Raw genomic sequence first — 54,998 nt, 5'->3', positions numbered from 1 at the left:
CCTTGCACCGGCGCCAGCGGATTCGCACCACCGCCAATCCCGCCCAGTGCGCCCGTTGCCGTGCCGAGCGCATTGCTCAGCGTCCCGTCGCCGTATTCAACGCCCCGTCAACGCACCTGCCGGGTTGCCCCCAACGAGCGCACCCGTCACCTGGTTCACCACGCCCTGCACCGCCCCGAGCGGCTGCATCGTGCCACCGCCACCACCGAGTGCGCCGGTCACCGCCCCCACGGCGCCCGACAGCACTTGCCCCGGCTCGCCGAGCGATGTCTGGATCGCGCCCGACCCGCCCGCCGTCACGGTGACCGAGCCCAGCGGCGACGTGCCCGTCGCGACCAGCCCGACCGACACGCTGTTCGTCGGCGGATTGACGATCACCTGCGGGATCGGGAGCGAGTCGAGCGCCCCCGCCATCGCGGAACCCGAAGCCAGCACCCCGAACACCGTCGCGACCGACAACGCCACACCCGTCAATTTAAAATTCTGTCCCATCGTTATTTTCCCCATCTCGGTTGGCACTACGTTGACAAAGCATGGGGACGGATTGCACGAAGCGTGCCAATTCCAAAAACGGGATTGATTCGTCTGCCTAACGACCGGTAATAACGTTTTTTAATCGATTTCAGGCGAAATTCCTGAATTGCGGAGCCCGAATCGTCTGATGAAAAAGGCCGCCGGAACGCGGATGTAACGTAACGTTTGCGAGCCCCGTAGTAACGTGTTCCGGTACATTCCGCGTAACGTCGAAACACGCGGGCACGATGGGACCCCATACCGCCATAGTGGACTGCCCATTACGCATTTCAACAATATGAAAATGCATTGATAAATCGCGAATTTGCTGATTTTCTTTTATCGCGCGATTTTCTTTCTTATCGATTACGCAGATCATTTCCAATTGCGCGGATTTCGATAAGCCGGACAGCAGAATGAAAAACTGTGAAGCATGCGCATGGCCACCGGCACGTGCCGGCGGCCGAAGCCGCATCTGCGCGCCGCGGGCTCAGCCGAAGCGTGCGGGCCGGTACGGATGGGGATCGATATAGGTAGGCGCGCCCGTCATCATTTCGGCGAGCAGGCGGCCGGTCGCGGGCCCGAGCGTGAGCCCGTGATGGCAATGGCCGAACGCGAACCACAGATGACGGTGCCGCGGCGCCGGCCCGATCACTGGACGCATGTCGGGCGTACATGGCCGCATCCCGAGCCATGGCTGAGGATCGAGCCGCTCGCCGATGCCGAACGCGTCACACGCCAGCGGTTCGGCGCGCGCGAGCTGCACGCCGGTCGGCGGCGCGTCGGGCAGCGCGATCTCGACGCCCGTCGTGAGCCGCAGGCGGCCGCCCTCCATCGGCGCGACGACGAAGCCTGCCTCGGTATCGCACACGGGCACGTTCAGCGGCGTGCGCGTCGGCCGGTAATGCATGTGATACCCGCGCTTCGCGCGCAGCGGAATCCGGTAGCCGAGCGGCGCGAACACCTGATCGGACCACGGCCCGAGCGCGACCACGGCCGAGCGCGCCGAGATCGGCCCGTGTTCGGTCCGGACCTGCCAGCCGTCGTCGACCTGCACGAGCGTCGTCGCGTCGCCGCGCACGAACGTGCCGCCGTCGCGCTCGAACAGCCGCGCATACGCCTTGGTCAGCCCACCGGGACTCGACACGGTCTTCGGGTCCTGCCAGTGAAACGCGCCGCAGAACGCGTCGCCGATACCGGGCTCGCGCGCACGCAGCGCATGCACGTCGAGCACCGTCATCCGCAGCCCGTGCGCGGCGGCCACCCGCTGCTGCGCGCGCGCTTCCGCATCGAACAGCGCGGGCGAACGGAACGCCTCGATCCAGCCGCCGTCGTGCACGAGCGGCTGCGCGTCGGTGCGCGCGAGCAGCACATCGTGCTCAACGACGCTCGCCGCGACGAGCGGCAGCAGGTCGCGCGCGGCGGCCGCGAGCCGCCGCGGCGACGATTCGCGCCAGAAGCGCGCGAGCCAGCCTGCATACGCGGGCAGCGCGCGGTAGTCCCAATAAAGATCGACCGAGCGGTTGCGCGCATAGCGCAGCAGCGTGCCGAGCCGGCGCGGAAACGCATACGGCACGACCGACGAGCGCTCGATCAGCCCCGCATTGCCGTGGCTGGTTTCCTCGCCGGGCGCGCGCCGATCGACGAGCACGACGCGCAGCCCGCGATCCTGCAGATGCAGCGCCGACGACACGCCGACGATGCCGGCCCCCAGAACGATCACGTCGAAATCCATGCTTCCCCGCCCTGTGTCGAGATGGATGCGCGGTGCGCCGGCCCCGCGGCCGGCACGCGGCGGCGCTTACTTCGCGATGATGTCGCGCTTGAAATACTTCTGCGACAGCGCGCTCAGCGTGCCGTCCTTCTTCAGCGCGTCGAGCGCGCCGACGATCTTCGCCTGCAGCGCCTTGTCGTTCTTGCGCAGCCCGAAGCCGGTGCCTTCGCCGAGCGTCGCCGGATCCTTCAGCGGCTCGCCGACGATCTGGTAGTCGCGGCCGGCCGGCTTGTCGAGGAATCCGTCCTGCGCGGTCTGCGCCTCCTGCACGGCCGCGTCGAGACGCCCCGCGACGAGATCGGCGTAGATCTGGTCCTGATCCTGGTACGACACCACGGCCACGCCCGCATTGGCCCAGTGCGCCTTCAGGAAATCCTCCTGCGACGAACCCTGCAGCACGCCGACGTGCTTGCCGCGCAGGCTCGCGACGTCGGGTTTCAGCGGCGAGCCGCGCTTCGCGACCATCACGATCGGCACCACGTAGATCGGCGGCGTGAAGTCGATGCTCTGCTTGCGCTTCGCGGTGATGTTCATCGCCGAGTTGATCGCGTCGAACTTGCGCGCCTGCAGCGCCGGGATCAGCCCGTCGAACGCATTCTCGACCCACACGCACTTCATGTTCAGCTTCGCGCACACCGCGTTGCCGACGTCGACGTCGAAACCCTGCAGCTGACCGGACGGCGTCTTGCTCTCGAACGGCGGATAGGCGGCTTCGATCCCGAAGCGCAACGTGGTCGGTTCCGCATGGGCCGTGACGGCCACGCACGCGAGCGCCGCAGCGGCGCAGAGGGAAAGCTTCCGGTTCATGACGGTTCTTCTGTTCTGGAGTGAGGCGATGAAGATCGGTCGCGCGACGCCCACGGGCGGGCGCCGGTCGGCATTCGAGGCAGGCGGTGGCCGCTTGCCGACGCGCCGAGTTCTGCACGCTAAATATAGACTCAAAGTCTACTATAGACTATAGGGGATACGAGAACGTCACGCCGCCGCACCTCGCCAAAATTTCGTCACCCACTCAGAACATCATTGATTTCACGGTGTTTTTCATACGCCACGTAAAGAATCAAAGTCTCGAAAAGAAAAATCCCATCGGTTTTGTTTGTCTATATTAGACTTTTAGTCCACAACTCACCTCACCGGACGCCGTCTTTCGAGACTTTCCGTCCAGCCCGAACCGGAGATGTCCCCATGACGCAAACCGTCCCCACCCTGCCACTGACCGTGGACGAAGCCGCGGTGCGCGCGGCGCTGCCATCGCTCGACGTGCTCGGCACGCTGCGCCGCATGTTCGCGTCGCTCGCCGCGGCGCGCGCGGTGCAGCCGCCGCAGACACTCACGCTGTTTCCCGACCAGGCCGGCGACTTCATCACGTATCTGGGCGCACTCGCCGACGAGCAGGTGTTCGGCGCGAAGCTGTCGCCGTATGTCGTGACAGGCGGGAAACCGATCGTCACCGCATGGACCGCATTGATGTCGATGCAGACCGGCCAGCCGCTGATGTGGTGCGACGCCGGGCTGCTGACCGTCGAGCGCACGGCCGGCACGACGGCGCTCGCGGTCGACTGCCTCGCGCCGCGCGACGCGCGCCATCTCGCGATCGTCGGCGCGGGCGCGGTCGGCCTTGCACACCTGAAGCACACGGCGGCACTGCGCGACTGGGCCTCGATCCGCGTGTACTCGCCCGCGCTGGCCGGCAACGCGGCGCTGCAGGCGAGCCTCGCCGCGCTCGACCCGCGCGCCCGCGCGGCGGCGAGCGTCGAGGCCTGCGTGCGCGACGCGGACGTGGTGATGCTGTGCACGTCGTCGGGCACGCCCGTGCTCGGCGACGGGATGCTCACGCGCCCCGCGCTCGTCACGTCGATCAGTACGAACGTCGCACGTGCCCACGAAATCCCGCCCGCGTGGCTGCCGGACATGGACGTCTACTGCGACTACCGGCACACGACGCCCGCGAGCGCCGGCGAGATGCAGATCGCGGCTGCCGAGCACGGCTGGGATGCCGGCCGGATCGTCGGCGACCTGCCCGCGCTCGTCGCCGGCACCTGCGCGGCGCCGTCGCGCACGCGTCACGCGCTGTTCCGCTCGATCGGCCTCGGGCTCGAGGACATCGCGATCGCGCACGCGCTGTACACGCATCTGACGCACGCATGAGCGGCACGCGTACGCGGGGCCGATACAATGGCGCAACCGCCGCCGCGGCCGCGCGCGGGCGCACGGGCATGCCGCCCCACGGTGCGCCGGCCCGCCGGCCCGACACGCTGCCCGGCTCCCGCCCACCCGAGATCGCGACACCGATGCGCAAGAAGAAATCTCCCGTCAAAGACCTGCTGCTCACCCGCTATGCGCCGATCGCCGACGGTATCGCCGCCCTGTTCTTCCCGTACGCGGAAGTCGTGATCCACGACCTGCACGACCAGACCGTGCTGTATCTCGCGAACAATCTGTCGAAGCGCGAGGTCGGCGACGATTCCGCGCTCGAGGAAATCGATCATTCGGCGCGCGAGCGCGTGATCGGCCCGTACGAGAAGCTGAACTGGGACGGCCGGCGGATGCGCTGCGTCAGCAACGTGCTGTTCGACGACGAAGGCCGGCCGGCCGGGATGATGTGCATCAACTTCAACATCGCGGTGTTCGACGAGGTGCGCGCGACGCTCGACCTGTTCATCAAGGGCGCGGGCGTCGTCGCGCAACCCGACGAACTGTTCCGCGACGACTGGCAGGAGCGCATCAACACGTTCCTGCACGGCTGGCTGCGCGAGCGGCAGGTCGGGCTGAACGGGCTCACGCGCGAGCACCGGCGCGAACTCGTCGAGGCGCTGTACGCGGAAGGCGCGTTCCGCGGCAAGAGCGCGGCGAACTACGTCGCGAACGTGCTCGGGATGGGACGCGCGACGGTCTACAAGCACCTCAAGCACCTGAAGGAAACGCAAGGCGACGCCTGAGCGCGATGCGGCGGGCGTGATGACGGCACGCTCCGGACACCGGTACCGGACTGCCGATTCCGCGTCGAGCCTTCGCGATGCGCGGACGTGCCCCGGATTCCGCCCGGGCCTGCGGACGACGGAGCTTGGAAGCATAAAGTGATATAGTCGCAGTTACACTTTTTTACCGCCCCGTATCGCCCATGACGACCGCTCCCACTCCGACTGCCCGCCCGACCCTGACCGTCGAAATCTGGTCCGACCTGATCTGCCCGTGGTGCTGGATCGGCAAGCGCCGCTTCGACGAGGCGCTGGCCGCGTTCGCGCACGCCGACCGCGTCGACGTCGCGCTGCGCGCGTACCGGCTGATGCCCGGCCAGCCCGTCGAGCCGGTCGAGGCGATGCTGGCGGGCAAATACCGGATGTCGCCCGCGCAGGTCGACCAGATGCTGCGCCAGGTGACCGATGCAGCGGCGAGCGTCGGGCTGCGCTACGACCTGCCCGGCACGCTGGTCGGCGACACGCTCGACGGCCACCGGCTCGTGAAGCTCGCGGAAGCCACGGGCCGCGCGCACGCGCTGACCGAGCGACTCTATCGCGCGTACTTCTGCGAACACGGCTCGCTGTTCGATCATGCCGCGCTGACCGAATTCGCGGTCGAAGCCGGGCTCGAGCGCGCGGCCGTCGAAGCGGTGCTGCGCAGCGATGCGTACCGCGACGAAGTCGAAGCCGACATCGCGCGCGCCGCGCAGATCGGCGGGCGCGGCGTGCCGCTGTTCGTGTTCGGCGGTCGCTACGCGGTGTCGGGCGCGCAGCCGGCCGACGCGTTCGCGCAGGCGCTCGACCAGGCGTGGCGCGACGGCATCGTCGCACTCGACGGCAACGATGCGGCCGCCTGCGGCCCGGACGGCTGCGAACTGCCGGCCCGGTCGTAATCCGCATCGATTACTTCGCGCGCGTCCCGCCCGGACGCGCCACTACGCGACGCTCCTGCCACAAACCGGCAGGATGCCCGCGCCGGCGACCTCTACAATGCATCCTTCAAATAACGATCAGAAGGCTGCAAGCCCATGACCCACGGGATTCACGGCGAGAAGCGCTGGTACGCGCTGATCGTGCTCTGTCTCGGCGTGCTGATGATCGTGCTCGACAGCACGATCGTGAACGTTGCGCTGCCGTCGATCAGTACCGACCTCCACTTCACCGAAACGGCCCTCGTCTGGGTCGTCAACGCGTACCTGCTGACGTTCGGCGGCTGCCTGCTGCTCGGCGGCCGGCTCGGCGACCTGTACGGCCAGCGGCGCATGTTCCTCGCGGGCCTCGTCGTGTTCACGCTCGCGTCGCTCGCCTGCGGCCTCGCGCAATCGCAGGCGATGCTGATCGCCGCGCGCGCGGTGCAGGGGCTCGGCGGCGCGGTCGTGTCGGCCGTCTCGCTGTCGCTGATCATGAATCTCTTCACGGAACCCGGCGAACGCGCGCGTGCGATGGGCGTCTACGGCTTCGTCTGCGCGGGCGGCGGCAGCATCGGCGTGCTGCTCGGCGGACTGCTGACGAGCTCGCTGTCGTGGCACTGGATCTTCCTCGTCAACCTGCCGATCGGCGTCGCGGTCTATGCGATGTGCGTCGCGCTGCTGCCGCGCGTGCGTGCGCCGGCCGGCGCCGCGCGGCTCGACGTCGCCGGCGCGATCACGGTAACGGCATCGCTGATGCTGGCCGTCTACGGGATCGTCGGCGGCAACGAGGCCGGCTGGCTGTCGACGCAGACCGTCGCACTGATCGGCGCGGCCGTCGTGCTGCTCGCGCTGTTCATCGCGATCGAGTCGCGCGCCGCGCATCCGCTGATGCCGCTCACGCTGTTCGCCGCGCGCAACGTGGCGCTCGCGAACGCGATCGCCGTGCTGTGGGCGGCCGCGATGTTCGCGTGGTTCTTCCTGTCCGCGCTGTACATGCAGCGCGTGCTCGGCTACGGGCCGCTGCAGGTCGGCCTCGCGTTCCTGCCGGCGAATTTGATCATGGCCGCGTTCTCGCTCGGGCTGTCGGCGCGCATCGTGATGCGTTTCGGCATCCGCGGCCCGACTGCCGCCGGCCTGCTGCTCGCGGCGTGCGGCCTCGCGCTGTTCTCGCGCGCGCCGGTCGACGGCGGTTTCGTGTGGCACGTGCTGCCCGGCATGACGCTGCTCGGCATCGGCGCAGGCGTCGCGTTCAACCCGGTGCTGCTCGCCGCGATGAACGACGTCGACCCGGCCGATTCCGGGCTCGCGTCGGGCATCGTCAACACGTCGTTCATGATGGGCGGCGCGCTCGGGCTCGCGATCCTCGCGAGTCTCGCCGGCGCCCGCACCGACGCGCTCGCGGCGGCGCAAGCCACGCCGCTCGACGCGCTGAACGGCGGCTACCACGCGGCCTTCGCGTTCGGCGCGGCGTTTGCCGCCGTGGCCGCGCTGACCGGTTTGGCGCTGCGCATCCGGCCGCCCCGCGCGATCGAAGGCACCGGCCCTGCGATGCACTGACCGTCGGCGGGGGAACCGGGAGCCGGGAGCCGAGAACCGAGAACCGAGAACCCGCATCGGATCAGGGCACGCATTGTCGCGCCTCTTTTTTATGCGCGTCGGACGCGCGCCGCTTAAGCCCGGTTCGTCATCGCTTTCGGGCCGATCATCACCGTCGGCCGCGCCCCTGCTCAAACGCCCGTTTCACGTCCCGCCGGCCGCCGCCGTGCGCGCCTCCCCGGCCGATTTTTAACGCAGTCGTACGTTGACGCGTCACTTTTGCGACAATGGCGGACTTTGATGCGCGCGCCGCGGCCGCGCGCCGCCGCCGAACGCCGCATAACCGCCTGCTCCCGATGTCGCTTCCCCATATCGATCTGCTGTACTCGCTGTCCGGCCTGTTCGTCGGCGTTCTCGTCGGCCTGACGGGTGTCGGCGGCGGTTCGTTGATGACGCCGATTCTCGTGCTGCTGTTCGGCGTCCACCCCGCGACGGCGGTCGGCACCGACCTGCTGTACGCAGCCGCGACCAAGGCCACCGGTACGCTCGTCCACGGCCTGAAAGGCTCGATCGACTGGCGCATCACGGGCCGGCTCGCCGCGGGCAGCGTGCCGGCCGCGGCGCTCACGCTGTGGTGGCTGCATACGCACGGGATGAACACGCCGGGCACCGCGCGGATGATCCAGCTCGTCTTGGGCATTGCACTGCTGCTCACGTCGCTCGCGCTGATCTTCCGCCCTCAACTGACCGCGTTCGCCGCCCGCAACCCGCTCGCGCCGAGCCCCGCGCGCACGCTGTGGTCGACCGTGCTGACGGGCGCCGTGCTCGGCGTGCTCGTGTCGATGACGTCGGTCGGCGCCGGCGCGATCGGCGTCACCGTGCTTCTGCTGCTGTATCCGCTGCTCGCGACGACCCGCATCGTCGGTTCCGACATCGCGCATGCAGTGCCGCTCACGCTGGTCGCGGGCATGGGCCACTGGCTGCTCGGCTCGGTCGACTGGTCGATGCTGCTGTCGCTGCTGCTCGGCTCGCTGCCGGGCATCGTGATCGGCAGCCTGCTGTCGGCGCGCGCGCCCGAGCGGCTGCTGCGCAACCTGCTCGCGTCGACCCTGGTCGCGGTCGGCGTGCGGCTCGTGCTGGCGTAAGCGGCCTCTCACGCCTGCCGAAATGCGCCGCCTCAGTGCGTGCCCCCAAACCACCTGTCGCCTGTCTTGACGGACGACCAAGCGGGTTTCACGACATACCGGTCAGGGCACGTGCAACAGGCAAGTATTTCGCCAGGATGCCCAGCATGGTGGCGGCCTCGGCTTTCGACACCGGCGGAAACGGCGAAACGTACGACGTGCCGTTGCGTCGCTCGTGTGCCTTCGTGATGAAAGCGAATTCCGGGGCGCTCACACCCAACGAGGTGGAGACGCGCTGGATAGCCAGGTTGCGGCCGGCATCTTTGGTCCTCACCTCGTAGAACTCCAGAACAGCCTGTACGACCTGGAAGTAGCCTTCGTAGGCCAAGGTAAATACCTGCAAATGCCGGGCGGGATCCAGTTCGTCGGCAGTGGCCTTGTAATCCTCCGCATTGCGCAGGAAGCCCGCGATTGCCCCGGGTGTCGGCGCAACCGCATCGAAGGCTCTCGTCTTGATAAGGTTTTCGTATTCGGTCGGACGTGACATCACAAAATCCTCAAAGTCGGTCCCTGGGCGATCTGCGCGATGACGGGATCGCTATCGACCAGCGCGGCCCATTCGGCAGGTTCGTACAACGAGAAGTTGATGGGACGCTGCAGATCATGCTCGGCGGCGTGCAAGGCTTCGGCCAACTCGAGAAGCTGGGCGTCGCCGATGACGATCAGGTCGATGTCGCTTCGGCTGCTGTCGGTACCCTTGGCCACCGAGCCAAACACGAAGGCCGTGGAAATATGCCCGGCAAAAGGCGACAAGGCTTCCTTCAACGGCTCTGCGACAGCGAACGTCTTTCGCGCAATCTCGACGAGTTCCGGATAGAGGACGAAGTCCGTATTGGCGCGGATGCTCCGCTGCCGGCCTCGGCGCGCGTCTTCCTTGAGTACGCCGGCCTCGATCAGCCGGTCTATCTGCTTTTGAGCGCTGCCGTGTCCACTGCTTGCCAGACGCAGCAATTCCTGCAGCGTAAAGCAGCGGTCGGGTTCTAGCAGCGTGGCACCCAGCACACGTTGCATGCCGGGTGTGAGGAGAAAGTCGGCGACGCCCACAAAAATCCTTGAGTCGGGGATGACTGTCCTCATTATGAGGATTTTTCACTTAATCCTCAACAGAAGGACACAAATCCCCATTTTGAGGATTAAGTGTGCCGTCATCTGCGACTTCCGAGGCGACGCACGCTGCTCCGACACAAAAGCCAATGCCCCGGGAGTCCGGAACAACAGCGACGTCACCAACGCACGCGACCTGAAGCACTGGCCCGCATTGCGCGAGTGCACTTGTTCGTCGCGTCGCGGCGGGCATCGCCCGCCGCCCGCCACGCTTACTGCCCCTGCTGCTGCAGTTTCTGCTGCTTCAACTGCTGCGTGCGCGCCTGCAGCTTCAGCACGCGCTGCAGCGCGGTGCGGTTCGCGAGGATGCCGTCGTAGAAGTTGGCGAGATCGCCCTTCAGCGCGGTCCGCGACGCGTCGTTCAGGTAGATCATGTGGCCCGACGGGTAGTTCTTGATCGTCAGGTTCTGCGCCTTGAGCGTCGGATCGAGCGGCATCTGCGCGAGCGTCAGCTCCGTCTGGTGGAACGGCGTGACGGCGTCGAAATAGCCGTTCGCCGACAGCACCTTCAGGTCCGGGTTCACGCTCATCGTCGACGCCAGGTCGCCGGCCGTGTACAGCGTATTGCCGCCGCCCTTGTTCGCGCCGGTCGGGTCGATGTGACTGAAGTCCCAGTTGTTGAAGACCTGGTCGTTCAGGTCCACGAACGACGACGTCGACGTGTACTTGAGGTCGGTGTTGATGTAGCTGTTCCACAGCACCGTGTATGCGCCGCCGACGTTCGTGATCGACGGATCGTTGCTGCCCGAGTTCGGCAGGATGTACGGCGCGATGCCCTTGCCCGTGAAGTTCGCGCGACCGTCGTACTGGCCGATCTGGGTGCCCGGCACCAGCGTCAGGAAGAACGTGTACGGCGGGTTGTCATCCGACGACGGCACGTTGCCGAGCGCGGCCGGGTTGCCGAAGGTCTGGATCAGCGACGTCGGGTCCGTGCCGATGTACGCGCCCATCTGCTGCGCGGTCGCGAGCTTCAGGTTCAGCCGCACGTTCACGAAGCCGCCGTCCTGCGGGTTCGGCTTCTGCGCGAGCGGCGCGAGCGTGTTGTCCGCGTAGTTGCGGGCCTGGACCATGTACGCGTCGAGATCGGTCGGCGTCGGGTTGAGCGTCGTCTTCTTCCAGTAGAACGCGTCGGCCGCGAGCGTCGGGAACGTGCCCGGCGCGGACAGCGCGTTCGCATAGTCGAGGATCGACGACTGCAGCGTGATCCCGTTCAGGTCGATGCCGTCCTCGTGCAGCACCCACGACACGACCGCGCTGCGCGCGGTGCCGTACGACTCGCCGTACAGGAACTTCGGCGAATTCCAGCGCGAGTACTTGGTCAGGTAGCGCTGAATGAAGCGGTCGATCGAGCGCGCATCCTGGTCGGTGCCCCAGAAGTCCTTGTTCTTCGCCGGTGCGATCGCGGTCGAATAACCGGTGCCGACCGGGTTGATGAACACCAGGTCGGTGCGGTCGAGCAGGCTGTCCGGGTTGTCGAGCAGCTTGTACGGCGCGGGCGGCGTGAAGTTCGGGAACGACGACTGCAGGCGCTTCGGCCCGTACGAGCCGAGCAGCAGGTAGACCGACGACGAACCGGGGCCGCCGTTGTAGAAGAACGTGACCGGACGCGGCTTCGACGGGTCCGGATTGTCCTGCGTGTACGCGACGTAGAACATCTTCGCGTTCGGCGCCGACGTGACCGGATCGATCGTCGTCAGGTGGCCGGTGGTGGCCGTGTACTTGATCGTCTTGCCGCCGATCGTGACCTGGCGGTGCACGACCGCGGCGCCTTCCGTCGAATCCGTGACCGCGTCGTTCGGCCCGGTGCCGTACACGTCGGTGTCGACGTACGGCTGGTCGGCCGCGGCGGCGGCCGTTGCGTCGGTGGCGGCCGACGTGCTGCCGCTGGTCGTCGCAGCCGCGGTGGCGGCCGACGCGCTCGGGCTCGGCCCGTCGTCGCCGCCGCACCCCGTGACGAGCAGCGCCGCGGCCGCTGCGGCGGCGAGCGGTACGCTCAAGGTCGTTCCAAATAGCGCGAAACCGTCTTTCAAGGACTTCCGTGTCGTCATTATTGCCTCTCGAACAGAACGATAAATACCGCCGGCCGCAAAGGATCATTTGCGCCGGCGCTCCGCACCGGGAATGCATTCGTTATGCGACGCACTCCGAGTTTTTTACCGGATCGGCGAATACCGATCGGCACGATTTACCCCACCCATGTTTTTTGCAACCGCACAATGGAATCAATTCCATTGCCAACGACAATTCAATGATTCGCTGCAATACGGATTCATTCCGTGAATTTGCAGGCGCAACAAAAAAGACGGACAAAAGAACGCCGTGCAAAGCCCGCCCGGAAAAGCGTCTTCACTTCGAATAGACGAACGATCCCCCTCGGCGAGATACCGATTAATCGCGAAACGGCGATCAGCCGGGATTCGAGTCGATTGAATAAAATCGAAAGGATCGATTAACTAAACGGAAAGGAATATTCTCGTGTCTGGAATTTATTAAATTAAGTGAAAATACCGGCGCATATTAGGTTCCGGATTTATCGCCGTAAAGTAATAATTTGTTACAGCGCTCGCCATTCGGATAAAAGGCCGTACGGGACCGATTCCAGGCGACGTCAATAAAAAAGCCGGACGACGGTCCGGCTTGCTGGAGAACGCGTGGCGGGCGCCGTCAGAGCGGCACGTCGATCGTGCCGACGCCGGTCGCGATCGCGTTCGCGCCCGGCGCGGTCGAGATCGGCGGCAGGTTCGCGCTCGTCAGCGCGGGCGCGGCGCCCGGCGTGCCGCCGCGCGGCACCGTGCGGATCACCTGCGACGGCGGCAGCGGCGCGCCGTTCTTCAGATGCCGCCACATCAGGTTCAGCGCCTGCACGTTGTAGTAGTGAACCGGCACGAAGCGCGTGTCGAAGCCCGGCACCGACAGGAACGCGTCGAAGTGCTGGCCGTTCGTCACTTCGTAGAACACCAGTTGGCTGCGCCCGGCTTCGCTGATGCCGTTCTGCGCGACGTACGCGCGCGACGCATGGTTCACCGGTACGAGCGCATCGCTGCGGCCCTGCACGATGATCGCCGGCTTGCCGTGCAGGTTCGCGTTCACGCGCACCGCGTCGACGTTCGCGGGCATCCCGAGCATCCCGTTGGTCCACAGCTGGCGCAGGCACAGCGCGCCCGCGAAGCTTGCATCGGGCGTCGCAAGCCGGTGGTCGGTGCCCGCGCCGTCGTTGAACACCAGATTGATGCCGGCAGTCGGCGGCACGCCGTTGCCGACGCCGAACACGCTCGGCATCGGCGATGCAGCGGGCGCCGCGACCACGCCCGTCGCCGGGTTCGTCGTCGCGAAGCTGAAGTTGCACAGGTTGTCGGTGACGCGCGAGCGCGTGTACGCGTTCGCATAGGTGACCGCGATCGCTGGAATTGCCTGCGAATCCCACATCGGTGCCTGCAGCAGGTCGGAATCGGCCAGATAGCCGGCCGCGTGAAGTTGCGCGAGCGCGTCGGCCGCCTGGCTCTGCGTGTCGGCGCCCGCCACCAGCCCGGCCGCGGCGAGCGTCGCGCAGCGCTGCGTGCGGATCGACTGCGTGGTCGTGGCCGGCAGCGCGCTCAGGTACGGCGCGCCGGCGAGCGACGCCGACGCGGCCGCGCACGGTTCCAGCAGATTCGCGAGCGTCGCGTAATCGGCCAGCGGCCGGCCGAACGACGGCACCGGCTGGCCGCCCGCGCGGACCACCGCATTCGGCGCCATCCGCACGTTGATCTGCGGCTCGCCGACCACCACCGCGGTAATCCAGCCCCGATTGTCTTGTTCGGCGGCAGCGAGCGACGCGCCGCCGCCGTTGCTGACCGACGCGGCGATCGTCGTGATGTCGCCCGCGCGATAGCGCACGCCGTGACGCGCGCCGTCGATCACCGGTCCGAACTGCTCGTTGAGCGCCCAGTACGCGAATTCGACCGACTGCAGCGTCACGCGCCCCCAGTCCTGCTCGGGGTTCTGCTGCGAATGTGCATGCTTGAACGCATAACGGTTCGGGAAGCGGCTGTTGAATGCAGCGAGATCGCCGCTCGTCACGTTCGCGGTGAACAGGCTCGCGGTGCCGGCCAGCACCGCGTTGGCAAGCGTGCCGTCGATCAGCGTGACGGTGTCGGAACCGAGCTCGTGCGCGCCGTTGCCGCCGCCCTTGTCGTTGTAGGCCACCGCGCAGCCGCGCTTGAGCGCCCACTCGCCGGCCGCGGAAATCGCGCCGTACACGCCGCGCGAGCCCGACGACGTCGCCGTGACGATGCACGGTTGCGCGGGGTTGAAGCTCGCGGGCACCTGCACGAGCAGTGTGACGTTCTTGCTGCCGCTGCCGTCGTCGGCGTACGCGAGATATTCGGTGCCGGGGATCTTGCCTTCGCCGAGCGTGTCGTTGCCGTCGAGGTCGACGTTCGGCCCCCAGAAGCGGCCATAGCCGCCGTTCGCACTCATGTCGACGAGCGCGCGATAGTTCGACCAGATGGCGAGACGGCGCAATTCGGCGCTGGTCGGCCGCGACGGGTTCGCGAACCCGGGCGCAGTCGCCGCCGCGAGGCCGGTCTTGCCGAGGCCGGCCGTCAGCAGGTCGTCGCTCGCGCCGTCGTAGGCCGTCGTGCGCACGCTGCCGGACACGAAGCCGGGCAACCGGTTGCGCTCGGCCGACTCGTCGCCGTTGCACGCGCCGAGCATCGCGACCGCGGCCAGCGCCCCCCCACACACCACCCGCCTGCCCCACCCGAGTTTCGTCATCGCCGCCCCCTCGATATCGTTATCGGTCCGCCGCCGCGTCGCACGCGGCGTTCGGCCTCTGAAGCGCAAACGGGCCCCGGCATGCCGGGGCCCGCCTGGAAACGGGCGCACGCGGCGCTCGCGCGCCGCCGCCCGGCGTTACTGCTGCTGAACCGTCAGCTTGTTCGTGACCGACGTCACGCCCTTCACGCTCTTCGCCGCCTCTTCCGCCTTGTCGATCTGTGCCTGGTCGGGCACCGTGCCCTCCAGCGAGATCGCGCCGCCCTTCGAACGCACGACGATGTTCGCCACGTCGATGCCGCCTGCCTTCGTAATGGCCTTGCGCACCGCGTAGCCGAGCTTGCGGTTCGCCTTCTTCGCGGTTTTCGCGGCGGCCTTCGGCGCGCTGCTCGCCGCCGCCGGCGCTTCCGTAGCCGCTGCGTCGCTCGACTGCGCATACACGCTGCCCGACAGACAGGCCGCCACGGCGGCGACACCCAACGCTCTCAACACGATCGACTTCATGCTATCTCCTTATCACTCCGGAACGGCCGTGCACAGTACGGCCGAATACCCCCAAAAACAGCCGGCCCGCGCGCGAACGGGCGGGACAGCCGGTGTTTTCCACGGCGATACGAGAGAGGCGTCACGGGCCGGCGGCCGGCGCACGCGAAAGCGGGCCGGCCGGGCCGGGCAACCGCCGGCCGGACGCGCCCGGTCTGATGACGTGCCGGGTCGCGCGCGAATCGGGCGCGGCTGCGTCGCACAATGTAATCCAGCGCCCGCCGAAGCGCAAAGCTTTTGACGCGGGGGGTGCCCGCCGCCGTCCCGGTGCCGCGGTGCAATACCGCCCCGACTCGCGCAGGCGCGGGGAAACCGGGTACCATCGCCGCGAGACTCCACGTCGTCCCGCGACGACCGTCACCGATGCGTCACGCCAGCGTCATCCGCCAACCCCATGAAGCCTGCCCGCCCTCGCCCGCCGCGCCGCATCCTCGCCCGCTTCGTCGCCGTCTCGTGGCGCGACCTCGCGCTGTCGATCGGCCCGACCGTGCTGCTCGCCGGCGCGGCCGTCTGGCTCGCGGTCAAGCTGATCCAGCCAGCGCCGCCGTCCACGCTCGTGATCTCGTCCGGGCCGCCCGGCAGCACGTACTGGAACGCCGCGCAGAAGTACAAGACGATTCTCGCTAAAAACGGCGTCACGCTCGACGTTCAATCGTCCGAAGGTTCCGCGCAGAACCTCGCGCGGCTGTCGAATCCGAACGCGCCGGTCGACGTCGGATTCGTGCAGAGCGGCATCGGCCCGAAGGAGCGCGACGAGCATCTGGTGTCGCTCGGCAGCATCGGCTACGTGCCGCTTGCGATCATGTACCGCGGCCCGGTCGTCGCGCGCCTGTCCGATTTCAAGGGCAAGCGGCTCGCGCTCGGTGCGGAAGGCAGCGGCGCGCGCGAACTGAGCCTCGCGCTGCTGAAGATGAACGGCATCGTGCCGGGCGGCCCGACCGCGCTCCTGCCGACCGCCGGCGAGGACGCGGCGACCGCGCTGCTCGACGGCAAGATCGACGCGGCCTTCCTGTCCGGCGATTCGACGCAGATTCCGGTGATGGCGAAGCTGTTCCGCGCGCCGGGCGTGCACGTGTATTCGTTCACGCAGGCCGAGGCGTACGCGCGGCGCTTTCCGTACCTGACCGCGATCACGCTGCCGATGGGCGTCTACGATCTCGGCCTCAACCTGCCGCCCGCCGATATCCACACGGTCGCGCCGACGATCGAACTCGTCGCGCGCGACTCGCTGCACCCCGCGCTGTCCGACCTGCTGATCGAGGCCGCGCGCGAAGTGCACGGCCACGCGACGATCCTGCAGCACGCGGGCGAATTCCCGTCGCCGGTCACGCGCGGCTTCCCGCTGTCCGACGACGCGTCGCGCTATTACAAGTCAGGCAAGACCTTCCTGTACCGGCGGCTGCCGTTCTGGGTCGCGAGCCTGGTCGACCGGCTGCTGGTCGTGCTGGTACCGCTGATCGTCGTGCTGATTCCCGGGCTGCGGCTCGTGCCGTCGCTGTACGGCTGGCGGGTGCGCTCGCGCATCTACCGCTGGTACGGCGCGCTGATCGCGCTCGAACGCAGCGCGCTCGGGGACCATACGGCCGAGGAGCGCGTGCAGTTGCTCGACCAGCTCGACGACATCGAGGAAGCCGTGAACCGGATGAAGATGCCGCTCGCGTACGCCGGTCAGTTCTACGTACTGCGCGAGCACATCGGCTTCGTGCGCGAACGGCTCACCGCGCACGACCAGGATGCGCCGGCGGGCCCGCCCGGCGCCGGCAGCCCGCCGGCACGCGCGCAAGCCGCGCCGCCACCGGCTGGCGACGCCCCCCGGGCGACTCCCGGTTCCGCGTGAGCGAACGATCCGCGATCATTGCTGCATGCGCGCGCCGCCGCGTAACATGGAGGCCGCCGCCAGGCGCCGCACGCCCCACCTTCTGGAGAACGACATGACAACCGGCCTCGATACCGCCCAACCCGCCTGGTTCTTCGACTTCGTGTCGCCGTTCTCGTATCTGCTGCTGGAGCAGCACGACAAATGGCCGGACGTGCCGTTCGTCCCCGTGCCCGTGTCGCTAAGCGACCTGCAGCGCCACTGGGGCCAGCGCCCGACCGCCGACGTGCCGGCCAAGCGCGTGTTCACGTACCGTCACGCGCTGTTTCGCGCGGAGCAGCTCGGCATCCGTTTCAAGATGCCGCCCGCGCACCCGTTCGATTCCGACAAGGTGCTGCGCCTCGCGATCGCGCTGCGCGCCGATATCGTGACGGTGCTGGAAATGTTCCGGTTCATCTGGCGCGAAGGCAACGATCCGTCGACGCCGGAAGGCTTCGCCGCGCTGTGCGAACGCGTCGGCGTGGGTCACGGCGACGAGCTGATCGAATTCGAGGAAACCGCTGCGCAACTGACCCGCAACACGACCGACGCGATCGCGCTCGGTGTGTTCGGCGTGCCGACGTTCTGGATGAACCAGCAACTGTTCTGGGGCGAGGACGCGCTGCCGATGGTGCTGTACTGCGCGCGCACGCCGAACTGGCTCGAATCGCGCGAGGTCAAGCGGATCAGCACGCTGCCGAAGGGCCGCGCGTGATGGCGTGCGTGATGGCCGGTATCACGCACGGCAACGTGCGGCTGCGGTAAGGTTACGCGTCCCCCGAATCCCTCCACCCATGGAAGACGACCGTACCGCCTCGCTCGACATCTGGCTCGTGCGCGTGCTGCGCACGCTGCTGCTCGAGCGCAGCGTCACGCAGGCCGCGTTGCGGCTGAACCAGACGCAGCCCGCGATCAGCACCGCGCTGCGCAAGCTGCGCGAGACGCTGAACGACCCGATCCTCGTGCGCGGCAAATCGGGCATGGTGCCGACCGAATACGGCGCGTCGCTGCTCGAAGCCGCGTCGCGGGCGCTGCGCGAGGTCGATTTCATCGCGACGCCGCACGGCGACTTCGATCCGTCATCCGCGCGGCGCACGTTCCGCGTCGCCGCGCCCGACTACCTGAACGATTTCTTCATGCCGACGCTGATCGAGCGCTTTCGCGACGCGGCCCCGCATGCCCATCTGGAAATCGATTCGCTCAATCCCGCGCTCGACCACGCGGGCGCGCTCGAATCGGGCGCGCTCGATCTCGTGATCGGCAACTGGCCGAAACCCGACCCGCAGTTCGCGCGCCAGGACCTGTTCTCCGACACGATCGTGTGCCTGATGCGCGACGCGCATCCGCTTGCCCGCGCGCCGCTCACGCGCGACGCGTATGCGTCGGCCGCGCACGTCGCGCCGACGCCGTACACCGGCGACAAGCGCAACGCGATCGAGATCGGCCTCGCCCGCGCACGCCTCACGCGGCGTATCGTGACGACGCTGCCGTACTTCGGCATCGTGCCGCAGGTGCTGCTGCAGTCGGACCTGATCTTCACGACGACGCGCCGCTTCGCGACACACTATGCGCAACTGCTGCCGCTCGTCGTCGTCACGCCGCCCGTGCCGTTCCCGCGCATCAAGAGCTACCTGCTCACGCATCCGCAACCCGATCGGCCGACCGACATCGCGTGGCTGTGCGCGCTGATGCAGAGCGTGTCCGACGAGCTGACGGTCGCTCGCACGCGCAAGCGCTGACGCGCGGCCGAAGCGCAGCATGACGGGGCAGGCAGCGCGACGGGTCAGGTAGCGCGGCCGCTCAGGCCGTGCAGAAGGTTTCCTGCAGATGGGTCCAGCGCACGACGCCCGCCGCATCACGCGTGAACACGGCGGTCGCACGGCGCGCGGGCAGCTCGCCCGCTGCCGCGTGCTGCGCTTCGAGATAGGTGAGCACCGCATGCGATGCGTCGGCCGCGAGCACGCGGATCTCCGACAGCGTGATGCGCAGCCCCGGCTTCGCGCCGGCCAGCTTCGCGAACAGCCCGCGCATGCCGTCATGGTCGACCATGCGGCCGTCGGTCAGGATCATCGTGAAGTCGGCGGAAAACGCGGCGAGCAGCGCATCGAGCGCCGCGGGCGCGGTATCGACGCCGGATAGCCAACGCTCGATGGCGACGAGGCTCGCATCGAGCGCATCGAGATAGACGGAGTGATCGGACATGGGTGCGTGCACGGTGAGGTGAAGCGCGACCCGCTGCCGCGCATGGTTGTGCAGTGTATGCAAAAACGCGCGGCCGTGCGCCGGCCGCGCGGCGTCGCCGTTTTACCGTGGCTTTATCGCGGCTTTATCGCGCGCAGGACACGTCGTCGCGTGCGCGGCCGGCCGCAGCCGCCTTCGCATCGGCCACCGGCATGCCCGAGCGGGCCTGCAGCAGTTCCGCGCAGACGGCCACCGCGATCGCGCCCGGCGCCTTGTCGACGATGCCCGCGACGCCGATCGGACACACCATCTCCACGAGCCGCGCCGGATCGACGCCGCGCGCGGCGAGCCGACGCTCGAACTTCACGCGCTTGGTGCGCGAGCCGATCATCCCGAAGTACGCGTAGTCGCGCCGCCGCATGATCTGCGCGGCGAGCGAGAAGTCGAGCGCGTGGTTGTGCGTCATCACGAGGAAGTACGCGCCGGGCGGCGCCGCGTCGACGACGGCCTCCGGCGTGTCGGTCGGCTCCGGCTGCACGTTCGGCGGACATTCGTCCGGAAACAGCTCGTCGCGCGTGTCGACCCACTGCACGACGCACGGCAGCGCACCGAGCAGCGTGACGAGCGCGTGGCCGACGTGCCCCGCGCCGAACAGCACGATGTGCATCGGCGCCGGCGCGCCGGTCGCGCGGTTGCGCTGGCCGGTGCCCGGCGCGAACGGCTGCATCGACGACGGCGCGCTACCGCACGCGCCGTCGCATCCGGTAGCGGGCGCCTGCGACGCGGCACGAGGCGAACGAGCGGGGCCGTTCATGCCGGCCTCCGCCGGGCCGGCCTGACGACGAGGCTGACCGCCCCGTCGGGGCCGGCGCACGAAGCGAGCGTGGAGAGGCGGTTCATCTCAGCCTGCCCGTGCGGCGCTCGCCGCACGCACCGCGCCGATCGCGCGCAGGATCGACTCGCCGGTGGCCGGCCCATCGAGCGGCGGATTCACGCGATAGTCGCCGACCGCCGCCACGGCGTCGCGCACCGCGAAGAACACCGAGAACGGCAGCAGCAGCGGCGGCTCGCCGACCGCCTTCGAGCGGTGGATGCTGTCCTCGACGTTGCGGTTCTGGAACAGCCGCACGTTGAACTCGGGCGGCGTGTCGTTCACCGTCGGGATCTTGTACGTGGACGGCGCGTGCGTCATCAGCTTGCCGCCCGGGTTCCACCACAGCTCCTCGGTCGTCAGCCAGCCCATCCCCTGGATGAACGCGCCTTCGACCTGGCCGATGTCGAGCGCCGGGTTCAGCGACGCGCCCACGTCGTGCAGCGCATCGACGCGCAGCGTGCGCATTTCGCCGGTCAGCGTGTCGATCACGACTTCCGACACGGCTGCGCCGTACGAGTAGTAGTAGAACGGCCGGCCCTGCAGCTTCGACTGATCCCAGTGCAGCTTCGGCGTCGCATAGAAGCCGTCGGACCACAGCTGCACACGCGCGAGGTACGCCTTCGCGATCACTTCGCCGAACGGCACGCCATGGCCGCCGACCCACACGACGTCGTTGCCGAACTTCACGTCGGCCGCGTCGACCTTGCCGTCGCCGAACTGCTTCGCCGCGAACACCGCGAGTCGCTCGCGCAACTGGCGCGCCGCATCCTGCGCGGCCTTGCCGTTCAGGTCCGAGCCCGTCGACGCCGCCGTCGCGGACGTGTTCGCGACCTTGCTCGTATCGGTCGCCGTCACGCGGATCCGGCCGAAGCGGATGCCGAGCTCGTGCGCGACCACCTGCGCGACCTTCGTGTTGAGCCCCTGCCCCATCTCCGTGCCGCCGTGGTTCACGAGCACCGAGCCGTCGGTGTAGATATGCACCAGCGCGCCGGCCTGGTTGAAGTGCGTAACGTTGAACGCGATGCCGAACTTCACCGGCGTGAGCGCGATGCCCTTCTTCAGCACCGTGTTGCGTGCGTTGAAGGCGCGCACGCCCGCGCGCCGCGCACGGTAGTCGCTCGTCGTCTCGAGTTCGCCGAGCAGCTCCTGCAGCACGTTGTCCTCGACCGTCTGACCGTACGGCGTCACGTTGCGCTCGGTCTTGCCGTACAGATTCGCGTATCGGACGTCGAGCGGATCGCGGCCGAGCGAACGCGCGATGTCGTCGAGGATGTATTCGATCGCGAACGCGCCCTGCGGGCCGCCGAAGCCGCGGAACGCGGTGTTCGACTGCGTGTTGGTCTTGCCGCAGTAGCCGGCGATGTCGACGTCGCCGAGCCAGTACGCGTTGTCGAAGTGGCACACCGCGCGCGTCATCACCGGGCCCGACAGGTCGGCCGAGAAGCCGCAGCGCGACGTCATGTCGAGCGCGACGCCGTCGATGCGGCCGTCGTCGTCGTAGCCGACGTCGAAGCGGTAATGGAAGTCGTGCCGCTTGCCGGTGATCATCATGTCGTCGTCGCGGTCCGGGCGCAGCTTCACCGGGCACAGCAGCTTCCACGCGGCGAGCGCCGCGCAGCATGCGAACAGCCCTGACTGTGACTCCTTGCCGCCGAAGCCGCCGCCCATCCGGCGGCATTCGACCAGCACGTTGTGCGACGCGACACCGAGCACGTGCGCGACGAGGTGCTGCATCTCGCTCGGGTGCTGCGTCGAGCAGTACACGTGCATCCCGTCGTCGTCCTTCGGCACCGCGTACGCGATCTGCCCTTCCAGGTAGAACTGCTCCTGGCCGCCGAGCAGCATCTCGCCGGACTCGCGGTGCGGTGCGGCGGCGAGCCGCGCGGCGGCATCGCCGCGTGCGAGCTTCAGCGGCGGGATCACGTAGGTTTCGGCCTTGCGCGCTTCCTGTGCGGTCAAAATCGCGGGCAGCTCCTCGTAGTCGACCTGCGCGCGGCGCGCGGCGAGCCGCGCGGTTTCGTGCGACGTCGCGACGACGATGAAAATCGGCTGGCCGACGAACTGCACGACGCCCTTTGCGAGCACCGGATCGTCGTGGATGATCGGGCCGCAATCGTTGACGCCCGGGATGTCGTCGGCCGTGAACACGGCGACCACGCCCGGCGTCGCGCGCACCGCGTCGAAGTTCATCGACACGATCTTCGCGTGCGGCTTCGCCGACAACCCGAGCGCCGCGTGCAGCGTGCCGGCGACGAGCGGAATGTCGTCGGTGTAGGTGGCGCGCCCGCTCACGTGCAGGTGGGCGGATTCGTGGGCGCGCGACACGTGCACCTGCGCGGCGTCGGCCTGCGGATCGAGGGTGCTCAGGAACGGTTCTGCTTGCTGGTTCATGTTCGGTGTTCTCCCTCGTCAGACGCGCGCCGCGTCGTTGGCCGCTTCAGCGGCGACTTCGGCGGCCACTTCGCGCACGTTCAAGGCTTGCGGCGGCAACGGGTCGTGCGGACGCGTCTCCAGCCAGAATCGATACATCAGGTTCTTCGCGGTATCGAGCCGATACGTGCTCGTCGCGCGCATGTCGGACAACGGCTGGTAGTCGCGCTCGAGCGCCTGCATCGCGGCCTGCGCGGTGGCTTCGTGCCACTGCGCGCCGTCGAGCACGGCTTCCGTATTGGCCGCGCGCTTCGGCGTCGCGGCCATTCCGCCGAACGCGATGCGCGGTTCGCGGATCGTGTCGCCGTCCGCGATGAACGCGAACGCCGCGCACACGGCCGAGATGTCCGAGTCGAAGCGCTTCGACAGCTTGTACGTGCGGAACTGCAGCTTGTCGCGCGCGCCGGTGCGGGTCGGCACCTTCAGGCCGACGACGAATTCGTGCGGCGCCATGTCCTTTTGCTGATAGCCCGTATAGAGCGCCTCGAGCGGCAGCTCGCGCACCGTGTCGCCGCCGCGCAGCACGACGCGCGCGCCGAGCGCGATCAGGCCCGGCATCGAATCGCCGATCGGCGAGCCGTTCGCGACGTTGCCGCCGAGCGTGCCCGCGTTGCGGATCGGCAGCGACGCGAAGCGCTTCCACATCTCGGTCAGTTCCGGATACGTGCCGGCCAGCGCCGCATAGGCCTTCTCGACCGTCACGCCCGCGCCGATCTCGACCCAGTCGTCGCCGTGCACGACCTGCTGCAGTTCGGCGATCTGGCCGACGTAGATCAGGTCGTCGAGGCGGCGCATCTGTTTCGTGACCCACAGACCGATGTCGGTGCTGCCGGCGAGGATGCGCGCGTCGGGGCGCTCCGCCTTCAGCGCGGCCAGCGCGTCGAGCGTGCGCGGCGCCACGAAGCGTGCGCCGTCGATCGTCGTGTAGTCGAACGTGTCGTCGCGCTTGAGCGATGCAAGCGTGCGGGCGAGCGCGGCCGTGTCGACCGGCGCGGCCGGCGCACCTTCGCCGGTCGCACCTTCGCCGACCGCATCGAACATCCGCACCGCCGCATCGACGATCGGGCGATAGCCGGTGCAGCGACACAAGTTGCCGGTCAGCGCATCGGCGATCTCGGTGCGCGTCGGCACGTCCTTCGCCTTCGCGCACGCACTGCCGCAACCTTCGTGGCCGTGCTTCTCGTACAGCGCCCACATCGACATCACGAAGCCGGGCGTGCAGAACCCGCATTGCGAACCGTGGCAATCGACCATCGCCTGCTGCACCGGATGCAGCGTGCCGTCCGGCTGGCGCAGGTCCTCGACCGTCAGGAGCGCCTTGCCGTCGAGCGTCGGCAGGAACTGGATGCATGCGTTGACGGCCTTGAACTCGACCGCGCCGGCATCGGTCAGCTCGCCGACGACGACCGTGCACGCGCCGCAGTCGCCTTCCGCGCAGCCTTCCTTGGTGCCGGTGCAATGCGCGTCCTCGCGCAGGTATTGCAGCACGGTGCGGGTCACGTCCGCGCCGCTGACTTCGCGGATCGCGTGACGATGGTAGAAGCGGATCGGCTCACTCATGTCTCGATGTGTCTTCAAATGGGGGCAAGGCGGCCTGCGCGGAGCGCTCGACCGACGTTTTTCTGACAGTTTGCACGCTATCACCGTCAAATTCCGCAACCCATAGCCCATCACGCATGCGGCTCATATAACTGCCGCGATATGCGGGCCCGGCCGGCCGGCACCCTTGCCGCACGGTGCGCTCGGGCACGTCCCGGTCGCCCGCGACCGTCCGTGGTCCGCCAGAACGGGGCTCGATTAACTAAATGGTACCTGCGGGAAAACCGGTTCCATGGGAAAATCCCGATTCCCTTTTCCGCCGTTTTCCGTTCGTTTCGCCATTCGTTCCGACCCCATGTCCTCCGATTCCGCCACACCGCCGCGCAGCGGGTTCGCGGTCACGCTGCAAATCGTGTCCGTCGTCTGCTTCACGTTCATCTGCTATCTGACCATCGGCCTGCCGCTCGCGGTGCTGCCGGGCTTCGTCCACGACGACCTCGGCTTTTCCGCGATCGTCGCGGGCGGCGCGATCAGCGTCCAGTACTTCGCGACGCTCGCATCGCGGCCGCTCGCCGGGCGCCTCGCCGATACGCTCGGGCCGAAGCAGACCGTGCTGCGCGGGCTGGTCGGCTGCGGCGTGTCGGGCGTGCTGCTGCTCGTCGCGCTGCTGCTCGCGCACTGGCCGGTCGCGAGCCTCGTGCTGCTGGTCGCGAGCCGGCTCGTGCTCGGCGTCGGCGAAAGCCTGTGCGGCACCGGCGCGATCCTGTGGGGCATCGGCCGGGTCGGCGTCGCGCACAACGCGAAGGTGATCTCGTGGAACGGCATCGCGACCTACGGCGCACTCGCGCTCGGCGCGCCGGTCGGCGTCGCGATCGCGCATACGCTGAATCCGGCGCTGATCGGCGTGATCGTGATCGCGCTGGCCGCGCTCGGCTTCTACCTCGCCCGCCTGATCGCGCCGGTGCCGCTGGTGCACGGCGAACGGATGTCGTATGCGAGCGTGTTCACGCGCGTGCTGCCGCACGGCCTCGGCCTCGCGCTCGGTTCGGCCGGCTTCGGCTCGATCGCCACCTTCGTCACGCTGTACTACGCGGCGCGCCACTGGCCGAACGCCGCGCTGTCGCTGACGGTATTCGGCACGCTGTTCATCGGCGCGCGCCTGCTGTTCGCGAACACGATCAAGACCTACGGCGGCTTCCGCGTCGCGATCGTGTCGTTCGCGTTCGAATCCGCGGGCCTTTTGCTGCTGTGGCTCGCGCCGGTGCCGCACGTCGCGCTCGTCGGCGCGGCGCTCACGGGCTTCGGCTTCGCGCTGATTTTCCCGGCGCTCGGCGTCGAGGCCGTCGCGCTCGTGCCGCCCGCGAGCCGCGGCGCGGCGCTGTCCGCGTACTCGGTGTTCCTCGATCTGTCGCTCGGTATCACCGGCCCGCTGGCCGGCTATGTCGCGGGTGCGTTCGGCTATCCGCAGGTGTTCCTGTTCGCGGCGGTGGCGGCCGCCGCGGGCGTCGCGCTGTCGATGGTGCTGTACCAGCGGCAGGCGCGCGTCGCGGGGAGCGGCGCGGCGGCGTGATGCCGCCTGCGCCGTGCACGGCGGCCGGCCGCGACCTTCGCCCCGCCGCCAAAATAAAACGCCCGCGCGATGCGGGCGTTTTTTCATCCGTCGATCGATATGACGACAGTGAGGATCGATCACGCCGTTCGCAGAAACAGCTTCCGCGTGAGATCGAACGCGACGAGATTGCCGGCCACCACGAGCAGCAGCCCCAGCACCGCCAGCGGCGACCACTGGTAGCCCTCGAACACCGTCGACACGGCCAGCGCGACGATCGGAAACAGCACCGTGCAGTACGCCGCGCGCTCCGGCCCGATCCGGCCGACGAGCGTCAGGTACGCGGTGAAGCCGATCACCGACCCCGGCACGGCGAGATACACCAGCGCGCCGAGATAGCGCGGGCTCGTGTCGAGCGTGAACGGCATCCCGGCCGCCGCGCTGCCGACGGTCAGGATCGCCGCGCCGATCAGCATCGCCCAGCCGTTGGTCACGAGCGGATGCAGCCCCATCGACTGCATCCGGCTCGACAACAGGTTGCCCGCCGAGAAGCACATCGTGCCGGCGAACGCGATCGCGAGCCCCGTCCACGTCGCATGGTCGTCGAGATGGCCGGCCATCTGCTGCCAGAACAGGCATGCGATGCCCGTCAGGCCGAGCAGCGCGCCGGCGATCGCCGACGGCCGCAGCGGGCGGCCCATGAACAGCCGGCCGTTGATCGAGTTCAGCAGCGGCGCGGTCGAGAAGATCACCGCGACGAGGCCGCTCGGCACGACCTGCTCCGCGTAGTAGAAGCACAGGAAGTTCAGGCAGAACAGCGCGAAGCCCTGCGCGACGAGAAAGCGCCACGCCTCGCGCGGCGGGCGCACCGGGCGGCGCATCACGCGCAGCAGCGCGAACAGCACGGCGGCCGCGAGCCAGAAGCGCCACGCGATCGACACGGGCGGCGGCACCGAGCCGAGCTGCCACTTGATCGCGATCCAGGTGGTGCCCCAGATCAGCACGGTGACGAAATAAAGCGACAGGTTCATGGCGGCATTCCGGAAAATCGGGTGAATCGGGATCCCGACTATGCCGTCGCACCGCGCGCGCCGATTGTCCGGAATTGCGGTCTTTTTCGGCGCGCCGCGCGCGGCGCCGCGCACCCGCTTATACTCGGCGCATCATGAGTCTCTCCCTCTGCGCCCCGCCCGTCGACCGCGCCGCCGCCCTGGCCGGCGGCGATCTGCCGTTCGGCCTGCAGTCGGTCTGCCGCACGCTCGCCGACGCGAACGCGACGCTCGAACGCTTCGCATGGCTCGGCGATCACCTCGCGATCGCCGAATGGACGCGGATCACCGACGAAAGCGAGACGGTCTACGAGCAACCCGGCCACCACACGCTGTCGTGCTACCTCGACGGCGGCTACCGGACCGAGCGCCAGCGCGTGCCGCGCTACGGCGCGCCGAGCCTGCTGTGCGCGTTGCCGGGCGACCATGAATCACGCTGGTGGGTGCGCGGCGAAATGCATTTCATCCACCTCTATTTCCTGCCCGAGCACTTCACGCAGCGTGCGATCCGCGAGCTCGATCGCGAGCCGCGCGAGCTGAAGCTCGCCGATCGCACCTATTTCGAGGATGCACGCGTCGCGGCGCTGCTGCGCTCGCTCGCGCTGGACGGCTGGGACGATGCCGACGAGCGGCTGCGCGTGAACGAGACCGCGCACGAAGTGCTGAGCCTGCTGCTGCGCGGCCAGAGCACGACGCGCACCGACACGTCGTTCCGCGGCGGGCTGGCGCCGGCCGTGCGCCGCCGCGTGCGCGACTACATCGACACGTATCTCACGCAGCCGCTGACGCTCGGCGAACTTGCCGAGGTCGCCGCGCTGTCCGAATACCATTTCTCGCGGATGTTCCGGCTGTCGTTCGGCCGCGCGCCGCACGCGTGGGTGGCCGAGCAACGGCTCGCCCGGGCCCGCGAGCTGCTGCGCACGACGTCGCTGCCGCTCGCGCAGATCGCAGCCGACTGCGGCTACGCGAACGCCGGCCACTTCAGCCATCGCTTTCGCGACGCGCACGGCACGACGCCGAATACGTATCGGCGCGCGATGCAAGGCCGCTGAGCGCGGCCCCTTGCCGCTGTTCCGCGCTTACGTGCCGCGCCGCGACAGTTCCTGTTCGAGCGCCGCGACGCCGGCCGGCAGGTCGACCGGCACCTTCAGGTCGACCATCGTGCGGCCGAACGCATGCAGCGTGCGGAACAGGTTGTGTTCGCGGCACTGCTCGCCCATCTGCCCGATCCGCACGATCGGCAACCCGAACGAGCCCGATATCTCGACCTGGTACTGCTTCGAGATATGGCCGCAGACCATCCCGGGCGTGAGCCCCTCCGGCGTCTCGATCCCGACCACCGAATTGAGCCGGCAGTCCTTCGGCGCATAGAGCTTGAGCCCCATCGATTCGACGCCCGCCTGCAGCGCCAGCGAGCAGCGCAGGTGGCGCGCGAAGCGGCTTTCGAGCGTCTCCGCGCAGACGAGCCGCAGCGCCTCGTGCAGCGCGAGCACACCCGACACGGGCGCCGTGTAGTGATAGCCGGCGTTGTGCCAGAAGTTCTCCGCGAGCGCCATGTCGAGACACCAGTGCGCGTTCGGCTCGGGGCGCGTCTTCATGCGCTCCCACGCGGCATCGGAGAACGCGATCAGCGACACGCCCGGGATCGACGACAGCCCCTTCTGGCCGCCGGTGATCACCGCGTCGATGCCCCACGCGTCCATCTCGAGCGGCATCGTCGACAGCGTGCACACCGCGTCGACGACGACCAGCGCGCCGGCCGCCTTCGCGAGCGCCGCGATGTCGCGCAGGTCGCGGTTCCACACGGTGTTCGACGTCTCGCCCTGCACGATCGTGACGATCTCCGGCCGCTCGCGCGCGATCGCGTCGGCGATCTCGTCGAGGCTCGCCACCGCGCGATCGGCCACTTCGAGCGTCGCGACGTCGGCGCCGACGCGCGTGGCCATCTCGGCCATCCGCGCGCTGAAGAAGCCGTTGCGGATCGACAGCACGCGCGTACCGCGCCATGCGAGGTTCGAGATCGCCATTTCCATCGCGGCCGAGCCCGGGCCCGCGACGCCGAGCACCCATTTCGTGCGGGTCTGGAACACGTAACGCGCCATCTCCTTCACCTGCTCGATGATCTTCGCCATCGTCGCGCCGAGATGGTTGATCACGATCGTGTTCGCCTTGGCCACCGCGGCCGGGATCGGAACCGGGCCGGCCCCCATCATCAGCAGCGGTTCTTCGGGCAGGATCGCGTCGAGCGGCACGACGACGGGACAGGGAATCGGCGAGTAATCGATGGACATGGCTGGAAAAGGATGAGGAAAGGAAGTGCTCGAACGCCCGCAGCACGGGGCCAGTGGAGCGGCGCCTGTTGCACGCGCCCGTTGCACGCGGCGAATTGATCGATCATTCCGTGTTCCGCCGCCTCGCGCAAGAGGCACGCACGTCCGGACAGCGCGACGGTGGCCCGGTCATCGAACCGGGCCAGACGGCCATGCACCGCATGCGCGATGATCTTCCGGATTGGAAAAAGGATTGCCCCCGGTTGCGAAACGGTTCCATTCGGGTTCCGTACGCGCGATTTTCTTCGCCAATATCAAGACGATTCTTCGAAACCGGCCGTTCAGCACAATTGGCGGATCGAACGCAATACACCGGCCACCTGATACAAATCACGGAGCGAATTCGATACACAAAATCCGAACGTGGAAAAAACATCCACCATTCCTGATCATATTGGGGAACGACTCCTGCACTGCCGTGTACCGGCTCGCTCGAACCACCCGCAACACATTGATTAATTTGATAAATATTCTCCAAATCGACACATACTCCAATACCGACTCGGTTTTGTCCGGTGCGTTCTTGCTGCATTGCAGCGTTAAACCGGTACCCGCGATTTCGATTTTACGCAAGCCGCCCATTTTCTCAGGTTGACGGATATCGGTTCTGTATTGAACAATTGTCTACGGAATCGAAAAATCGATTTTTCGATACGAGGGCAAGCTGGAGCCGCGCGATGCGCTTTCGACGTTGCGCGGCGAAAAATCACAACCATAATCAATCAACCGGGCCAGAAATACGCAAGCCATGAACCAGATTCAGACCATGCGTGTATTCGTCTGCGTCGCCGAGCAGCAAAGCTTCCGGCGCGCGGCGCACCATCTCGGCGTGTCCAATGCGCTCGTCACGCGTTCGATCGCGATGCTCGAGGGCCACCTGAACACACGGCTGATCCATCGCACCACGCGCAATCTGTCGCTCACCGAGGCCGGCGTGCGCTACCTCGATGGTTGCCGCGCGCTGCTCGAGGAATTCGACCACCTCGAATCGTCCGTCGCGCATGCCGTGCGCGAACCGGCCGGCACGCTGCGCGTCGTCGCGTCGGGGCTGCTGTCGCCGCTGGCGCTGACGCCGCTCGTCAGCAGCTTCCGGCACCGCTACCCCGAGCTACGCGTGCAGCTGACCGTCGCCGAAGGGCCGCTCGACGTGCTCGATTCCGGCTACGACGTCGGCATCGTCACCGGCACCCGGCTCGACGGCAACCCGACGCTGATCGGCCATGCGCTCGCGCCGAACCCGTTCGTCGCGTGCGCGGCGCCGGCCTATCTCGACCGCCGGGGCGAGCCGCGCGTGCCCGACGACCTGCCGGGCCACGACTGGGTCACGCTCGCGCCGCACCAGCACGCGCCGACGTGGCAACTGGTCGGCCACGACGGCGTCGCCCATTCGGTCACGGTGCGCCCGGCCTGCACGGTCAACCAGCTCGCGCTCGTCCAGGCGGCGGCCGTGGCCGGCGCCGGCATCGCGGTGCTGCCCGAGCCGTGCGTCGCCGACGCGCTCAACCACGGCACGCTCGTGCGGCTGATGGCCGGCTACCGGATCGACGATCCCGACGCGCAGTTGTCGCTCGTCTATCCGAACCGCCAGTACGTGCCGGCCCGCACCCGCAGCTTCGTCGAGCACGCGCTCGAGCACTTCAGCGCGCCGGCCGCCCGCGAGCAGGCGGATTACGGCTTCCTGCGGCCGGTACGCGGCCCCGAACGCTCCGACATCGTCACGGGGCTGCAGTAAACTGCGCGCGTCAGCCATCGGAGGTGCAGCGTGCGCGTGATCCTGTTCAGCAGCCGGCAGTACGACGACGATTCGTTCACCGCCGCCAACCGGCAGTTCGGCTATCGGCTGCACTTCCAGCCGTCGCACCTCGACGCGGAAACGGCGATTCTCGCGCACGGCTATGACGTGGTCTGCCCGTTCGTCAACGACACCGTCGACGCGGCCGTGCTCGAACGGCTCGCCGACGGCGGCACGCGGCTGATCGCGCTGCGCTCGGCGGGCTTCAACCATGTCGACCTCGCCGCCGCCGAACGGCTCGGCATCACGGTCGTGCGCGTGCCCGCGTATTCGCCGCATGCGGTCGCCGAGCACGCGGTCGCGCTGATCCTCGCGCTCAATCGCCGCCTGCCGCGCGCGGTCGCCCGCACCCGCGAAGGCGACTTTTCGCTGAACGGCCTGCTGGGCTTCGACCTGCACGGCAAGACCGTCGGCGTGATCGGCACCGGCATCATCGGCAGCGTGTTCGCGAAGATCATGATGGGCTTCGGGATGCACGTGCTCGCGCATTCGGTGCCGCCGTACAACGACGAGCTGATCGCGTTCGGCGCGCGCTACGTCGAACTCGACGAACTGCTGCATCATGCCGACATCGTCAGCCTGCATTGCCCGCTGCTGCCGTCGACACACCACCTGATCAACGAGCGGACGCTCGCGCGGATGAAGCACGGCGCGATGCTGATCAACACCGGGCGTGGCGGTCTCGTCGATGCGCAGGCCCTGATCGACGCGCTCAAGAGCGGCCAGCTCGGCCATCTCGGGCTCGACGTGTACGAGGAGGAAAGCGGGCTCTTCTTCGAGGATCACTCCGACCTGCCGCTGCAGGACGACGTGCTCGCGCGCCTGCTGACGTTCCCGAACGTGATCGTCACGTCGCACCAGGCGTTTTTCACGCGCGAGGCGCTGGCCGAGATCGCGCACACGACGCTGCTGAACATCGAGGCGTGGCATGCGGTCGCGCCGCAGAACGTCGTGACCGCAAACCGCTGAGAAACCGCACGTTTGATGGCGTGCAGCGCATCCGCAATCGTTTGCTCGTGCGTGCTGCCGCGCACCGCACTCGTCCTCGTCAACAATTCAGCGCATTGTTTCGGTTGAAGTAACGTTTCGCGCGCGCCGTCTGCTATCGTTGCGCCGACGTCCTTCCCTGCCTTTGCCGCTCATGCGTTTCGACGATTCAGACATCGCCGCCGTCTACCGTGCCATCTTCGAACGGCGCGACATGCGCCATTTCACGCCGGCGCCCGTCGATCCGGCCGTGCTCGCGCGGCTGCTGCGCGCGGCGCACCATGCGCCGAGCGTCGGTTTCATGCAGCCGTGGCGCTTCATCCGCATCACCGATCCTGCCCTGCGCGCCTCGATCCACGCGCTGGTCGAGGCCGAACGCCGCGCGACCGCCGACGCGCTCGGCGAGCGCCAGGACGAATTCATGCGGCTGAAGGTCGAAGGCGTGCGCGAATGCGGCGAGTTGCTGGTCGTCGCGCTCGCCGACGGCCGCGAACGCCACGTATTCGGCCGCCGCACGCTGCCGGAGATGGATCTGGCCTCCGCCGCGTGCGCGATCCAGAACATGTGGCTGGCCGCGCGCGCGGAAGGGCTCGGGATGGGCTGGGTGTCGCTGTTCGACGTCGATGCGCTGCGCACGCTGCTGCGGATGCCCGACGGCGCGAAGCCGATCGCCGTGCTGTGCGTCGGCCACGTCGACGCGTTCTATGCGAAGCCGATGCTCGAAGCAGAGCGCTGGGCCGCGCGGATGCCGATCGAAGCCTGCCTGTTCGAGAACGGCTGGGACGATCCGGCGGCGATCGATGGGGCCAGATCGGCTGCGGCGCCAGCGGATGGGGACAGCGAAACGAAGCACACGCCGGACGCGATGCGCGACGGGTCGTCCGAACGCATCGCGTGATCCCCTCCCGGCAGCCGCCATCATCCCGGCCCTGGCCCCCCGCGAATCCCACACTGTGAGCTTCCCGCTCACCACCCCGTCGCACGCCGGCAACACCCGTTTTGGCCCCAAGCATAGGGGTTTTCACTGAAGTAGAATCGCGGCTGACGTTCGCCTCACCGACCGCCCGCCCCGCGCCTCCCGCGCCTGGCTCGAGCGGCATCCTTTCCCGAGCCTACCGCGATGCCCCTGCCTCTTTTCGCCCTTGCCGTCGCCGCATTTGGAATCGGTACCACCGAATTCGTGATCATGGGGCTGCTGCCCAATGTCGCGCGCGACCTCGGCGTGTCGATCCCGGCCGCCGGAATGCTCGTGTCGGGCTACGCGCTCGGCGTGACGATCGGCGCGCCGATCCTCGCGATCGTCACCGCGAAGATGCCGCGCAAGCGTGCGCTGATGAGCCTGATCGGGCTGTTCATCGCCGGCAACCTGTTCTGCGCGATCGCGCCCGGCTACGCGGTGCTGATGGCCGCGCGCGTCGTCACCGCGTTCTGCCACGGTGCGTTCTTCGGGATCGGCTCGGTGGTCGCGAGCAACCTCGTCGCACCGAACCGCCGCGCACAGGCGATCGCGCTGATGTTCACCGGCCTCACGCTCGCGAACGTGCTCGGCGTGCCGCTCGGCACCGCGCTCGGCCAGGCGTTCGGCTGGCGCGCGACGTTCTGGGCCGTCACCGGCATCGGCATCGCCGCGGCCGCCGCGCTCGCGGTGTGCCTGCCGAAGAACCTCGCGCTGCCCGACACCAGCATCACGCGCGAATTCAGCGTGCTGAAGCACCCGCAGGTGCTGATGGTGCTCGGCATCAGCGTGCTCGCGTCCGCGAGCCTGTTCAGCGTGTTCACGTACATCACGCCGATCCTCGAGGACGTGACGGGCTTCTCGCCGCGCCAGGTCACCTACGTGCTGCTGCTGTTCGGCCTCGGCCTGACCGTCGGCGGCACGCTCGGCGGCAAGCTCGCCGACTGGCGCCGGATGCCGTCGCTGATCGCGACGCTCGCGCTGATCGGCATCGTCCTCGCGCTGTTCGCGGGAACGATGCATCTGCCGTTCGCCGCGCTCGCGACGATCTTCGTGTGGGGCATCCTCGCGTTCGCGATCGTGCCGCCGCTGCAGATCATGATCGTCGATCGCGCGAGCGACGCGCCGAACCTCGCGTCGACGCTCAACCAGGGCGCGTTCAACCTCGGCAACGCGACCGGCGCGTGGCTCGGCGGGATGGCGATCGGCTCGGGCGTGTCGCTCGTGAGCCTGCCGTGGGTCGGCGTCGCAATGGCCATCGCGGCGCTCGCGCTCACGCTGTGGTCGGCGTCGCTCGAACGCCGGCCGGTGGTCGTGCCAACCGAGTACGTGTGACATCACCCTGCTGCGATCGTTGCGTACGCAACTCCATCCGATCCTGATGGCCTTCATGGACCTTTCAACGGTCGCGGTGTAGCATCGCGGCCGATGAAAGCCATTCTCAATCGCGACTTCCTCGCGCTGATCCTGAGTGTTGCGGTCGTCGGTCTCGGGACCGGCGCCACGCTGCCGCTCACCGCGCTCGCACTGACCGAAGCCGGGCACGGCACCAACGTCGTCGGCATGCTGACCGCCGCGCAGGCGCTCGGCGGCCTCGCGATCGTCCCGTTCGTCACCGCGCTCGCACGGCACATCGGCGCGCGCCGCGCGATCGTCGTGTCGGTCGTGCTGCTCGCGGCGGCCACCGCGCTGATGCAGTTCACGTCGAACCTGATCCTGTGGGGCGTGCTGCGCGTGCTGTGCGGCGCCGCGCTGATGCTGCTGTTCACGATCGGCGAAGCATGGGTCAACCAGCTCGCCGACGATTCGACACGCGGTCGCGTCGTCGCGATCTACGCGACCAATTTCACGCTGTTCCAGATGGCCGGCCCCGTGCTCGTCAGCCAGATCGCCGGCGCGACCAGCATCCGCTTCGCGCTGTGCGGCGCGCTGTTCCTGCTCGCGCTGCCGACGCTCGCGACGATCCGCCGTGCACCGCTCGCCGGCGACGACGCGCATCACGCAGCGCACGACAGCTGGCTCGCGGTACTGCCGCGCATGCCGGCGCTGATCATCGGCACCGGCTTCTTCGCGCTGTTCGACACGCTGGCGCTGTCGCTGCTGCCGCTCTACGCGATGGATCACGGCGTCGCGAGCGCGACCGCCGTGCTGCTCGCGTCGATCATGCTGTTCGGCGACACCGCGATGCAGTTCCCGATCGGCTGGCTCGCGGACAAGCTCGGCCGCGAACGCGTGCACCTCGGTGCCGGCTGGATCGTGCTGGCCGGCCTGCCGCTGCTGCCGTTCGTGATCGCGAATCCGTGGCTGTGCTGGCCGCTGCTGTTCGTGCTCGGCGCGGCGGCCGGCAGCATCTATACGTTGTCGCTCGTCGCGTGCGGCGAACGGTTCCGCGGCGCGGCGCTCGTCACCGCGAGTTCGCTCGTGTCGGCGTCGTGGAGCGCTGCGAGCTTCGGCGGCCCGCTGGTGGCGGGCGCGTTGATGGAGCAACTGGGCAGCAACGCACTCATCGGCGTGCTGGTTGCCTGTGTCGCCGCGTTCGTCGCGGCCGCGCTGTGGGAACGCCGCGCCGCGGTGCAACGCGCGGTCTGATGCGGGTTGGCGTTGGCGCGCAGCATCACGTCCCCGTACGTATCGGCCCGCTCGCGCCCTTCCCGCGGTAACGGCAGCGGCCCGCGCAATGCGGGGCCGTCCCGTCCTTCCGGACTACGCGTGACTACACGTCACATTTCGGGCTGCGATCCGTTACACGCTGCGCGCCGGCAAAATCTTGCCCGCACACGTACCGAAGCCGACACGATAACCCTCGCCCTGGCACCAGCCGGCGAGCGTCAGCTCGTCGCCGTCCTCGATGAACGTGCGGCTGCCGCCGCCGTTCAGCGCGACCGGCTCCTTGCCGTTCCACGTCAGTTCGAGCAGGCTGCCGAACGAATCCTTGGTCGGCCCGCTGATCGTGCCCGAGCCCATCAGGTCGCCCACGCGCGTGTTGCAGCCCGCGACCGTGTGATGCGCGAGCTGCTGCGCCATCGTCCAGTACATGTGCTTGAAGTTGGTACGGCAGATCGACGTGGCCTCGGCCGCACCTTCGGCGCGCAGCGTCACTTCCAGTGCGATATCGAACGCATGCTTGCCCGCATGCCGCAGATACGCGAGCGGCTGCGGCGACTGCTCCGGCTGCGCGACGCGGAACGGTTCGAGCGCGTCGAGCGTGACGATCCACGGCGAGATCGTCGTCGCGAAGCCCTTCGAGTTGAACGGCCCGAGCGGCACGTATTCCCACTGCTGGATGTCGCGCGCGCTCCAGTCGTTCAGCAGCACCATCCCGAAGATATGCGCTTCCGCGTCCTCGCACGCGATCGGCTCACCGAGCGCGTTGCCCTTGCCGACGATGAAGCCCGTCTCCAGTTCGATGTCGAGCTTACGGCACGCGCCGAACACCGGACGCTCCTGGTCGGGCAGCTTCAGTTGCCCGTTCGGGCGCCGCACCGGCGTGCCGCTCACGACCACCGACGACGCGCGGCCGTTGTAGCCGATCGGCATCTCCGACCAGTTCGGCAGCAGCGCATTCTTCGGATCACGGAACATCGAGCCGACGTTGGTCGCGTGCTCCTTCGACGAATAGAAATCGGTGTAGCCGGGAATCTCGACCGGCAGATGCAGCGTCGCGTCGCGCTGCGCGACGAGCACCTGCGCGCGCAGCGCCGCGTCGTCACGCAGCGTCGCGTTATCGCGCGAGAACAGCGCGGACAGCTGCACGCGCACGCTGCGCCACGCGTCGCGACCGAGCGCGACGAACGCGTTGAGCGTCGGCGCGGCGAACACGTCGACCCCGGCCGGCAGCGTCACGAGGCGCGCACGCGCGAGCGCGGCGAGATCGACGATCTGGTCGCCCAGTGCGACGCCGGCACGGCGCACGCCCTGCTTCGCATCGCTGAAGATCCCGAACGGCAGGTTCTGGATCGGGAAATCGCACGCGGGATCGTTCGCCGTGTCGATCCAGCTCTTGCGAGCCGGGTCGAGCGTCGCGCGCCAGTCTTGGATATCGCTCACTTTTGCTCCGGATTGAAGTGTTTCTTGATGCCTTGCCAGCATTCGAAGTAGTCGGCCTGCAGCTGCGCGGTGTCGAGCGCGTAGCGCGTCGGCCGGATCAGCGTGCGGGTTTCGAACATGAACGCCATCGTCGCGTCGACCTTGTGCGGCTTCGTCGTGTCGCTCGCGGACGCCTTCTCGAACGTGTCCGCATCGGGCCCGTGGCCCGACATGCAGTTGTGCAGGCTCGCGCCGCCCGGCACGAAGCCTTCGGCCTTCGCGTCGTACGCGCCGTGCACGAGCCCCATGAACTCGCTCGCGACGTTGCGGTGGAACCACGGCGGGCGGAACGTATCCTCGGCCGCGAGCCAGCGCGGCGGGAAGATCACGAAGTCGATCGTGTCGACGCCCGGCGTGTCGCTCTGCGCCTGCAGCACGAGGAAAATCGACGGATCGGGATGGTCGAAGCTGATCGAGCCGATCGTGTTGAACAGCCGCAGATCGTACTTATACGGTGCGTAGTTGCCGTGCCACGCGACGACGTCGAGCGGCGAATGGCCGATGTCCGCGCGCCAGAGCCGGCCGTTCAGCTTCGCGATCAGCTCGAACGCGCCTTCGCGATCCTCGTACGCGGCCTGCGGCGTCAGGAAATCGCGCGGGTTCGCGAGCCCGTTCGAGCCGATCGGGCCGAGATCCGGCAGGCGCAGCAGCGCACCGAAGTTCTCGCAGATGTAGCCGCGCGCATCGCCGTCCGGCAGCGCGACGGTGAAACGCACGCCGCGCGGGATCACCGCGATCTCGAACGGCTCGACATCGAGCCGGCCGAATTCCGTCGCGATGAACAGCCGCCCCTGCTGCGGCACGATCAGCAGCTCGCCGTCCGCGCTGTAGAAGAAACGGTCCTGCATCGAGCGGTTCGCCGCATACAGATGAATCGCACAGCCGTTCATCGCGGCGGCCGACCCGTTGCCGGCCATCGTCACGAGACCGTCGACGAAATCGGTCGGCTCGACCGGCATCGGCAGCGGGTCCCAGCGCAGCTGGTTCGGCGGCGTCGGCGGCACGTCGGCCGAATCGCCGAATTCCGACACGAGCCGCTGCGCGCCCGCATACGGCTCGAACGGCCGGTGTACGGCGGCCGGGCGAATCCGGTACAGCCATGAGCGGCGATTGTGGCCGCGCGGCGCGGTGAACGCGGTGCCCGACAGCTGCTCCGCGTACAGTCCGTACGGCGCACGCTGCGGCGAGTTGCGGCCGTGCGGCAGCGCACCGGGCAGCGCCTCGGTCGCGAATTCGTTCGCGAAACCGCTCAGGTAGCCGGCGGTCGCCGGTTTCGACAGGTCAAGCGTCATCGTTTTCCTTTCTCCATCAATTCAGGGCGGCGTTCGGCGCCTGCGCAGCGCTGCGGCGCGTGACGCCCGCAAGGCCGAGCACGAACAGCGCCGAGCACAGCACGGGCACCGCGGCCGCGTGGAACAGCGCGCCGTTGGACCAGTTGAGCGCAATCAGTTGCCCGCCGACGAGCGGCCCGAGCACCGAGCCGATCCGGCCGATGCCGAGGCTCCAGCCGATGCCCGTCGAGCGCAGCGACGTCGGGTAATACTGGCCCGCGAGCGCGTTCACGGCCGGCTGCCCGCCGACCACGCAGAACCCGCCCGCGAACACGACGACCAGCAGCCACGGCAGCGCATGCGCGACCGAGCCGATCAGCCCCACCGACACGGCCGCGCACGCGAAGCAGGCGAACAGCACGCGCACGAAGCCGTAACGTTCGATGAACCAGCCGAGCGACAGCGTGCCGATCACGCCACCCGTCTGCAGCACCGTGCCGACGATCACCGCCGTGCCCGGCGAATAGCCGGCTTCGCGCATCACGGTCGGCAGCCAGTTCGACAGGAAGTACAGATCGATCAGGTTCATGAAACTGATCGCCCACAGCAGCAGCGTGACCGGCAGGCGGCCATGGCGGAACAGTTCGGCCACCGGCGCGCCGCTTGCCGCGCGTTCGCGCACGACGAGCCGCGTATTCGCATCGATGCCGGCTTCCGGTGCGAACCGCGCGAGCCAGTCGCGCGCCTGCGCGACGCGCCCTTTCAACACCAGGAACTGCAGCGATTCGGGCAGCCGCGCGACCATCGCGATCGTCAGCACGAGCGGCACCGCACCGCCGACGAAGAACACCGAACGCCAGCCGAGCGCCGGAATCAGCGCCGCGCTGATGAAGCCGCCGAGCGCCGCGCCGAGCGTGAAGCCGCACGACACGATCATCATCCGCTTCACGCGATGCGCGGCCGGGCTGAACTCGCCGACCAGCGCCATCGCGTTCGGCATGATGCAGCCGAGGCCGAGACCGGTGACGAAGCGCAGCGCCATCAGCACGGGAATCGAGCCCGCGAACGGTGTCGCGAGCATCGTCACCGCGAAGAACAGCGTCGAGCCGATCAGCACCGGGCGCCGCCCGATCCGGTCGGCCAGCACCGACAGCCCGAGCGCGCCGAGCAGCATCCCGAACAGGCTCGCGCTGAACACGGGCCCGAGCGCCTGCTTCGGCACACCCCATTCGGCGATCACGCTCGGCGCGACGTAGCCCATCGCCTGCGCATCGAAACCGTCGATCACGAGACACAGCCCGCACAGCGCGAGCAGCATCCAGTGAAAACCCGGGCGATGGGTCTCGTCGATCACGCGCTCGACTTCGAGCACGCGCGTATCGGCCGCCGCGCTCATTGCGCCACCTCGGCGGCCGGATGCACGGGCGGCGTCACGCCCCGGCGCGCGAGCGCCATCGCTTCGCGCAGCACGTCGGCGTCGCCGACCTGGTTCGCGAGCAACAGGATCAGCTTCGCGTTGACGAGCTGGCTGTCGGCATCCGACAGGTCGCGATGCATGTCGATCAGCGCTTCGTAGAACGCATCGGGATCGGCCAGACGCGGGCGGGTATCGAGTGGGGGCATGACGGTGTCTCCGGTGTCTTTATCGTATTCAGCGTGCGCAGCTCGCGCGCGCCAGTGCGTCGGCGATCGCCTGACGGTCGAGCGTGCGCGAGCGGGCGCAGACGTGCTGGTCGGGACGCAGCAGGTAGAACGTGCCGGGCTGCGCGTCGTAGCGCTGCGCGGCGAGGCCGTCGACGTCCTCCACGACGTCGACACCGGCCGCCGGCTGCGCGTGCCCGGCCGGCACGACGAGCACCGGCCGCACCGCTGGCGCGAGGCCGTCGACGGCCTGCGCGAGCGCGGCCGCGTCGCCCGGCAATCCGAACAGCACGCCGGTGAAGCCGCCGCGCAGATGCTGCAGCAGCCAGCCCGACGCGCCTTGCGCGCGCACCGGTGCATCGGCCGCCGCCGCGCCCGGCCGCATCGCGCACGCAAACGTGTCGCCGCCGCGGTCCGGCGTGTTGAGCGGCGAATCGGCCAGCACGGCCGGCACCGACAGGCGCCCGCTGTTCACCAGCTTGCGCGCGAACTCGCAGTCGCGCGCAAGCTTCAGCGTCGCGTCGCGGAACACGCGCGACACCGCGCTTTTCGGCGTGATGAAGTCAGTCGAACGTGTCGAGTTTCGGATGTTCTCGTCGGCCGCGAACTCCCGCTCGCTCGCATAGGTGTCGAGCAGGCGGTCGTGCGCACGGCCGTCGAGCACCAGTTTCAGCTTCCACGCGAGGTTGTCCGCGTCCTGCACGCCGCTGTTCGCACCGCGCGCGCCGAACGGCGACACGCCGTGCGCGGAATCGCCCGCGAACAGCACGCGGCCGTGGCGGAACGTGTCCATCCGCTGGCAGCGGAACGTATAGACGCTCACCCACTCGAGCTCGAACTCGACGTCCGCGCCGAGCAGCGCGCGCACCCGCGGGATCACGCGCTCCGGCTGCTTCTCGGCGACCGGGTCGGCATCCCAGCCGAGCTGGAAGTCGATGCGCCACACGTTGTCCGGCTGGCGGTGCAGCAGCACCGACTGGTTGCGGTGAAACGGCGGGTCGAACCAGAACCAGCGCTCGGTCGGAAACTCCGCCTTCATCTTCACGTCGGCGATCAGGAAGCGGTCCTTGAACGTGCGGCCGCGGCTTTCGAGACCCATCATCGTGCGCATCGGGCTGCGCGAGCCGTCGGCCGCGATCACGTATTGCGCGCGCAGCGTCGCGACGCCGTCCGGCGTCTCGATCGTCAGCACCGCGTGTTCGGCCGACTGGTCGACGCCCGTCACCTTGTGCTTCCAGCGGATGTCGATGTTCGGCAGCTCGAACGCGCGGTCGGCCAGATAGCCTTCGACGTAGTACTGCTGCAGGTTGATGAACGCGGGGCGCGCATGCCCCTCCTCGGGCAGCAGGTCGAACGCGTAAAGCTGCTCGTCCTGCAGGAACACCTTGCCGACGTGCCAGCTCACGCCCTTGTCGACGAAGCGCTCGCCGCAGCCGAGCCGGTCGAAGATCTCGAGCGTGCGCTTCGCGAAGCAGATCGCGCGCGAGCCGGTCGACAGCGTGTCGTCGTCGTCGAGCAGCACGACCGGCACGCCCTGCTGCGCGAGGTCGATCGCGGCGGCCAGGCCCACCGGGCCCGCGCCGACGACGATCACCGGGTGGACGGCCGCGTCGTGCGCGCGGGCGCGGTACTCGAACTTCAGCGTCTGGTAATCGATGCTCATGGTCGCCATCCGCGCGTCAACCCCGCCGTGCGCGTACCGCCGCGCCCGTCGCTCCGTCCGTCTCCTCGCGGCGCGCCTGCCCGCTTGTCCTGTCAACAACCGCCACGTCTCGCTCCTTGCTTCCTGTTGATTCGTGAACGGCGCCGTTTCGCGGCGCCCGCATGCCGCATTTCTTGATCGGCGACAAATCTTGGATTTACGAATAGTAAAACCAATTACGAATAGTGAAATCAACGTAAACCCTAGTCGTTCGCTCGGGGACGGGATAACCATATGAGTGAAACGCCGAGCCGAGCGCGGCGCGCGCTGCTAATATCAAGTCACGAGGCGGCCCTTTCGGCCGCCATTTTTCCTTCTCACGCCGATGATTCCGCCTACCATCCCCGAGCTGGTCAGCCGTGCCGGGCAACTGCCGTATCTGCGGGAACACCTCGCGCTTGCCGAAGGCGGCACCGCGTGCGCGAATCTGCCCGAGCGCACGCTCGCCAGCGCGTACGAGCCGATCTACGACGTGACGATGCCCGGCGCGCCGCAATCGACGTCGTTCGCCGACGCGATCGAGCGCTACGGCGACGAGCTCGGCTTCCAGGCCGTCACGCTCGTCACCGGCGCGCAGCACGACCCGGTCGACGCAGCAGTCGACGACCAGACGCTGGTCGCAATCGACCGCCTGTCGCGCGCGCTGCACGCGATCAATTTCTTCGGGGCGCAGCGTCACGGGCTGCTGTTCCTGCGCGTGCACGAGCGGCTGCTCAAGAGCGTGAAGTACGACCACGGCAAGCATTTCTCGTCGGTGCTGCAGCGCTTCGGGCTGCCGCCCGAGCGGATCGTGATCGAGCTGCCGGCGGTCGCGGTCGCCCACAAGACGTTCCTCGGCTACCTGACGCGCAGCTATCAGCATCACGGCTTCAAGGTCGCCGACAAGCTGCCCGACCCGGGCCGCATCCTCGCGGTCGAATCGGACATGGCGCGCCCCGACTACATCAAGATGGATGCGGGCATCGCATTGCGCGACGGGATGGTCAAGGCGCTCGTCGCCTACGCGCAGCGCGTGCGGATTCCGCTGATCTTCGACGGTGTGGTCGACGAGACGCAGTGCGAGCTGCTGCGCCAGCACGACGTGCGGTTCATGCAGGGGCCGGTGTTCGCGAAGGTCGTGACGGCCTGAGCGATCGGCGGGAGAAGCGCGCGCGAAGCGCGGCGCGCCGGATGGTGGATGCCGGTGTCGGGTTGCCTCGGGAATCGGCTTTCAGCACACGCGTCGCACGACGCCGGCCGGTTCCTCGTTCGTTCATGCAGAAAGGTCGAATGCGCTTGCGCACCCGCCCGGCACCGGCGCACGCCTACTCCCTGCCACCGTCGTCGTACTTCGGTAGATCGTCGTCGATCTCGATGCCCGAGAAACGATCGCCGTACCAGACGTGCCAAGCCGGACGCAGCCGCGACGGTTCGTCGAGCGTCGCGTAATTGATCTCGACCGTCCGCGGCGCGTCGGAGCGCCGGTATTCGAGTTGCGCGCCGCAACGGCCGCAGAAGCGCCGTTCGCCCCATGCGCTCGACGCGTAGACGGTCGGTTCGCCCCGCAGATATTCGAATGCGTCGATCGGCACCGATGCCGATGCGACGACCGCCGCGCCGGTCGTGCGCTGGCAGAGCCGGCAGTGGCAGAAGCCGGCGTCGGTCGGAACGCCGGCGATACGGTAGCGGATCGCGCCGCACGCGCATCCGCCTTCCATCGGTTCGGGGTGCGCCATCGCAGACCTCGTCGTCGGGAAGCAGGCGAACGATGATGAGCGCGGTTCGCCCGTCGCGCAATACGCAACGGTGCCGCGCCGCCTCTGCTTCCCCCCCTGTTGCGCACGAGCTGGTTGCCGCACGATCACAGCACCCGCGCGCTCGTCGCTCTCAGACCGTCTGCCCGAGCCGCTGCGCGAGCGCCTTCAGTTGCGGCCCGACCTGTGTGCGAAACACGTCTTCGTCCATCGACGACGCCGGGCCGCTGCAGCTCAGGATCAGCCAGCGCCCCTCGCGCGGCTCGCGAAACGGCACGGCCGCCGCGTTCACGTCCGCGTGCCACGCGCGGAACGAATAGCAGCAACCGCCCGCCGAGAATTCGGCCACCGCCTGCTGCGCGGCGACGACGAGCGCATCGGCGTCGGCCGCGCCGCCGGCCGCGCGGTGCAGTTCGGCATAGAGCGCGCGGCGCACGTCCTCCGGCTGCACGGCCAGGTACGCGCGCCCCATCGAGCTCGTCAGCATCGACAGCCGCGAACCGGGCGCGAGCCCGAGCGTCAGTGCGGTCTCGCTGCGGATCGTCTCCAGATAGATCATGTCGAGCCCGTCGCGGCAGCCGAGCGACACGGCCGCGCCGATCTCGCGCGCGAGCGCCTGCATGTGCGGCCGCGCGAGATCGATCGTCCCCGAGCCCGACAGCAGCGCGTAGCCGAGCGACAGCACGCCGGCGTCCAGCGCATACTTTCCGAGCGTCTCGTCGTAGCGCAGATAGCCGAGCACGGTCAACGTATAGGCGAGCCGGTTCACCGTCGCCTTCGGCAGCCCCGTGCGTTCCGCGAAATCGCGATTGCCCAGCATCGTCTCGCCGGGCCGGAAGACGCGCAGCAGGTCGAGCCCGCGCGCGAGCGCGACGACGAATTTGCGCTCGTCGATCGTGGTGTCGTCGATGGTTGAAAGTGTCATCCGGTGCTACACTGAGGTCGATTTGCAAAACATTGTTCCGCACAGCGGAACGCAAGTCAAGCGAACTTCAGGCATCAACCCGGAGCAAGCGCTGCAGCGCGGCCTCTGTCCGACTGAAAAGCACGGGCTCGGGGCCGGCGCCGAAGCGCCCGCTCCGACCGACCGCAAAGCATGGGGCCGGAGTAAGCGCTGAAGCGTCCACTCTGGCCGACCGCGAAGCATGGGGCCCGAGTAAGCGCTGAAGCGCCAACTCGGGCCGACAGGAGATGAGACGATGAGTGCTGCAACTTTTCATTGGGACGATCCGCTGCTGCTCGACCAGCAACTGACCGAAGAAGAGCGAATGGTCCGCGATGCCGCGCAGGCGTATGCCCAGGACAAGCTCGCGCCGCGCGTCACCGAAGCGTTCCGCCACGAACGCACCGACGCGGCCATCTTTCGCGAGATGGGCGAGGTCGGCCTGCTCGGCCCGACGATTCCCGAGGAATACGGCGGCCCCGGCCTCAACTACGTCAGCTACGGGCTGATCGCGCGCGAAGTCGAGCGTGTCGATTCCGGCTACCGGTCGATGATGTCCGTGCAGTCGTCGCTCGTGATGGTGCCGATCTTCGAATTCGGCTCCGACGCGCAGAAGCAGAAATACCTGCCGAAGCTCGCGACCGGCGAATGGATCGGCTGCTTCGGCCTGACCGAGCCGAACCACGGCTCCGACCCGGGCAGCATGGTCACGCGCGCGAAGAAGGTGCCGGGCGGCTACGCGCTGTCCGGCGCGAAGATGTGGATCACCAACTCGCCGATCGCCGACGTGTTCGTCGTATGGGCGAAGCTGGAAGAGAACGGCAAGGACGCGATCCGCGGCTTCATCCTCGAGAAGGGCTGGAAAGGCCTGTCGGCGCCGGCGATCCACGGCAAGGTCGGGCTGCGCGCATCGATCACCGGCGAGATCGTCCTCGACGAGGTGTTCGTGCCCGAAGAGAACCTGATGCCGAACGTGAGCGGCCTGCGCGGCCCGTTCACCTGCCTGAACTCGGCCCGCTACGGGATCGCGTGGGGCGCGCTCGGCGCCGCCGAGTCCTGCTGGCACACCGCGCGCCAGTACGTGCTCGACCGCCAGCAGTTCGGCCGGCCGCTCGCCGCGAACCAGTTGATCCAGAAGAAGCTCGCCGACATGCAGACCGAAATCACGCTCGGCCTGCAAGGCGTGCTGCGCCTCGGCCGGATGAAGGACGAAGGCACGGCCGCCGTCGAGATCACGTCGATCATGAAGCGCAATTCGTGCGGCAAGGCGCTCGACATCGCCCGCCTCGCGCGCGACATGCTCGGCGGCAACGGCATCTCCGACGAATTCGGCGTCGCGCGCCACCTCGTGAATCTCGAAGTGGTCAATACGTACGAAGGCACGCACGACATCCACGCGCTGATCCTCGGCCGCGCGCAGACGGGCATCCAGGCATTCTTCTGATGATCCGGCCATGACGCACGCGGCAGCGATGCCGCGCACGCCGCCCAAGCAAAAGCCCGCTCGGCATGACTGCCGAGCGGGCTTTTTTTCATCGCAGCCGCGGCCGCGGGCCGCCGATGCTCACTTGTTCGGCTGCGGCGTCAGGCGCAGATACGGACGCACCGCGTTGAAGCCCTTCGGGAAGCGCTTCTTCAGCTCTTCCGGATCCTGCAGCGACGGCACGATCACGACATCGTCGCCATCCTTCCAGTTGCCGGGCGTCGCGACCTTGTAATTATCGGTCAGTTGCAGCGAGTCGATCACGCGCAGCACTTCGTCGAAGTTGCGCCCCGTGCTGGCCGGATAGGTGATCGTGAGCCGCACCTTCTTGTTCGGGTCGATCACGAACAGCGAACGCACCGTCAGCGTTTCGTTCGCGTTCGGGTGAATCATGTCGTACAGCTGCGACACCTTGCGGTCCGCGTCGGCGATGATCGGAAAGCCCACGACCGTCGACTGCGTTTCGTTGATGTCGTTGATCCAGCCCTTGTGCGATTCGACGCCGTCGACCGACAGCGCGATCACCTTCACGTTGCGTTTCTCGAATTCGCCCTTCAGTTTCGAGGTCAGCCCGAGTTCGGTCGTGCACACCGGCGTGTAGTCGGCCGGATGGGAGAACAGGACGCCCCAGCTGTTGCCGAGCCACTCGTGAAACTTGATGGTGCCCAGGCTCGATTCCTGCTCGAAATCCGGTGCGATGTCGCCAAGACGCAGACTCATGATGTTCCCTCCTCGAACGATGCTGGTTGAAACCGCGCGCTGGACAGCGCGGGGCAGTCCATCAGCTTACGGGAAGCAATGGGCCGTGCGAACGATTATTCCGTTTGATATTCATACTTTTTTGTCATTTTTACCCGGCGTCATGGCAGAACGGAAGCTCGCGGGGGAAACTTTTCAACCCGTTTGCCGCTCTGTTCATGATTACAAGTCGTTTACCATGCAGTCTTGCGCTGCCGCCGTGTGTCTTCCCGGCTCGCCAGCAGGCAGGGGTTTCGCTACGATGTGAACCTGCAGCATGACAGCACGAAGGGAGTTGCAATGTCGGAAATCAACAAGGAGAAACTGATGTCGGATATCAAAACCGTTCTCTCGGACGCCGAAGACCTGCTCAAGCAAGCGGCGAGCAGCACGGGCGACCGTGCGGCCGAGCTGCGCGAGAAAGCCATGTCGCGCCTGAAGCAGGCCAAGGAAAAGGCAGCCGACGTCCAGGTCGTGGTGGTCGAGAAAGGCAAGAAGGCTGCACGCGCGACCGACGACTACGTGCACGAGCATCCGTGGACGTCGATCGGCGTGGCCGCCGGCGTCGGCGTGCTGATCGGCCTGCTGATCAACCGCAAGTAACGCGCTCTGCGCCGTTTCGTCCCGCGGGCCGGGTTGCGGCCTGCGGGCGTCGAAGCCTGTCGGCCCGCGCCGGCCGGCTTTGTCCTAGCTGCTTACTGCACGCGCAAGCACCTCATCCATGACGACAGACACCCCCTCGCAGCCGTCCGGTCAAGGACCGTTGCGCCGCCTCGTCGGCTCCGCCATCGGCCTTCTGCAGACGCGCCTCGAACTGGTGGGCATCGAGCTCGCCGAGGAGAAGGAGCGCCTGATGGGCGTGCTGTTCCTCGGACTCGCCGCGATGATGCTCGCGACGATGGCGCTCATCAGCCTGACCGTGCTGATCGCGATCGCGTTCTGGGATACCTACCGCTGGCAGGCGCTCGCCGCGATCACCGCGCTGTATGCCATTGGCGGCATCGTATGCGCGCTGAAGGCGCGCTCGGGCCTGCGCGACGCGCCGACCGTGTTCGAGGCGACGCTCGCCGAGCTCGAGAAAGACCGCGACCTGTTCCGCGGCAAGCCGTGAACGCCTTCGCGCTCATCCCTCCCACCTACTTCGTCGACGCGCCATGAGCCAGAACATCACGGGCAATCCCTCCCGCTCCCATTCGTCGCGATCGAACTGGAGTGCGTCGCAGCACCGCGCGCTCCGCAAGGAATTGCTGATCCTGCGATCCGAAGTCGAGCGGCTCGAATTTGCGGAGGCTGCCGCCGAAATGCGCCACGCCGTCACGCGCTTCAGCTGGCTCAAGGTGTTCATCCCCGGGCTGTCGACCAGCAGGTTCGGCCAGTCGGCCAAGAACCTGAACGCAAGCCTCGGCCAGCTCGTCAACCAGTATCCGATGCTGAGTTCGCTCGCGTCGCTCGTGCTGGCGAAACCCGTTCGCTCGCTGCTGCGTGCGAGCGCGGGCCCCGCGTTGAAGTGGGGCACGCTCGGCTTCGCCGCATGGGAGGTCTACCGGATCTGGAAACAGTCCCGCGACGAACGCGGGCTCGACGCACAGAACGACTGATCGTCGGCATCCCGCGCGCACGGCCCTGCGCCACTGCGCGCCTTCCTTGCGCACTCAGCGCACACCCCAGCAGACAGCGCCCGGTTCGTCGACGCCATCGCTTCCTGTATTGCCTTTCGTCCCGTCCGAACGCAGCGTGAACGTGCCGCATGCATCGTCGTGCATCGGCCCGGTGTCGAGCGGCGTCGCCGCCAGTTCATAGCTCACGGGTGAACCGTCGCCATCCGGCGGCGCGTACGCGAGCGCGTCCGACAACGCCGGGGGCGGCGCCATGTCGACCACCGCGAGCGACATGGCGACCATCAACTCGACGAGCGTGAATCCGCACGATCGTTGCACCATATTCTTCAAGGGTCGAGCGCCCCGTTCCATCGCAATCGCCCTCCGCCACGGTGATGCGACGACTGTAGCGGCGCGTGCAAACGTGCGCCATTTGCCGAACGGCCGAGGCGACATGCGATCGCGACCGACACAATCGGCGCGAATCGAACCCATGGAGCAGACGATAAACGGACGCAGCGCGTCAGCGCTTACGGGGGGTCTTGGCGGGAGAGGCGCGACGGAACTCTTCGATCACGTCGGCAAATTCGGAAACGTCCTCGAACCGGCGATACACCGATGCGAAGCGGACATAGGCGATCGTATCGAGGCCGCGCAACTCGTTCATCACGAGTTCGCCCAGCTTCTCGCTACGCACTTCACGCTCGCCAGTCGCGAGCAGTTGATACTCGATGCGGGCGACCGCCGCGTCGATCGCGTCGGCCGCAACCGGCCGTTTGCGCAGCGCGAGTTGCATGCTGGCGACGATCTTGCGACGGTCGAATTCCGTGCGGCTGCCGTCCTTCTTCACGACGGCCGGCAGGTTCAGTTCGACCCGCTCGTACGTCGTGAAGCGCTTGTCGCAAGCCGAGCAGCGACGGCGCCGGCGAATCGCGGCGCCATCTTCGGACACGCGCGAGTCGACGACCTGCGTGTCGTCATGCCGGCAGAACGGGCAGCGCATCGGCGATCAGCGATAGACCGGGAAACGCTTGGTCAGCTCGGCGACCTGCGCACGCACGCGCTCGATCGTCGCTGCGTCCTCCGGGTTCTCCAGCACGTCGGCGATCAGGTTACCCACCTGCTCGGCTTCCGCCGGCCCGAAGCCACGCGTCGTCATCGCCGGCGAACCCAGGCGCACGCCGCTCGTCACGAACGGCTTTTCCGGATCGTTCGGGATCGCGTTCTTGTTCACCGTGATGTGCGCCGCGCCGAGTGCCGCTTCCGCTGCCTTGCCCGTGATGTTCTTCGCGCGCAGGTCGACCAGCATCACGTGGCTTTCGGTGCGGCCCGACACGATCCGCAGCCCGCGCTTGACCAGCGTTTCGGCCAGCACGCGTGCGTTCTCGACCACCTTCTGCTGATATTCCTTGAACTCCGGCGACAGCGCTTCCTTGAACGCCACCGCCTTCGCCGCGATCACGTGCATCAGCGGGCCGCCCTGGATGCCCGGGAAGATCGCCGAGTTGATCGGCTTCTCGTACTCGGCCTTCATCAGGATCACGCCGCCGCGCGGGCCGCGCAGGCTCTTGTGCGTCGTCGTCGTCACGAAATCCGCGTGCGGCACCGGGTTCGGGTACACGCCCGCCGCGATCAGGCCAGCGTAGTGCGCCATGTCGACCATCAGGTACGCGCCCACCGACTTCGCGATCTTCGCCAGACGCTCGAAATCGATCTTCAGCGCAAACGCCGACGCGCCCGCGACGATCAGCTTCGGCTTGTGTTCCTGCGCGAGCTTCTCGGCCGCTTCGTAGTCGATGTCTTCGTTTTCGTTCAGGCCGTAGCTCACCACGTTGAACCACTTGCCCGACATGTTCACCGGCGAGCCGTGCGTCAGGTGGCCGCCGTGCGCGAGGCTCATGCCCATGATCGTGTCGCCCGGCTTGAGCATCGCGAAGAACACGCCCTGGTTCGCCTGCGAACCCGAGTTCGGCTGCACGTTCGCCGCTTCCGCACCGAACAGCTGCTTCACACGGTCGATCGCCAGTTGCTCAACCACGTCGACGTACTCGCAACCGCCGTAGTAGCGCTTGCCCGGATACCCTTCCGCGTACTTGTTCGTGAGCTGCGAGCCCTGCGCGGCCATCACGGCCGGGCTCGTGTAGTTTTCCGACGCGATCAGCTCGATGTGATCTTCCTGGCGGCGGTTTTCCTGCTCGATCGCTGCAAAGATTTCGGGATCGACGTTCGCGATGGTGCTTTGGGCTCTGTCAAACATACGGTTTCCGTTAAGTGTGTACAGGTTGACCGGAGTGGCCGAGTACGGTGCGCTGCTGGCGAGACCAGCCCGACGTGGCGGAAGAATCCGTATGACGCGAGGCAGGACAGCCACCGGCGATGCACGCGACGGCGCACAACGGCTGCCCAGGCGAACGGCAAAAACGGCGCCCCGCGCTTCACGGTGGGATGCTCCACCTTGAACCCTGAGGGTTCTATCGCCAGTCACGCAGGGGTGATGAGCGCATTAGTGTATTGGATGCGTCATGAATAGGCAACCGCACGGCAGGGCGCCCCAAACAATAAGGGCCAGACTCTACGCGCCCGTGCCGACACGCTTTGCCGTCTTGCCGCGGTGCGGCATTCTCAGTAGGCTTGCGGGATTCCACCCGCTATTCCGTTACCGACCAGGAGCAGCAATGATCGTGTTCGTCACAGGTGCGTCCGCCGGCTTCGGCGCCGCCATCTCCCGTGCCTTCGTCAAGGGCGGCCATCGCGTCGTCGCCACCGCACGCCGCAAGGATCGCCTCGATGCGCTCGCGGCCGAACTCGGCGACGCGCTGCTGCCGTTCGAGCTCGACGTGCGCGACCGCGCGGCCGTCGAAGCCGTGCCGGCCACCCTTCCCGCCGAATTCGCGGCGCTCGACGTGCTCGTCAACAACGCCGGCCTCGCGCTCGGCGTCGAGCCGGCCCAGAAGGCGAGCCTCGACGAGTGGCAGACCATGATCGACACGAACTGCTCGGGCCTCGTGACCGTCACGCACGCGTTGCTGCCGGGCATGATCGCGCGCGGTCGCGGCCATATCTTTAATCTGGGCTCGGTGGCCGGCACCTATCCGTATCCGGGCGGGAACGTCTACGGCGCGACCAAGGCTTTCGTCAGACAATTCAGCCTGAATCTGCGCACCGACCTGATCGGCACGCCGTTGCGCGTCACCGACATCGAACCGGGCCTGTGCGGCGGCACGGAATTCTCGAACGTCCGCTTCCGCGGCGACGATGCAAAGGCGGCGAACGTCTACCAGAACGTCCAGCCGCTCACGGCCGAGGACATCGCCGATACGATCTACTGGATCGCCACGCGCCCCGCGCACGTCAACATCAATACGATCGAAATGATGCCGGTCGCGCAAGCGCCGGCCGGCCTCACGATCCATCGCGGCTGACCGTCGCCCGCAGCCGCGGGCCCGCCTCCGGGCGGCCCGCGGTGTGCTACGACGCACTACATTCCGTTACGAATCGGTTACGAATCGGGCCTTTGCCTTCCGGTAGAATGCGCGCCATGACTCAGCCTACCCGCTCCCCGGAAGCGCCGTCCGGCTTTACCTGGCCGGTGCGCGTGTACTACGAGGATACCGATGCAGGCGGCATCGTCTTCTATGCCAACTACCTGAAGTTCTTCGAGCGCGCCCGCACCGAGTGGCTCCGTGCATGCGGCGTCGACCAGCGTCGGCTCGCCGACGACACCGGTGCGATCTTCATCGTGCGTAGCACGTCGCTCGACTACCGCGCGCCGGCGCGACTCGACGACACGCTGACGATCACGAGCCGGCCCGGACGCATCGGCCGCGCCTCGGTGGAATTCACGCAGGAAGCCTGGTGTGGCGACACACTGCTCGTGGCCGGGCATATCCGCCTCGGCTGCGTCGACCGTCACGGCATCCGGCCCGCGGCCATCCCGCCCGTCGTGCTCGACGCGTTGCAACGCGGTCCCGTCATCGACGCCGGGCAGACGGGTTTGTCAACGAAGCGCGCATGAGCGCCGTTTAGACAAAGCCTATGAACTTGCCGTTCTGATTCGATACTAAGCAAGGTTCGGCGTCAGGCATGGCCGGCGCGCCGCGCCGCACGCACGCCGGACGCCCTTGCCGGGCACCCCCGAAGGGACGTTACTCAAACCTCTATGAATACTGTTCAAGACCTGTCGATCATTTCCCTCGTCCTCAACGCGAGCGTGCTGGCCCAGGCGGTGATGGGACTGCTGCTGCTGCTGTCGCTGATGTCGTGGACCTTCATCTTCCGCAAGTGGTTCGCGATCCGCCGCGCGCGTGCCCAGACCGAACGCTTCGAGAAGGATTTCTGGTCGGGCGGCGACCTGCAGGCGCTGTACCAGAGCGCCGCCAACAACCGCCACACGATCGGCGCGCTCGAACGGATCTTCGAATCGGGGATGCGCGAATTCCTGAAGGCGAAGGAAAAGCGCCTCAGCGATCCGGGCCTCGTGCTCGATGGCGCCCGCCGCGCGATGCGTGCGTCGTTCCAGCGTGAAATGGACGTGCTCGAAGCCAACCTCGCGTTCCTCGCGTCGGTCGGCTCGGTCAGCCCGTACATCGGTCTGTTCGGCACGGTCTGGGGGATCATGAACTCGTTCCGCGGCCTCGCGAACGTGCAGCAGGCCACGCTCGCGAACGTCGCGCCCGGCATCGCCGAGGCGCTCGTCGCCACCGCGATCGGCCTGTTCGCCGCGATTCCGGCGGTGGTCGCGTACAACCGCTACGCGCACGACATCGACCGCCTCGCGATCCGCTTCGAGACCTTCATCGAAGAGTTCTCGAACATCCTGCAGCGTCAGGCCCAGTAAGGAGCGCGCCATGGCAGGAAGCCCCATCCGATCCAGCATGCGCGGCGGCCGCTCGCGCCGCGCAATGGCCGACATCAACGTCGTGCCGTACATCGACGTGATGCTGGTGCTGCTCGTGATCTTCATGGTCACAGCACCGCTCGTCGCCCCGTCGATCATCAACCTGCCGACCGTCGGCAACGCCGCGCCGCAGGAGCAGACGCCGCCCGTCGTCGTCAACATCAAGGCCGACCGCACGATGAGCGTCAAGTACAAGGGCGACTCGGGCGCGACCCAGGAAGACACGATGACGAAGGCCGAGCTCGACAGCTTCATCTCGGCCCGTCAGGCCGATCACCCTGACCAGCCGGTCGTGATCGCAGCCGACAAGACCGTGCAGTACGATGCCGTCATGACCGTGATGTCCGATCTGAAGGCGCGTGGCGTCAAGCGCGTCGGCCTCCTCGTCAAATCGCAATGAACCGGCAGCAATCCACGCGCAGATCCGCCTACCCGCTCCAGCCTCCCCGCGAGCGCGGGACGTGGCGCGCGTTCGCGCTCGCCGCGCTGATGCACGTGCTGCTCGCGCTGTTCCTCTATCACGGCGTGCAGTGGCAGAACAGCACGCCGGCCGGCGCCGAAGCCGAGCTGTGGACCGAAGTGCCCGACGTTCCCGCGCCGCGGCCCGTCGTCACGCCCGCGCCGCCCGTGAAGGTCGCGCCGCCCCCTGCCCCGGTGCGCGACGAGCAGGCCGACATCGCGCTGCAGCAGAAGAAGCGGCAGCAGGAAGCGGCCGCGCGCGAAGCGCAGCTCGAGCAGCAGCGCCGTGCGCAGCAACTGAAGGCCCAGCAGGAAGAGGAAGCCCGGCGCGCGCAGCTCGCCGCGCAACAAGCCGCCGCGCTGGCCGCACAGAAGGCCGCGGAACGCGACAGACAGAAGCAGGCCGACAAGCTCAAGCAACAGCAGCTCGCCGAACAGCAGAAGCTCGAACAGCAGAAACTCCAGCAGCAAAAGCAGGCGCAGCTCGAAGCGCAGCAGGCGGCGAAGGCGAAGGCCGACGCGGCCGCCAAGGCGAAGGCGCAAGCCCAGGCCAAGGCGAAGGCCGAGGCCGCGGCGCACGCGAAGGCCAGTGCGGCGGCGAACGCGAAGCTCGACCGCGAACGCAGCGCGCGCCTCGCGCAGATGCAGGGCCTGTCCGGCGCCGGTGAAGGCGGCGGCGAAGGTCTCGCGAAAAGCGGCACGGGTACGGGCTCCGGCGGCAATGCCGCCACGCCCGGCTATGCCGACAAGGTGCGCCGTCGCGTCAAGCCGAACATCGTTTGGGGCGGCGAGCGGGCGGGCCTGACCACCGTCGTCAAGATTCGGTGCACGCCGTCCGGTGACGTATTGAGCGCATCGGTCTCCCGCTCGAGCGGGAATTCGGGGTGGGATCAAGCCGTGGTCAGTGCGATCCACGCATCGGTCCCGTTGCCGCCCGATTCTAACGGTCGTACCCCGTCTGACATTACGATTACCTTCAAGGCGGCGGAGTGAAACGAAATGCGCTTACACTCCGGGCGTCGCTGTCAGATGGGAACGAATCGGGTATTTTTACTGTCTCTGCCGTTGCGCAGCGATCCAAGCCATACGGGAAGCAAGAAGCATGAGTTTGATGACAAAGCTAGGTTTCAGGGCACTCGTGGCCTCGTGTCTGATCACGGCGGGCAGCGCCGCTAACGCCCAGGTCAACGTGCTGATCACCGGTGTCGGGTCGACCCAGTTCCCCATTGCCACCGCGAACTTCACGAACGAGGCGAATCTGCCGCAGCAGGTCACGTCGATCGTGCGCGCCGACCTCGCCCGCAGCGGCAAATTCACCAACATCGACGCGGGCAGCACGCCCGTGCCCGAGACCGCCTCGGTCGATCTCGGCGCATGGAAGGCCAAGGGCGCGAATGCGTTCGTCGCCGGCAGCGTGAACCGCGACGCGAACGGTCAGTACAAGGTCAACTTCATCCTGTACGACACCGTGAAGCAGCAAAGCCTCGGCGGCCTGTCGCTGACGGCCACCGACACCACGCTGCGCACGGCCGGCCACAAGATCGCCGACTACATCTATCAGAAGCTGCTCGGCGTGCGCGGCGTGTTCGCCACGCGCCTGTCGTACGTGATCAAGACCGGCAACCG

At 67.7% G+C, this 54,998-nt stretch carries 51 protein-coding genes, 1 pseudogene and 1 riboswitch (1 of these 53 cut by a window edge); of the genes and pseudogenes, 27 read left to right on the top strand and 25 right to left on the bottom strand.

The window, feature by feature from the left end; genetic code table 11:
* The 3 genes and pseudogenes from AP428_RS01535 to AP428_RS01525 form a co-directional block, all read right to left on the bottom strand.
* A pseudogene (locus AP428_RS01535) lies at positions 1-492 on the bottom strand (hypothetical protein); the annotation flags it as partial.
* 511 nt (positions 493-1,003) lie between these two features.
* On the bottom strand, positions 1,004-2,248 hold the full coding sequence (locus AP428_RS01530; protein WP_054927430.1) for an FAD-binding oxidoreductase: 1,245 nt from the start codon (positions 2,246-2,248) through the stop codon (positions 1,004-1,006).
* Between the two features lie 66 nt (positions 2,249-2,314).
* Positions 2,315-3,094, bottom strand: coding sequence for an ABC transporter substrate-binding protein (locus AP428_RS01525; RefSeq protein ID WP_054927429.1), 780 nt, complete (start codon positions 3,092-3,094; stop codon positions 2,315-2,317).
* 378 nt (positions 3,095-3,472) lie between these two features.
* On the opposite strand from AP428_RS01525, the gene AP428_RS01520 reads away from it, so the two are divergent.
* The 5 genes from AP428_RS01520 to AP428_RS01500 all read left to right on the top strand — a co-directional run bounded on the left by AP428_RS01520 (position 3,473) and on the right by AP428_RS01500 (position 8,839).
* A complete protein-coding gene (locus AP428_RS01520; RefSeq protein ID WP_054927428.1) occupies positions 3,473-4,435 on the top strand; it encodes an ornithine cyclodeaminase family protein in 963 nt (320 codons plus the stop codon).
* Positions 4,432-5,226 (top strand): transcriptional regulator, encoded by a 795-nt coding sequence (locus AP428_RS01515; protein WP_006476753.1) that lies wholly within the window; start codon positions 4,432-4,434, stop codon positions 5,224-5,226. The genes AP428_RS01520 and AP428_RS01515 overlap by 4 nt, the downstream gene beginning before the upstream one ends.
* Before the next feature lie 182 nt (positions 5,227-5,408).
* Entirely contained in the window at positions 5,409-6,140 is a 732-nt protein-coding gene (locus AP428_RS01510; protein ID WP_054927427.1) for a DsbA family oxidoreductase, read from the top strand.
* A gap of 135 nt (positions 6,141-6,275) precedes the next feature.
* Positions 6,276-7,715: a DHA2 family efflux MFS transporter permease subunit gene (locus AP428_RS01505; protein WP_054927426.1), complete on the top strand. Its 1,440-nt coding sequence runs from the start codon at positions 6,276-6,278 to the stop codon at positions 7,713-7,715.
* 335 nt (positions 7,716-8,050) lie between these two features.
* A complete protein-coding gene (locus AP428_RS01500; RefSeq protein WP_054927437.1) occupies positions 8,051-8,839 on the top strand; it encodes a sulfite exporter TauE/SafE family protein in 789 nt (262 codons plus the stop codon).
* Between the two features lie 88 nt (positions 8,840-8,927).
* Here the strand turns inward: AP428_RS01500 and AP428_RS01495 are convergent, their stop codons facing one another.
* From AP428_RS01495 to AP428_RS01475, 5 genes are all read right to left on the bottom strand, one after another.
* On the bottom strand, positions 8,928-9,365 hold the full coding sequence (locus tag AP428_RS01495) for a hypothetical protein (RefSeq protein WP_011544715.1): 438 nt from the start codon (positions 9,363-9,365) through the stop codon (positions 8,928-8,930).
* Positions 9,365-9,955: a nucleotidyltransferase domain-containing protein gene (locus AP428_RS01490; RefSeq protein WP_006476758.1), complete on the bottom strand. Its 591-nt coding sequence runs from the start codon at positions 9,953-9,955 to the stop codon at positions 9,365-9,367. Before AP428_RS01490 ends, AP428_RS01495 begins: the two co-directional genes overlap by 1 nt.
* Positions 9,956-10,194: 239 nt before the next feature.
* Positions 10,195-12,030: a S10 family peptidase gene (locus AP428_RS01485; protein WP_053524217.1), complete on the bottom strand. Its 1,836-nt coding sequence runs from the start codon at positions 12,028-12,030 to the stop codon at positions 10,195-10,197.
* Positions 12,031-12,646: 616 nt separating this feature from the next.
* Complete coding sequence (locus AP428_RS01480) at positions 12,647-14,737, bottom strand: D-(-)-3-hydroxybutyrate oligomer hydrolase (protein ID WP_054927425.1); 2,091 nt, start codon at positions 14,735-14,737, stop codon at positions 12,647-12,649.
* Between the two features lie 138 nt (positions 14,738-14,875).
* Positions 14,876-15,241 (bottom strand): BON domain-containing protein, encoded by a 366-nt coding sequence (locus tag AP428_RS01475; RefSeq protein WP_011544712.1) that lies wholly within the window; start codon positions 15,239-15,241, stop codon positions 14,876-14,878.
* A gap of 433 nt (positions 15,242-15,674) precedes the next feature.
* Between AP428_RS01475 and AP428_RS01470 the strand changes: the two genes are divergently transcribed.
* The 3 genes from AP428_RS01470 to AP428_RS01460 all read left to right on the top strand — a co-directional run bounded on the left by AP428_RS01470 (position 15,675) and on the right by AP428_RS01460 (position 18,874).
* A complete protein-coding gene (locus AP428_RS01470; RefSeq protein ID WP_053524216.1) occupies positions 15,675-17,117 on the top strand; it encodes a TAXI family TRAP transporter solute-binding subunit in 1,443 nt (480 codons plus the stop codon).
* Positions 17,118-17,211: 94 nt separating this feature from the next.
* Positions 17,212-17,850: a DsbA family protein gene (locus tag AP428_RS01465; protein ID WP_011544709.1), complete on the top strand. Its 639-nt coding sequence runs from the start codon at positions 17,212-17,214 to the stop codon at positions 17,848-17,850.
* Between the two features lie 79 nt (positions 17,851-17,929).
* Complete coding sequence (locus AP428_RS01460) at positions 17,930-18,874, top strand: LysR family transcriptional regulator (RefSeq protein WP_054927424.1); 945 nt, start codon at positions 17,930-17,932, stop codon at positions 18,872-18,874.
* 61 nt (positions 18,875-18,935) lie between these two features.
* On the opposite strand, the gene AP428_RS01455 is transcribed toward AP428_RS01460, so the two are convergent.
* The 4 genes from AP428_RS01455 to xdhA form a co-directional block, all read right to left on the bottom strand.
* Positions 18,936-19,337 carry a polyketide cyclase gene (locus AP428_RS01455; protein ID WP_054927423.1) on the bottom strand — a complete coding sequence of 134 codons (402 nt, stop codon included), beginning with the start codon at positions 19,335-19,337 and terminating at the stop codon, positions 18,936-18,938.
* A 124-nt stretch (positions 19,338-19,461) separates the two neighbouring features.
* The gene (xdhC, locus tag AP428_RS01450; protein ID WP_054927422.1) at positions 19,462-20,130 is read right to left on the bottom strand and encodes a xanthine dehydrogenase accessory protein XdhC; all 669 of its coding nucleotides are present in this window, start codon (positions 20,128-20,130) and stop codon (positions 19,462-19,464) included.
* An 87-nt stretch (positions 20,131-20,217) separates the two neighbouring features.
* Complete coding sequence (xdhB, locus tag AP428_RS01445) at positions 20,218-22,581, bottom strand: xanthine dehydrogenase molybdopterin binding subunit (RefSeq protein ID WP_054927421.1); 2,364 nt, start codon at positions 22,579-22,581, stop codon at positions 20,218-20,220.
* Positions 22,582-22,599: 18 nt separating this feature from the next.
* Entirely contained in the window at positions 22,600-24,180 is a 1,581-nt protein-coding gene (xdhA, locus tag AP428_RS01440) for a xanthine dehydrogenase small subunit (RefSeq protein ID WP_054927420.1), read from the bottom strand.
* 334 nt (positions 24,181-24,514) lie between these two features.
* On the opposite strand from xdhA, the gene AP428_RS01435 reads away from it, so the two are divergent.
* On the top strand, positions 24,515-25,729 hold the full coding sequence (locus tag AP428_RS01435) for an MFS transporter (RefSeq protein WP_011544703.1): 1,215 nt from the start codon (positions 24,515-24,517) through the stop codon (positions 25,727-25,729).
* Positions 25,730-25,848: 119 nt separating this feature from the next.
* On the opposite strand, the gene AP428_RS01430 is transcribed toward AP428_RS01435, so the two are convergent.
* Positions 25,849-26,739: a DMT family transporter gene (locus AP428_RS01430; RefSeq protein WP_012327998.1), complete on the bottom strand. Its 891-nt coding sequence runs from the start codon at positions 26,737-26,739 to the stop codon at positions 25,849-25,851.
* Positions 26,740-26,873: 134 nt separating this feature from the next.
* Between AP428_RS01430 and AP428_RS01425 the strand changes: the two genes are divergently transcribed.
* Positions 26,874-27,809 (top strand): helix-turn-helix domain-containing protein, encoded by a 936-nt coding sequence (locus tag AP428_RS01425; protein WP_012327997.1) that lies wholly within the window; start codon positions 26,874-26,876, stop codon positions 27,807-27,809.
* A gap of 27 nt (positions 27,810-27,836) precedes the next feature.
* Here the strand turns inward: AP428_RS01425 and AP428_RS01420 are convergent, their stop codons facing one another.
* Complete coding sequence (locus AP428_RS01420) at positions 27,837-29,048, bottom strand: alanine--glyoxylate aminotransferase family protein (RefSeq protein WP_054927419.1); 1,212 nt, start codon at positions 29,046-29,048, stop codon at positions 27,837-27,839.
* 68 nt (positions 29,049-29,116) lie between these two features.
* Between AP428_RS01420 and AP428_RS34470 the strand changes: the two genes are divergently transcribed.
* The 6 genes from AP428_RS34470 to AP428_RS01395 all read left to right on the top strand — a co-directional run bounded on the left by AP428_RS34470 (position 29,117) and on the right by AP428_RS01395 (position 35,410).
* Positions 29,117-29,476: a hypothetical protein gene (locus tag AP428_RS34470; protein WP_156349291.1), complete on the top strand. Its 360-nt coding sequence runs from the start codon at positions 29,117-29,119 to the stop codon at positions 29,474-29,476.
* 359 nt (positions 29,477-29,835) lie between these two features.
* Entirely contained in the window at positions 29,836-30,819 is a 984-nt protein-coding gene (locus AP428_RS01415) for a LysR family transcriptional regulator (protein WP_054927418.1), read from the top strand.
* 30 nt (positions 30,820-30,849) lie between these two features.
* The gene (locus AP428_RS01410; RefSeq protein WP_054927417.1) at positions 30,850-31,848 is read left to right on the top strand and encodes a 2-hydroxyacid dehydrogenase; all 999 of its coding nucleotides are present in this window, start codon (positions 30,850-30,852) and stop codon (positions 31,846-31,848) included.
* Between the two features lie 172 nt (positions 31,849-32,020).
* Positions 32,021-32,764: a 5,6-dimethylbenzimidazole synthase gene (gene bluB, locus AP428_RS01405; protein ID WP_054927416.1), complete on the top strand. Its 744-nt coding sequence runs from the start codon at positions 32,021-32,023 to the stop codon at positions 32,762-32,764.
* A 222-nt stretch (positions 32,765-32,986) separates the two neighbouring features.
* Complete coding sequence (locus AP428_RS01400) at positions 32,987-34,156, top strand: MFS transporter (RefSeq protein WP_054927415.1); 1,170 nt, start codon at positions 32,987-32,989, stop codon at positions 34,154-34,156.
* A 93-nt stretch (positions 34,157-34,249) separates the two neighbouring features.
* Positions 34,250-35,410: an MFS transporter gene (locus AP428_RS01395; protein ID WP_011544697.1), complete on the top strand. Its 1,161-nt coding sequence runs from the start codon at positions 34,250-34,252 to the stop codon at positions 35,408-35,410.
* Between the two features lie 153 nt (positions 35,411-35,563).
* Here the strand turns inward: AP428_RS01395 and fahA are convergent, their stop codons facing one another.
* Genes fahA through AP428_RS01370 form a run of 5 tightly spaced genes read right to left on the bottom strand, consistent with a single transcriptional unit; the run spans position 35,564 to position 41,482 of the window.
* On the bottom strand, positions 35,564-36,868 hold the full coding sequence (gene fahA, locus AP428_RS01390) for a fumarylacetoacetase (RefSeq protein ID WP_054927414.1): 1,305 nt from the start codon (positions 36,866-36,868) through the stop codon (positions 35,564-35,566).
* Positions 36,865-38,199: a homogentisate 1,2-dioxygenase gene (gene hmgA / locus AP428_RS01385; RefSeq protein ID WP_006476781.1), complete on the bottom strand. Its 1,335-nt coding sequence runs from the start codon at positions 38,197-38,199 to the stop codon at positions 36,865-36,867. The genes fahA and hmgA overlap by 4 nt, the downstream gene beginning before the upstream one ends.
* A 16-nt stretch (positions 38,200-38,215) precedes the next feature.
* Positions 38,216-39,574 carry an MFS transporter gene (locus tag AP428_RS01380; protein ID WP_054927413.1) on the bottom strand — a complete coding sequence of 453 codons (1,359 nt, stop codon included), beginning with the start codon at positions 39,572-39,574 and terminating at the stop codon, positions 38,216-38,218.
* Positions 39,571-39,801 carry a DUF2783 domain-containing protein gene (locus AP428_RS01375; protein WP_006476783.1) on the bottom strand — a complete coding sequence of 77 codons (231 nt, stop codon included), beginning with the start codon at positions 39,799-39,801 and terminating at the stop codon, positions 39,571-39,573. The genes AP428_RS01380 and AP428_RS01375 overlap by 4 nt, the downstream gene beginning before the upstream one ends.
* Positions 39,802-39,829: 28 nt before the next feature.
* Complete coding sequence (locus AP428_RS01370) at positions 39,830-41,482, bottom strand: FAD-dependent oxidoreductase (protein ID WP_054927436.1); 1,653 nt, start codon at positions 41,480-41,482, stop codon at positions 39,830-39,832.
* Positions 41,483-41,846: 364 nt separating this feature from the next.
* Between AP428_RS01370 and AP428_RS01365 the strand changes: the two genes are divergently transcribed.
* Positions 41,847-42,650, top strand: a complete 804-nt coding sequence (locus AP428_RS01365) for an EAL domain-containing protein (protein ID WP_006484944.1) — start codon at positions 41,847-41,849, stop codon at positions 42,648-42,650.
* A 175-nt stretch (positions 42,651-42,825) separates the two neighbouring features.
* On the opposite strand, the gene AP428_RS01360 is transcribed toward AP428_RS01365, so the two are convergent.
* Together AP428_RS01360 and AP428_RS01355 are read right to left on the bottom strand one after the other, a co-directional pair.
* A complete protein-coding gene (locus AP428_RS01360) occupies positions 42,826-43,236 on the bottom strand; it encodes a GFA family protein (protein WP_054927412.1) in 411 nt (136 codons plus the stop codon).
* A gap of 151 nt (positions 43,237-43,387) precedes the next feature.
* Positions 43,388-44,179 carry an IclR family transcriptional regulator gene (locus tag AP428_RS01355; RefSeq protein WP_054927411.1) on the bottom strand — a complete coding sequence of 264 codons (792 nt, stop codon included), beginning with the start codon at positions 44,177-44,179 and terminating at the stop codon, positions 43,388-43,390.
* A 274-nt stretch (positions 44,180-44,453) separates the two neighbouring features.
* On the opposite strand from AP428_RS01355, the gene AP428_RS01350 reads away from it, so the two are divergent.
* Entirely contained in the window at positions 44,454-45,641 is a 1,188-nt protein-coding gene (locus AP428_RS01350) for an acyl-CoA dehydrogenase (protein ID WP_012327985.1), read from the top strand.
* Positions 45,642-45,761: 120 nt separating this feature from the next.
* Here the strand turns inward: AP428_RS01350 and AP428_RS01345 are convergent, their stop codons facing one another.
* A complete protein-coding gene (locus AP428_RS01345; RefSeq protein ID WP_006476788.1) occupies positions 45,762-46,400 on the bottom strand; it encodes a peroxiredoxin in 639 nt (212 codons plus the stop codon).
* Positions 46,401-46,718: 318 nt separating this feature from the next.
* Here AP428_RS01345 and AP428_RS01340 point away from each other — a divergent pair, with 318 nt between their 5' ends.
* The 3 genes from AP428_RS01340 (at position 46,719) to AP428_RS01330 (ending at position 48,016) form a co-directional block, all read left to right on the top strand.
* Positions 46,719-47,021: a YqjD family protein gene (locus tag AP428_RS01340; RefSeq protein WP_006494044.1), complete on the top strand. Its 303-nt coding sequence runs from the start codon at positions 46,719-46,721 to the stop codon at positions 47,019-47,021.
* 118 nt (positions 47,022-47,139) lie between these two features.
* Positions 47,140-47,529 carry a phage holin family protein gene (locus AP428_RS01335; RefSeq protein WP_043887579.1) on the top strand — a complete coding sequence of 130 codons (390 nt, stop codon included), beginning with the start codon at positions 47,140-47,142 and terminating at the stop codon, positions 47,527-47,529.
* 43 nt (positions 47,530-47,572) lie between these two features.
* On the top strand, positions 47,573-48,016 hold the full coding sequence (locus tag AP428_RS01330) for a DUF3318 domain-containing protein (protein ID WP_027813026.1): 444 nt from the start codon (positions 47,573-47,575) through the stop codon (positions 48,014-48,016).
* A gap of 54 nt (positions 48,017-48,070) precedes the next feature.
* On the opposite strand, the gene AP428_RS01325 is transcribed toward AP428_RS01330, so the two are convergent.
* From AP428_RS01325 to glyA, 3 genes are all read right to left on the bottom strand, one after another.
* The gene (locus AP428_RS01325) at positions 48,071-48,358 is read right to left on the bottom strand and encodes a prepilin-type N-terminal cleavage/methylation domain-containing protein (RefSeq protein ID WP_231691672.1); all 288 of its coding nucleotides are present in this window, start codon (positions 48,356-48,358) and stop codon (positions 48,071-48,073) included.
* Positions 48,359-48,539: 181 nt separating this feature from the next.
* Positions 48,540-49,019, bottom strand: a complete 480-nt coding sequence (nrdR, locus tag AP428_RS01320) for a transcriptional regulator NrdR (RefSeq protein ID WP_011694173.1) — start codon at positions 49,017-49,019, stop codon at positions 48,540-48,542.
* A gap of 6 nt (positions 49,020-49,025) precedes the next feature.
* Positions 49,026-50,273 (bottom strand): serine hydroxymethyltransferase, encoded by a 1,248-nt coding sequence (gene glyA, locus AP428_RS01315; RefSeq protein ID WP_011544684.1) that lies wholly within the window; start codon positions 50,271-50,273, stop codon positions 49,026-49,028.
* 137 nt (positions 50,274-50,410) lie between these two features.
* A riboswitch (ZMP/ZTP riboswitch) is annotated at positions 50,411-50,511 on the bottom strand.
* A gap of 180 nt (positions 50,512-50,691) precedes the next feature.
* Between glyA and AP428_RS01310 the strand changes: the two genes are divergently transcribed.
* From AP428_RS01310 to tolB, 6 genes are all read left to right on the top strand, one after another.
* Positions 50,692-51,438 (top strand): SDR family NAD(P)-dependent oxidoreductase, encoded by a 747-nt coding sequence (locus tag AP428_RS01310; protein WP_054927409.1) that lies wholly within the window; start codon positions 50,692-50,694, stop codon positions 51,436-51,438.
* Between the two features lie 107 nt (positions 51,439-51,545).
* On the top strand, positions 51,546-52,031 hold the full coding sequence (ybgC, locus tag AP428_RS01305; protein WP_053525121.1) for a tol-pal system-associated acyl-CoA thioesterase: 486 nt from the start codon (positions 51,546-51,548) through the stop codon (positions 52,029-52,031).
* A gap of 144 nt (positions 52,032-52,175) precedes the next feature.
* Positions 52,176-52,853, top strand: coding sequence for a protein TolQ (gene tolQ / locus AP428_RS01300; RefSeq protein ID WP_006476795.1), 678 nt, complete (start codon positions 52,176-52,178; stop codon positions 52,851-52,853).
* 10 nt (positions 52,854-52,863) lie between these two features.
* Positions 52,864-53,313 (top strand): protein TolR, encoded by a 450-nt coding sequence (tolR, locus tag AP428_RS01295; protein ID WP_006484943.1) that lies wholly within the window; start codon positions 52,864-52,866, stop codon positions 53,311-53,313.
* A complete protein-coding gene (gene tolA, locus AP428_RS01290; protein ID WP_054927408.1) occupies positions 53,310-54,365 on the top strand; it encodes a cell envelope integrity protein TolA in 1,056 nt (351 codons plus the stop codon). Before tolR ends, tolA begins: the two co-directional genes overlap by 4 nt.
* 109 nt (positions 54,366-54,474) lie before the next feature.
* Positions 54,475-54,998, top strand: the start of a protein-coding gene (gene tolB, locus AP428_RS01285; protein ID WP_006476798.1) for a Tol-Pal system beta propeller repeat protein TolB. The gene runs 772 nt beyond the window's last position; the window shows 524 of its 1,296 coding nt (coding positions 1-524); the start codon lies at positions 54,475-54,477; its stop codon lies beyond the right edge, outside the window.

Origin of the sequence: Burkholderia sp. E168m22 (genome assembly GCF_001319805.1) — a bacterium.
GTDB classification, from domain to species: Bacteria; Pseudomonadota; Gammaproteobacteria; order Burkholderiales; family Burkholderiaceae; genus Burkholderia; species Burkholderia orbicola.
This window is presented reverse-complemented; position numbering and strand designations above follow the sequence as displayed.

Coding starts and splice junctions, on each gene's coding strand:
- tolA (WP_054927408.1), top strand. CDS start 53,310: ATGAACCGGCAGCAATCCACGCGCAGATCCGCCTACCCGCTCCAGCCT.
- AP428_RS01495 (WP_011544715.1), bottom strand. CDS start 9,365: ATGTCACGTCCGACCGAATACGAAAACCTTATCAAGACGAGAGCCTTC.
- AP428_RS01375 (WP_006476783.1), bottom strand. CDS start 39,801: ATGCCCCCACTCGATACCCGCCCGCGTCTGGCCGATCCCGATGCGTTC.
- AP428_RS01355 (WP_054927411.1), bottom strand. CDS start 44,179: ATGACACTTTCAACCATCGACGACACCACGATCGACGAGCGCAAATTC.
- AP428_RS01415 (WP_054927418.1), top strand. CDS start 29,836: ATGAACCAGATTCAGACCATGCGTGTATTCGTCTGCGTCGCCGAGCAG.
- nrdR (WP_011694173.1), bottom strand. CDS start 49,019: ATGCGCTGCCCGTTCTGCCGGCATGACGACACGCAGGTCGTCGACTCG.
- AP428_RS01370 (WP_054927436.1), bottom strand. CDS start 41,482: ATGAGCATCGATTACCAGACGCTGAAGTTCGAGTACCGCGCCCGCGCG.
- AP428_RS01345 (WP_006476788.1), bottom strand. CDS start 46,400: ATGAGTCTGCGTCTTGGCGACATCGCACCGGATTTCGAGCAGGAATCG.
- AP428_RS01340 (WP_006494044.1), top strand. CDS start 46,719: ATGTCGGAAATCAACAAGGAGAAACTGATGTCGGATATCAAAACCGTT.
- AP428_RS01460 (WP_054927424.1), top strand. CDS start 17,930: ATGGAAGACGACCGTACCGCCTCGCTCGACATCTGGCTCGTGCGCGTG.
- ybgC (WP_053525121.1), top strand. CDS start 51,546: ATGCGCGCCATGACTCAGCCTACCCGCTCCCCGGAAGCGCCGTCCGGC.
- AP428_RS01500 (WP_054927437.1), top strand. CDS start 8,051: ATGTCGCTTCCCCATATCGATCTGCTGTACTCGCTGTCCGGCCTGTTC.
- AP428_RS01465 (WP_011544709.1), top strand. CDS start 17,212: ATGACAACCGGCCTCGATACCGCCCAACCCGCCTGGTTCTTCGACTTC.
- AP428_RS01485 (WP_053524217.1), bottom strand. CDS start 12,030: ATGACGACACGGAAGTCCTTGAAAGACGGTTTCGCGCTATTTGGAACG.
- AP428_RS01430 (WP_012327998.1), bottom strand. CDS start 26,739: ATGAACCTGTCGCTTTATTTCGTCACCGTGCTGATCTGGGGCACCACC.
- AP428_RS01515 (WP_006476753.1), top strand. CDS start 4,432: ATGAGCGGCACGCGTACGCGGGGCCGATACAATGGCGCAACCGCCGCC.
- AP428_RS01420 (WP_054927419.1), bottom strand. CDS start 29,048: ATGTCCATCGATTACTCGCCGATTCCCTGTCCCGTCGTCGTGCCGCTC.
- AP428_RS01455 (WP_054927423.1), bottom strand. CDS start 19,337: ATGTCCGATCACTCCGTCTATCTCGATGCGCTCGATGCGAGCCTCGTC.
- AP428_RS01490 (WP_006476758.1), bottom strand. CDS start 9,955: ATGAGGACAGTCATCCCCGACTCAAGGATTTTTGTGGGCGTCGCCGAC.
- AP428_RS01470 (WP_053524216.1), top strand. CDS start 15,675: ATGAAGCCTGCCCGCCCTCGCCCGCCGCGCCGCATCCTCGCCCGCTTC.
- glyA (WP_011544684.1), bottom strand. CDS start 50,273: ATGTTTGACAGAGCCCAAAGCACCATCGCGAACGTCGATCCCGAAATC.
- AP428_RS01350 (WP_012327985.1), top strand. CDS start 44,454: ATGAGTGCTGCAACTTTTCATTGGGACGATCCGCTGCTGCTCGACCAG.
- hmgA (WP_006476781.1), bottom strand. CDS start 38,199: ATGACGCTTGACCTGTCGAAACCGGCGACCGCCGGCTACCTGAGCGGT.
- AP428_RS01365 (WP_006484944.1), top strand. CDS start 41,847: ATGATTCCGCCTACCATCCCCGAGCTGGTCAGCCGTGCCGGGCAACTG.
- AP428_RS01400 (WP_054927415.1), top strand. CDS start 32,987: ATGCCCCTGCCTCTTTTCGCCCTTGCCGTCGCCGCATTTGGAATCGGT.
- AP428_RS01520 (WP_054927428.1), top strand. CDS start 3,473: ATGACGCAAACCGTCCCCACCCTGCCACTGACCGTGGACGAAGCCGCG.
- AP428_RS01480 (WP_054927425.1), bottom strand. CDS start 14,737: ATGACGAAACTCGGGTGGGGCAGGCGGGTGGTGTGTGGGGGGGCGCTG.
- AP428_RS01525 (WP_054927429.1), bottom strand. CDS start 3,094: ATGAACCGGAAGCTTTCCCTCTGCGCCGCTGCGGCGCTCGCGTGCGTG.
- AP428_RS01360 (WP_054927412.1), bottom strand. CDS start 43,236: ATGGCGCACCCCGAACCGATGGAAGGCGGATGCGCGTGCGGCGCGATC.
- AP428_RS01425 (WP_012327997.1), top strand. CDS start 26,874: ATGAGTCTCTCCCTCTGCGCCCCGCCCGTCGACCGCGCCGCCGCCCTG.
- AP428_RS01435 (WP_011544703.1), top strand. CDS start 24,515: ATGTCCTCCGATTCCGCCACACCGCCGCGCAGCGGGTTCGCGGTCACG.
- bluB (WP_054927416.1), top strand. CDS start 32,021: ATGCGTTTCGACGATTCAGACATCGCCGCCGTCTACCGTGCCATCTTC.
- xdhA (WP_054927420.1), bottom strand. CDS start 24,180: ATGAGTGAGCCGATCCGCTTCTACCATCGTCACGCGATCCGCGAAGTC.
- tolR (WP_006484943.1), top strand. CDS start 52,864: ATGGCAGGAAGCCCCATCCGATCCAGCATGCGCGGCGGCCGCTCGCGC.
- xdhB (WP_054927421.1), bottom strand. CDS start 22,581: ATGAACCAGCAAGCAGAACCGTTCCTGAGCACCCTCGATCCGCAGGCC.
- AP428_RS01510 (WP_054927427.1), top strand. CDS start 5,409: ATGACGACCGCTCCCACTCCGACTGCCCGCCCGACCCTGACCGTCGAA.
- AP428_RS01395 (WP_011544697.1), top strand. CDS start 34,250: ATGAAAGCCATTCTCAATCGCGACTTCCTCGCGCTGATCCTGAGTGTT.
- AP428_RS01380 (WP_054927413.1), bottom strand. CDS start 39,574: ATGAGCGCGGCGGCCGATACGCGCGTGCTCGAAGTCGAGCGCGTGATC.
- AP428_RS01505 (WP_054927426.1), top strand. CDS start 6,276: ATGACCCACGGGATTCACGGCGAGAAGCGCTGGTACGCGCTGATCGTG.
- AP428_RS01335 (WP_043887579.1), top strand. CDS start 47,140: ATGACGACAGACACCCCCTCGCAGCCGTCCGGTCAAGGACCGTTGCGC.
- AP428_RS01530 (WP_054927430.1), bottom strand. CDS start 2,248: ATGGATTTCGACGTGATCGTTCTGGGGGCCGGCATCGTCGGCGTGTCG.
- AP428_RS01310 (WP_054927409.1), top strand. CDS start 50,692: ATGATCGTGTTCGTCACAGGTGCGTCCGCCGGCTTCGGCGCCGCCATC.
- AP428_RS01330 (WP_027813026.1), top strand. CDS start 47,573: ATGAGCCAGAACATCACGGGCAATCCCTCCCGCTCCCATTCGTCGCGA.
- xdhC (WP_054927422.1), bottom strand. CDS start 20,130: ATGAACGGCCCCGCTCGTTCGCCTCGTGCCGCGTCGCAGGCGCCCGCT.
- AP428_RS01475 (WP_011544712.1), bottom strand. CDS start 15,241: ATGAAGTCGATCGTGTTGAGAGCGTTGGGTGTCGCCGCCGTGGCGGCC.
- tolQ (WP_006476795.1), top strand. CDS start 52,176: ATGAATACTGTTCAAGACCTGTCGATCATTTCCCTCGTCCTCAACGCG.
- AP428_RS01325 (WP_231691672.1), bottom strand. CDS start 48,358: ATGGTGCAACGATCGTGCGGATTCACGCTCGTCGAGTTGATGGTCGCC.